The sequence below is a fragment of the Paraburkholderia tropica genome (assembly GCF_900109265.1).
In the GTDB taxonomy this organism is placed as follows: domain Bacteria; phylum Pseudomonadota; class Gammaproteobacteria; order Burkholderiales; family Burkholderiaceae; genus Paraburkholderia; species Paraburkholderia tropica.
In genome coordinates this window covers 115,343-159,692 of sequence record NZ_FNZM01000022.1, presented here as the reverse complement: position 1 = coordinate 159,692, position 44,350 = coordinate 115,343, and the positions used below count along the sequence as shown (strand labels likewise).

The window sequence follows — 44,350 nt, the reverse complement described above, 5'->3', positions numbered from 1 at the left end:
CCCGAACTCACCAGCGCAAAGATTATCGTGTCAGGCGGACGCGGTCTGGGCAGCGGCGAAAACTACACGAAGGTACTCGAACCGCTCGCCGACAAACTCAACGCGGCACTCGGCGCATCGCGCGCAGCCGTCGATGCGGGCTACGTGCCGAACGATTATCAGGTCGGTCAAACCGGCAAGATTGTCGCGCCGCAGCTTTACGTCGCCATCGGCATTTCAGGCGCGATTCAACATCTCGCGGGCATGAAAGATTCGAAGGTGATCGTCGCAATCAACAAGGACGAGGAAGCGCCGATTTTCACCGTAGCCGACTACGGTCTCGTCGGCGATCTGTTCACGGCCGTGCCGGAGCTTGCCGATGCACTTTGAGCCCAACACCGCGACGCCCGTCCGCGACGACGCCGCCAAAGCCGCGTTCTCGCCGCAATCGTTCCTGTTCGTGCCGGGCAGCCGCCCCGAGCGTTTCGAACGCGCGCTCGAGAGCGGCGCGGACGCGGTCATCATCGACCTCGAAGATGCAGTCGAGCCCGCCGCGAAGGACGCGGCGCGCGAGAACATCGCGAACTGGGTCTCGCGCCGCCATCCCGTGCTGGTGCGCATCAATGGCCGCGCCACGCCGTGGTTCGAGGCCGATGCGAAACTTGGCGCGCTCGACGGCGTCGCGGGCATCGTGCTGCCGAAAGCCGAACACGGCACCGACGTAAGCGCGACTGTCGCGCTCGCGCGTCGCCGCGTGCCGGTGTTTCCGCTGATCGAAAGCGCGCTCGGCATGTGGAACGCGATGGACGTCGCGCGCGCGCCGTTCGTGAAGCGGCTGATGTTCGGCACGCTCGACTTCATCGCCGAAATGGGCATGCCCGACGACGGCGAGCCGCTCAATCACTATCGCTCGCAACTGGCGCTGATCTCGCGCGTGGCGGGCATCGACGCGCCGGTCGATGGCGTGACGCCCGACATTCAGGATCTCGCGCGCATCGAAGCCGACGCGCTCAACGGCAAGCGGCTCGGCTTCGGCGCCAAGCTCTGCATTCATCCGAAGCAGATCGACGCCGTGCACCGCTGCTATCGCCCGAGCGAAGCGGAACTCGCGTGGGCCGCACGCGTGGCGCAAGCTGCGCGCGAGGCGCAGGCGGGCGCGATTACCGTCGACGGCAAGATGGTCGACCGCCCCGTGATCCTGCGCGCGCAGCAACTGCTCGCGCTGGCCGCGGCGGTGGCGCAGCAGGGCGCGTGAAATCAGCGCGCGCGGCGTCGGGCGTCGAGCCCGGCGCTTTCTGCCTGACGCTTTTATCCTGATGCAACCGCCGCGCCCCGCGCAGCTTCGCGACGAGTGGCGCGAACACTTCCATCAACTCGGTCGTGCCGGAGCGCCGCTCGGGCTGACCGAATTCCACGTCGATTTTCCCCGCGTTGTGCACGTCGTAGAGATCGGTGATCAGACGCGCGTGCGCGTCGCTGAGTCCGGCGAGCTTTAGCGCGGGCGTCCATGGCTCGCGCGGCAACTCGCGCGCGGCGATGTCGCGTACGCGCGTCTGCCGCATCTCGCCTGGGCGTTGATCGCGGAACTCGAAGCGCTGGCGGAACTCAGCACGCCGCATTTCAAGGCGCTGTTTCGTGCGACGGTCGGCTTGCCGGTGCATCACTACGTGGTGCGGCGGCGGGTGCGAACGCACGGCGTGCCGCGTGCAGCGTACTCACCCGCCCACGAGACCTTCGGCGACGAGCGCGGCGCGAACGTGCGGCCGGCTTGCGACGCGCTGCTGAAACGCCGTGAGCGCGGGCAGATGCGAAAGATCGACGCCGACGTGCGGCGCCCAGTTCGTCACCGTGAACAGATAGGCGTCGGCGGCCGAGAAGTGATTGCCGAGCAGCCAGGCCTGCGGCGTCAGGATCTCTTCGAGCCACGCATAATATTTGCCGAGCGCGGCTTGCCGTTCCGCGCGAACCTCGGCGGGCGTCGCCGGATTGAACAGCGGCGAATAACTCTTGTGCACATCGGAATTGATGAACGCGAGCCACTCCTGCAAGCGGTAGCGCGCCATCGATTCATGGGCCGGCGCGAGTTCGGCTTCGGGCGCACTGTCCGCGAGAAACTGGAGGATGGCGGGGCCTTCGGTCAGGATCGTCCCGTCGTCGAGTTCGAGTGTGGGCACGTTGCCCTTCGGATTGATGCTGAAGAAGTCGACGCCGCTTTGCGTGCGTTTCGTCGCCAGGTCGACTTTTTCGAGTGCGATGGGAATGCCGCATTCGCGCGCGACGATATGGGCGGCAAGCGAGCACGCACCCGGCGAGTAATAGAGCTTCATGTCGGTTCCTGACTGGAGTGAAAACGGTCGCGGGCCACACGGTCCGCGCTACGCATGGTAGCGGCACGGCGCGGCGATGTGGCAAGTGCGCCGATATAATCCGGTTACTCCGCAGTTACCGTTTGACGAGGACGATCGACGATGGGTTTGGCGGTCCGCAAGAACAGGGCACCCGCGCCGCCCGCGTGTCAGGTGACCGACGCGCTGGGTTTTTTGCGCGGCGCATGGGCATTGAACGTGATCTGGCAGTTGCGCGACCAGGCGCGCCGGTTCGGCGAATTGCGCCGCGATTTGCCGGGCATTTCGGCGCGCGTGCTCAGCGTGCGTCTGCGCGAACTGGAGACGCGCGGGCTCGTCGCGAAACACAAGCTCGACAGTTCGCCGCCGTCGGCCGAATACGTGCTGACCGATCTCGGGCGCGAATTGCTGCCGGCCATCGACATCTTCGCGGCCGTGGGGCAGAAGGTGCTGGCGGCGTGGCAAGCGTCGCCAGCGGCTATCGCGTAACCCAGGTAAGCCGCCCGGCTCATTCCTCACCGCCGAGCCGTCGCGCCAGCCCGCTCGTGCGCACGACCCACTTCTCCAGTTCCGCGCCGAGAAACACCACGAGCCCCGCGCCCAGCACCTTGAACCATTCCTGCGGGACGAGCGCCGCCGAGCCGAACAGATGCTGCATGAAGGGCGCGTACGTGAAGGCGATCTGCATCAGCGCGCACGCGCCAATCGCGAGCAGCGCGTAACGGTTGCCGGTGAGCCCCTGCCAGCTCAGCACGGAATGGAAGATCGAGCGGCTGTTGATGAGGTAGAGCATCTCGGACATCACCACCGCATTCACGGCGATCGTGCGTGCGCGCTCGATCCCGGTGCCCGCGCTCAACTCCCAGTAAAACAGGCCGAACGCGCCGATCATCATCAACACCGAGACCATCGCCACGCGCCACATAAAGAAGCCCGAGAGCAACGATTCGCCGGGCGCGCGCGGCTTGCGGCGCATGATACCCGGTTCGGCGCGCTCGAACGCGAGCGCGATGCCGAGCGTGCTCGCCGTCACCATGTTGACCCACAGCACCTGCGCGGGCGTGAGCGGAATGCCCAGACCCGTGAGCGCGCCCGCGAGCACGACGAGCGCTTCGCCGCCGTTGGTCGGCAGCGTGAACAGGATGAACTTCTTGAGGTTGTCGTAGACGGCGCGGCCTTCGCGCACGGCGCGCGCGATGGTGGCGAAGTTGTCGTCGGCGAGCACCATGTCGGCGGCTTCCTTGGCCGCTTCGGTGCCTTTCGCGCCCATCGCCACGCCCACGTCCGCGCGCTTGAGCGCGGGCGCGTCGTTCACGCCGTCGCCGGTCATCGCCACCACCTGGCCGTCCTGCTGCAAGGCTTCGACCAGACGCAGCTTGTGCTCGGGACTCGCGCGCGCGAACACGTCGATATCGAGCGCCACGCGGCGCAGTTCCGCATCGTCCATCAGCGCGACCTCCGCGCCCGTAACGGCCGGCTTGCCCACGCCGATCGCCAGTTGCGCGCCGATCGCGCGCGCGGTTTCCGCGTGATCGCCGGTGATCATCTTCACGCGGATGCCCGCGCGATGGCAGTCGGCCACGGCCTGGATCGCCTCGTCGCGCGGCGGGTCGATGATGCCCGCGAGCGCGAGCAGCGTGAAGCCCTGCGCGACAGCGTCGAAATCGAGCGTGTTGTGCGCGGGCGCGCCGCGCCGGTACGCGAGCGCGAGCACGCGCAAGCCCTGCGCGCCGAGGTCGGTCTGCATGCGCCGCCAGTAGTCGGGATCGATGCGCTCTTCGACGCCGTGCGTGAGTTGCGTCGCGCACATGTCGAAGAGGCGTTCGGGCGCGCCTTTCACGAAGATCCATGCGTGGCCTTCGGCGTCCGTGTTCCAGCTCGCCATGAAGCGATGCTGCGACTCGAACGGAATGCTGTCGCGGCGCGCCCACGGCGTGCCCGCGCGCGCCTGCGGTTCGTGCGCGATGCCCGCCTTCGCGCCGAGCACCAGCAGCGCGCCTTCGGTGGGATCGCCTTCGACGTGCCACAGGCCCGCTTCGTCGCGACGCATCTGCGCGTCGTTGCAGAGCACGCCCGCGCGCACCGCGAGCGCGAGTTCGGGGCAGCGCGCGGGCCATTGCGCGGCGTCGAACGCGTGTTGATCGATCGTGAAGGCGCCTTCGGGCGCGTAGCCCACGCCGCTCACGTCGATCACGTCGCGCGCGCACACTACGCGCTGCACGGTCATCTCGTTGCGCGTGAGCGTGCCGGTCTTGTCGGAGCAGACGACGTTGACTGCGCCGAGCGCTTCCACGGCGGGCAGGCGACGCACGATGGCGTGGTGCCGCGCCATGCGCTGCACGCCGAGCGCGAGGATGATCGTCATGATCGCGGGCAGGCCTTCCGGAATGCCGGAGGCGACCAGCGCGACGACGATCAGGAACATGTCGCTCGCGCTTTCGCCGCGCCACAGCGTGCCGAGCGCGAAGGTGAGCGCGCCCAGCGCGAGGATCACGACGGCGAGCACGCGGCCGAAGCGGTCGATCTGGCGCAGCAGCGGCGTGGCCATCGTATCGACATCGGCGAGCATGCGGTTGATGTGGCCGATCTCGGTGTCCGCGCCCGTGGCCACGACCACGCCGCGCGCCTGGCCGTACACCACCAGCGTACCCGAATATGCCATGCCCCAGCGGTCGCCGAGCGGCGCGGCGGCGTCGACGCTCGCGGTCTGTTTATCGACGGGCAGCGACTCGCCGGTGAGCGCCGCTTCGTCCACGCGCAGTTCGCGCACGGCGATCAGCCGCAGGTCGGCGGGCACGCGGTCGCCCGATGCGAGCACGACGATGTCGCCAGGCAAGAGCTGCGTGGCGTCGACGGTCACGCGCTCGCCGTGGCGAATCGCGGTGGCGTGCGGCGAGAGCATCGAGCGGATCGCTTCGAGCGCCGATTCGGCCTTGCCTTCCTGAATGAAACCGATGGCCACGTTGACGAGCACCGCCGCGAGCAGCACGCAGGTGTCGAGCCAATGCCGCAGCACGGCCGTGACGAGCGCGCCCGCGAGCATGACGTAGATCAGCACGTTGTGGAATTGCAGCGCGAGGCGCAGCAGCGGGCCGCGGCGTTTGGGCGGCAGCAGACGGTTCTCGCCGTAGCGCGCGCGGCGGCGCGCCACTTCGGCGTCGTCGAGACCTTCGGGCGTGGTGCCGAGATCGGCGAGCGCCTGATCGGCATCGACGTTGTGCCACGCGCGCGGCGCGGCGGCGGCAGGCGGCTGATCGGGCATCGTGCGGTCCTCCGTCGTGCGGGTTCGCACGATGGCGGTCGATTGCAGGGGCAACGAAGCGCACCGTCGAACGTCTGCGGAAAAAATCAGTACGACGGTACCGGAATTGGCGCGCGCGTGCGCCGGACGTGCGTGCGGCGATGCGGCGCGCGACATGGGTGGATCGCGCGCGCGGCGAACGTGGTGAACGTGGAAATGCACGCACGCAAACGCACGCACGCAAAAATACCGCGCCGCCGTCCGCAAGAAGCGGAACGGCGGCGCGGCTGATGATTGATTCGATATCCGAACGATTTAAAAACGATATCGCGTTCGGATCAATGCATCACTTCGCGACCGGCATCGTGAATTCCGCACCCTTTTCGGTGCTTTCCGGCCAGCGCTGCATGATCGACTTCTGCTTGGTGTAGAAGCGCACGCCTTCCTCGCCATACGCGTGCATGTCGCCGAACAGGCTGCGCTTCCAGCCGCCGAAACCGTGCCACGCCATCGGCACCGGAATCGGCACGTTGATGCCCACCATGCCCACTTCGATCTGGCGGCCGAATTCGCGCGCCACGTTGCCGTCGCGCGTGAAGCAGGCCACGCCGTTGCCGAACTCGTGGTCGTTGATCAGTTGCACGGCTTCGGAGAAGTCCTTCACGCGCACGCAGGCGAGCACCGGGCCGAAAATCTCTTCCTTGTAGATGCGCATGTCAGGCGTGACGTCGTCGAACAGCGTGCCGCCGGTGAAGAAGCCGTTTTCGTGACCCGGCACCGTGAGGCCGCGGCCGTCCACGACGAGCTTCGCGCCTTCCTCGATGCCCGTGGCGATATAGCCTTCGATGCGTTCCAGCGCCTGTTTCGTGACGATCGGGCCCATTTCGGCGTCGGCTTCCATGCCGTTCTTCACCTTGAGCGTGCGCGCGCGCTCGGCCAGACGCGGCACGATCTTGTCGGCGACATCGCCGACCAGCACCGCCACCGAGATCGCCATGCAGCGCTCGCCCGCCGAACCGTAGGCCGCGCCGATCAGCGCGTCGACGGCCTGGTCGAGATCGGCGTCGGGCATCACGACCATGTGGTTCTTCGCGCCGCCCAGCGCCTGCACGCGCTTGCCGTGCTTCGCGCCGGTTTCGTAGATGTAGTTCGCGATGGGCGTGCTGCCGACGAAGCTCACGGCCTTCACGTCGCGATGCGCGAGCAGTGCGTCGACCACGATCTTGTCGCCCTGCACGACGTTGAACACGCCATCGGGCAGGCCCGCTTCGGTCAGCAGACGCGCCATGAACAGCGCGGCCGACGGATCGCGTTCGCTCGGCTTGAGCACGAAGGTGCAGCCCGCCGCGAGCGCGACCGGGAACATCCAGCACGGCACCATGCACGGGAAATTGAACGGCGTGATGCCCGCGACCACGCCCAGTGGTTGGCGCACGGTCCAGTTGTCCATGCCCGTGGAAACCTGCTCGGTGTAGTCGCCCTTGAGCAGTTGCGGAATGCCGCAGGCGAATTCGATCACGTCGATGCCGCGGGCGACTTCGCCTTGCGCGTCGGCGAACACCTTGCCGTGCTCGGCGGTGATGATCGCCGCGAGTTCGTCCTTGTGGCGGTTCATCAGTTCGAGGAAGCGCAGCATGACGCGCGCGCGGCGGATCGGCGGCGTGTCGCGCCAGGCCGGGAACGCGGCTTTCGCGCTCGCCACGGCGGCGTCGACGTCGGCGACTTCGCCCAGCACCAGACGGCGCGCGGCGGCGCCGGTCGCTGGATTGAAGACGGATTGCGTGCGGTCGCCCGCGCCGCGCTCGCGCTTGCCGCCGATGTAGTTGACTACGTCTGCGGAATCGGTAAAGGGCTGCATGTCATCTCCTCGAAGTTGGGTATCGATTGAGTATCGATTGAGCATCGGTTGATCGTCACTATGACGGCCAGTGTACGGAGGCGGCAGGCGTCTGCACAGCCACGCAGGCTGAATTGATTGTTTTCCAGCGTGAACAATCGCCATGCGCAGCGCTGAAAGATGCGCGGGCGCGGTGCTATCATCGGCGCATCTTTGAGGATTCGGGGCGGGAGTCATTTCGTGGATACGCAGAACGTCGAAGCGCTCTGGACCCACTTGCACTGGCTGAACGTGCTGGCGGCGCAGGGCAGTTATACGGCGGCCGCCGCGCGGCTCGGCGTGAGCAAGGCCGCGATGAGCCAGCGGATCGCCGAACTGGAACGCGTGGCGGGCGTCGCGCTGGTGCAGCGCACCACGCGCAGCGTGCGCTTTACGGAAGCGGGGCGGCGGCTCGTGGAAGACACGCGCGCGCAGTTCGAACGCATCGCCACGAGTTTCGCGAGCGTACGCGAAATGGCCGACGTCGCGCGCGGCACGGTGCGCGTGACCGCGCCCGTGGCCTTCGCGCGTCAGCAACTGGTGCCGCGTCTCGCGCAGTTCGCGCGCGCGAATCCCGAGGTGCGCGTGCAGCTCGACCTGTCAGACCGGCTCACGTCGATCGCGAGCGAGGGTTTCGATCTCGCGATCCGCCACAGCGCGCAGGTGCCGGAAACGCATGTGGCGTTCAAGCTCTGCGACACGCGTTCGGTGATCGTCGCCACGCGCGCGTATCTGAAGCTGCGCGGCACGCCGCAAACGCCCGCCGATCTCGCGCAGCACGACTGTCTTTACTATCCGCGCACGCTCGGGTCGGGCGCGTGGTCGTTCGAAAAAGCCGGGCGGCGCGCCGAGCAGTCGCGCGTGAACGTGACCGTGAACGGGCCGGTGTCGGCCAATAACAGCGAGGCGCTGCGCGACGCCGCGCTCGAAAATCTGGGCATTGCGCTGCTGCCCGATTTCAGCGCGCAGGCCGCGTTGCAGGCGGGCAAGCTCGTCGTGCTGCTGCCGGCGTGGCGGCCGGTGGGGGCGTTCGCGTCGCAGTTGCACGTGGTGCGGCCCTATGGCGCGCATGTGCCGCGCGCGGTGACGCTGTTCGCCGATTTTCTGCGCCAGACCTTCAAGCAGGGCTTTCCGCTCGAATGAGCGACGCGGACGGCGAGTCGCATCTGACGTTTTTTCGCATCGCCCGGCGCGCCGGAGGTTGACGCGCGGAACGCACCGCCTTTACGCTCGCGCGCTGATGGTTCCCGGCGACGGGATCAAAAGGGAACGCAGTAACGGCGCGCGCGCCGGAAGTCTGCGGCTGTCCCCGCAACTGTGAGCGGCGAGTCCATGCCAGCGAGGGCCACTGGGAAACCGGGAAGGCCGGCATCGGGCGACGACCCGCGAGCCAGGAGACCTGCCATCGACCGAGGTCCAAGCAGCCGCAAAGGGCGGGGTGTCCCGATGCGCGCGCGCCGCCCGCGCGGCCGCCCGTTGCAAGGACAGTTCGACCTCTGGATCTGTCTGCTCATGAAGTATCGTCAATTCGCTTCCACCGTTCTCGCGTCCGCCGTCGCGGCCTGCGCCTGGCAGGGCGCTTATGCGCAAACGTCGCCGCAAAGTGCTGAAGAAAGCGCTGAACCAACCCAGGCCGACGCCACGTTGCCGAACATTCTCGTGGTTGGCGACACGCAGCGTCTGCCGCAATCGTTCGATCAGCGTTACGCCAGCACGCAGGTGCTCACGCGCGCCGATCTCGACCGGCTCGACCCGATCGACCCGAGCATCACGCAGGCGCTCGCCACGCTGCCGGGCGTCAGCGTTTCGCAGAGCGGCGGTCCCGGCGCGACGGCGTCGGTCAGCATTCGCGGCTCGGCGGCCAATCAGGTGGCCGTGTTCATCGACGGCATCCGCGTGGGCTCGGCGACCACGGGCACGGCCGCGTGGGCCGATCTGCCGACCTCGGCGTTCGATCGCGTGGAAGTGATTTCCGGCCCGGCGGCGGCGTCGTTCGGCGCGGATGCCGTGGGCGGCGTCGTGCAGCTCTTCACGCGCCACGCCTCGAATCAGCCGAACCAGACCACGGTGTCATTCGGCGGCGGCTCGAACAAGACCTTCGACACGCAGCTGCGCACCTCGGGCACCGTGCCGTCGAGCGGGCCGCTCGCGGCGCTCGGCGGACTCACGTATTCGCTCGGTCTGCACGACTACAACACCGCGGGCATCGACGCGACCAAACCGTGGGCCTACGGTCACGAGGACGGCCGCAATCCGTATCACGCGCAGGACGTGGACGCGCGTCTTGGCTACGCGCGCGAGAACTGGTCGATCTCGACCTTCGCGCTCTATCACCGCTCGGATCTCTCGTACGACAACGCGGGCTACGCGGATCGCCAGCGCGATCATCAGCTCACGACCGGCGTGGCGTTTCATCTCGACATCACGCCGACCACGCAGTTCGACCAGTCGTTCGGCTATGCGTACGACCGCCAGTTCCTCTACGCGAACGACCCCGGCATGCCGACCGACGAAATCGATTCGACGCGCCTGAGCACGTCGACGTCGATCACGCATCAGGAAACCGGTCACACGCTGTTCGGTCACGCGCTCTCGGGCGAGACCAAGCTCGCGTACGACTTCACGCGCGAGCAGGCGTATCTTCCCGTCGATGTGCCGGACGGCCTGCCCGCGCGCAACGATTCCGCCGTCTCGCTGCATCAGTCGGCGACGCTCGGCGACTGGACGCTGTTCCTCGCCGGGCGCCACGAGATCGTACAGGGGCAAAGCGTGAACACGGGCAACGCGGCGCTCGCGTGGGCGATCACGCCGGTCTATACCGCGCGCGTGTCGTACGGCAACGCGTTCCGTCTGCCGACCTTCAACGACCTCTACTATCCGGGCTACGCGAATCCGAATCTGCAACCCGAGCGCAGCGACACGGTGGAAGTGGCGCTCGACGCGGCGACGTCGATCGGCACCTTCACGGCGGCGCTCTACGACACGCGCGTGCACGACCTCATCACCTACGATTCGCAGACCTTCCTGCCCGTCAACGTGGGCCGAGCGCATATTCAGGGCATCGATCTCTCGTACAAGGGCACGCTTGGGGCGAACACGCTGGTCAGCGTCGCGGTGGGGCTGCTCAATCCGCAGGACGTGAGCGATCAGACCTGGTTGAACCGGCGTCCGCGTCAGACTGTGAATCTGAGCGTCGATCACACGTGGGACGCGTTTCATCTGCACGCGCTGAGCACGGGCATTTCGCTGCTCTACGGTGGCTCGACCTTCGACGACCAGTACAACACGACGTATCTGCCCTCGTACACGACGGTCAATCTGCGCGCCACGTACAAGATCAATGCGCATCTCGCGCTGTCGGCCACGCTCTCGAACCTGTTCAATCGCGACTACTCGACCGCATACGGCTACAACTCGCTGGGCCGCACGGCGTTCGGCAAGATCACGTACACGTTCTGAGCGCGTTCGAACGGCGATTCGTTAGCAATCGTTGAGCGGAGTTGAGCGGAAACGTCTCGCGGCGGCGCGCGGTTTTGTACCGCAATGTATCTGCGCCGCCGCGGGAAAAACTCGCTTGCAATAAAGGGGGACGACGGAAACAAGCCAGATACGTCCAGCGGTTCAAATATCTCCAACGCAAGGTTGAACACAGACAACAGTGCGCCGACCGACTCACTCACTCATCGACTGGAGATTGACCATGAACCTCGTTCGTACCCTCGTTGCTGCCGCCGTCGTCGCCGTTCCCGCGCTTTCGTTCGCCGCCCAGCCGGCCCAGCAAGGCCTCACCCGCGCCCAGGTGCGCGCGGAACTGGTCCAGCTTCAGCAAGCCGGCTATCGCCAGTCGAGCGACAACAACCAGTATCCGGTTCACCTCCAGGCCGCGCTGGCGCGCATCGCCGCGAGCCAGGACGTCGCGCACGTCAACGCGCCTTCGCATGACGCCGATGCCAACGCCGTGCAGACCTCGTTCGGCGGCGTGACGAGCGGCAGCTCGGCTTCGGGCTCGCACGTCAAGCCCGCGCATGCGACGCTGCACGACTTCTCCGGCGCGCAGGCGGATCAGGTCGGCCTCGAACCGATCTACGCCCACTCCTAATGCGCCGGCCGTCGCGAGGCGCGTGCTTGAAACAAGCCTGAATCACGCTTGAATCATGCTTGACTTACGCTTGAATCACGCGCGCCTTCGCCCGGCGTTCTGCCGACCATTCCTCTCATTTCCACACTCATTCCACGGAGTCAGACGATGCTTCGTCTTCTTCGCAAGTCCCTCGCGTTCGCCGGACTGTTGGGCGGACTCTTCGGCTTGCCCGCCGCGCATGCCGCACAACCGGCGGCTCAAGCCGCCGCATCCGCCGATCTGCAAGGCAAGAACGTCGTGCTCGTGCACGGCGCGTTCGCCGACGGTTCGAGTTGGGACAAGGTGATCCCGCTGCTCGAAGCGCGCGGGCTGCATGTGGTGGCCGTGCAGAATCCGCTCAGTTCCCTCGCCGACGACGCGGCCGCAACGAAGCGCGTGATCGATCAGCAGACGGGGCCGGTGGTGCTGGTTGGCCATTCGTGGGCGGGCGTGGTGATCAGCGAAGCCGGTAACGACGACAAGGTGAAGGCGCTCGTCTACGTGGCCGCGTTCGCGCCCGACGACGGCCAGTCGATCAGCGACATCACGAAGGGACTGCCGCCGCCCGTGTGGGCGAACGCGCTGCGCAAGGATTCGGCGGGCTATCTGACGCTCTCGACCGAAGCGGTGCTCGACGACTTCGCGCAGGACTTGCCGCTCGCGCAGCGCCGCCTGATTGCGGCCACGCAGGCGCCGTGGTTCTCGGGATGTATCGACCAGAAGGTGGATCAGGCCGCGTGGCGCGGCCGTCCGTCGTACTTCGTGATTCCCACGCACGACCGCATGATCGACCCGCAATTGCAGGCGAAGATGGCGGCGCATATCGGCGCGACGGTGACGCACGTGAACGCGAGCCACGTGGCGATGGCGGGTCAGCCGCAGCAAGTGGCCGACGTGATTATCGAGGCGGCGCGCAAGGCGCAGTGAGTGCCGCCTGAGGTTCATACGAGGTGGCACGATGCAGCACGGTGGATCCGGAAATCGAATCCATCGTGCGCGCTATCGTTGCCGCCTTACTCGGACGCTTCCAGCTTGTCGATTGCGATGCCGAGTTCGCCGGCCATGCGCTCGACGAGCTGTTGCAGACGCGCGACTTCATCGGCGAGACGCTGATGATCGGCGCGCAACGCCTCGAAATCCTCGGAGGAAACGCTGCCTTCCGCCACGCTGTCGCGCTCGCCCGCATAGGACGTGGGCACGCTCAGACTGACTTCGCCGCACAGCAGATGCATCCAGCGGCTCTCGCGCTCGCCGGGCGCGCGCGGCAGCTTGACGACGAGCGGCGGCTCGCGTTCGGCGAGTTCGCTGAGAAACGCTTCCACCGACGACACATCGGCGAAACCATGTAGACGCGCGGAGTTCAGCCGCAGTTCGGCGGCCGTCTGCGCGCCGCGCAGCAGCAGCACCGTGAGGAGCGCGCCGGCCTGCGTCGGCACGCCGAGCACGCGGTTCAGGTTGTGCTCGAAGCGCGGCACGCGGCTGCTGCTGCCTTCGAACACGAGGCTCAGGTGCTTGAGGTCTTCGATGGCGCTGAGCACCTCGGCTTCGCTCACGTTCATCACGGGCGCGCGCGCCGTCTTCTGGTTGCAGCCCGAGGTGAGCGAGTTCAGCGAGAGCGGATAGGTGTCGGGCACCGTATGCTGCTTCTCGACCAGCACGCCGACGATGCGCGCTTCGAGCGGCGTGAGCGCGCGCAACGTGCGCGGCGAGGAACCTTCGGCGGGAGAATTCATAGGCGGGTCAGGCAAGAGTTTTGCACGGGATTCGATCATACCCGCCCTGAGCCGCTTGCCGGAACCCTCGTGCGGCGTCCGCGCGTGCTAGCGCGCCGCCCGCGAGAGCGCGTGCTCCTCGAATCCGGCCAGCACGTTGACCACGTTCACGCCGATTTCTTCGACCGCATAGCCGCCTTCCATCACGAACAGCGTGGGCAGACCGAGCCCGGCGATACGCGCGCCGATACGCGAAAAGTCCGCCGATTTCAGCTTGAAACGCGAGATCGGATCGCCCTCGAAGGTGTCGACGCCCAGCGAGACGACGAGCGCGTCGGGGCCGAAGCCCGCGATGCGCGCGCCCGCGTGATCGAGCGCCTGCGCGTAGCGGCTCCAATCCGTCCCCCACGGCAGCGGATAGTTCAGATTGAAGCCCTCGCCCGCGCCGCGCCCGGTTTCATCCGCGTGACCGAGCAGATACGGATAGTCGAGCAGCGGGTCGGCATGCAGCGAGGCAAACAGCACGTCGTCGCGATCGTAGAAGATCGACTGCGTGCCGTTGCCGTGGTGATAGTCGATGTCGAGAATCGCCACGCGCCGCGCGCCTTGCGCGAGCCAGTGCGCGGCGGCGAGCGCCGCGTTGTTGAGGTAGCAGTAGCCGCCCATCACGTCGCGGCCCGCGTGATGGCCGGGCGGGCGGCACAGCGCGAACGCGGCCTGTGCGCCGTCGTGCACGCGCTGCGCGCCCGTGAGCGCGAGATTCGCCGACTCCTCGACCGCGTCCCAGGTGCCCGCCGTGATCGGCGCGCCCGCGTCCATCGCATAGAAGCCGAGCTTGCCGTCGATGCTGTGCGGAGCGCGGTCGCGGCGCAGACCGCGCGCGGGCCAGATGGTCGGCAGCGCGTCGTGCGTGCGGCCCAGCGCGGTCCATTCTCCCCACGCGCCGTGCAGGAAGTCGAGATACGCATCGCTGTGCACGCGGCGCAGCGCGTCGACGCCGAACGCATCGGGCGCGATCGTCTCGTCGAAACCGGCTTCGGTCAGCCGCGCGCGCACGATATCGACGCGCTTCGGCATTTCGAAACAGGGCTTGAGTTCGCCGTCGATCAGTTCGCTACGGCCGTGATGCAGGCGATGGCGCTCGCCGAGGATGGTCAGCATGCAGGTCTCCCGTCGTGAATGTGTCGCGAACGTGAGGCGCTCATGCTGCGCACACGTTCGGTGCATGCAGCGACTATGGCCGCACGCCGATTTTCTTTCCAAGAAGAAATATCCGATTCACAAGCAAGCCCGCGGCTATGCAGGCGTGAGAACTGCATAAGAAAAAGCTATTCACTAGCAAAGAATTTCGTTCTTTTCCGCGCAATATTGGCGGTCGAAAGTGCGTCATCACAACGCACTTTCGTGCGTCTACGTCACGCACTTTCCTTTCGCAGGAGCCGCCGATGAGCCAATCCGATACCGTCGCTCGCCTCGAGCAGAGCACGATCCAGCCCATACCCGACGCCGAGCGTCACGGCCGCGCGAGCGACCTGTTCACGATCTGGTTCGGCTCGAACATCATGTTGCTGACCATCGTCACGGGCGCGCTGGCCGTGACCGTGTTCAAGCAGCCGTTCTGGTGGGGCGTGCTCGGCATCGTGATCGGCACGCTGGTGGGCGCGGTGTTCATGGCGCTGCATTCGGCGCAAGGTCCGCAACTCGGCGTCCCGCAGATGGTGCAGACGCGCGGCCAGTTCGGCTCGCTCGGCTCGCTGCTGGTGGTCGGCCTCGTCGTGGTGATGTATCTGGGCTTCTTCGCGTCGAACCTCGTGCTGGGCGGTCAGGCGCTGCACAGCCTCACCACGCACGTGAGCGTGAACGACGGCGTGCTCGTGGTCGGCGCGCTCAGTCTCGTGGCGACCATCTTCGGCTACAACCTGATCCACGCCTACACGCGCCTGATGACGTGGTGCTCGGGCGCGGTGCTGCTGCTCGCGTTCATCTGGATCGTGGGCGTGCACGGCTTGCCCGCCGACTTCTTCGCACGCAACACCGCGAACGCCACGGGCTTTCTCGGCACGATTTCGATCGCGGCACTCTGGCAGATCGCGTACGCGCCGTATGTCTCCGACTACTCGCGCTACATGCCGCGCGCAACCGGCGCACGCGTGGCGTTCTGGTCGAGCTACTGGGGCTGCTCGCTCGGCTCGATCTTCCCGATGGTGCTGGGCGCGATGGTCGGCCTGATGGTCGCCGACGGCGACGTGGTCAACGGCCTCACCACGCTCACGCACGGCATCAGCGGTCTGGTGGTGATCGTGCTCTCGGTGGGCATTGCCGCGACCAACGCGATGAACCTGTACTGCGGCGCGCTCTCGTCGATGACGATCGTGCAGACGCTGTTTCCCTCGTGGTCGGGCCAGGCGCGCGCACGCGCCGTGACGGCGGTGATCCTGTTCGCGATCTCGCTGGCCATCGCACTGTTCGGCCAGAGCAACTTCCTCGCCGAATACACCAACTTCATTCTGCTGCTGCTCTACGTGCTGGTGCCCTGGACGGCGGTGAACCTGATCGATTACTACCTCGTCTGCCACGGCGACTATCACATCGACTCGTTCTTCCGCCAGGACGGCGGCATCTACGGACGCTTCAACGGCGTGGCGATCTTCGCCTACCTGTTCGGCATCGCCGTGCAACTGCCGTTCGTCGCGACCGATCTGTACACCGGCCCGATCGCCAAACGCCTCGGCGGCGCCGATATCTCGTGGATCGTCGGGCTGATTCTCACTTCGGTCGTGTACTACGCGGGTTGCAAACGCTTCTCGCGCGCGGGCGCCGCGCAAAATCAGACCGACGTTGCCGTGGGCATCTGACACGCACGATTAAAGCAAACGCATTCCGTACAGAGGAGACACCGCGCATGAACGCACCTGAATTCGCCCACGCCAGCACGTCGAGCGGCAAAGCACGCAGCACCGAAGACTGGCAACGCAGCGACGCCGCCCATCACCTGCACGCTTTCGTCGATCAAAAGGCGCTCAACGCCGAAGGTCCGCGCGTGATGGTGCGCGGCGAAGGCGTGTATCTGTGGGACAACGACGGCAAGCGCTATATCGACGGCATGTCGGGCCTCTGGTGCACCAACGTCGGTTATGGCCGCGCCGAACTCGTCGAGGCCGCCGCGCGCCAGATGAGCACGCTGTCTTACTACAACATGTTCTTTCACACCACGCATCCGGCCGTGATCGAATTGTCGGAGCGGCTGTTTGCGTTGCTGGGCGATCGCTTCAGTCACGTGGTGTATACAAATTCGGGATCCGAATCAAATGAAGTGCTGATTCGCACGGTGCGCCGCTTCTGGGACGTAATGGGCCAGCCGAACAAGAAGATCATGATCGGCCGCGTGAACGGCTATCACGGTTCGACGGTCGGCAGCGCGTCGCTCGGCGGCATGGCGTTCATGCACGAAATGGGCGATCTGCCGATTCCGAACATCACGCACGTGGACGAGCCGTACTGGTACGCGAACGGCGGCGACCTTACGCCCGAGGCGTTCGGCTTGCAGGCCGCGCAATCGCTCGAACGCAAGATTCTCGAACTGGGCGCGGAAAACGTGGCGGCGTTCGTCGCCGAGCCGTTCCAGGGCGCGGGCGGCATGATCTTCCCGCCCGAAGGCTACTGGCCGGAAATCGAGCGCATCTGCCGAAAATACGACGTGCTGCTTTGCGCGGACGAAGTGATCGGCGGATTCGGCCGCACGGGTGAATGGTTCGCGCATCGCCATTTCGGCTTCGAGCCGGATCTCGTGTCGATCGCCAAGGGACTGACGTCGGGTTATGTGCCGATGGGCGGTCTGGTCATGAGCCGCCGCATCGGCGAGGCGCTGGTGGAGCGCGGCGGCGTCTACGCGCATGGGCTCACGTATTCGGGCCATCCGGTGGCCGCGGCCGTGGCGCTCGCGAATCTCGACGTGCTCGAACGCGAGCAACTGGTCGCGCGCACGAAGGAAGACACCGGCCCGTATTTGCAGCGCGCGCTACGCGAGGCGTTCGCGGATCATCCGTTGATCGGCGAGATTCAAGGCGTGGGCGCGGTGGGGGCGATTCAGTTCGCGAAGGATAAGAGCACGCGTGAACGCTACGCCAACGAGGCCGATCTCACGTGGCACAGCCGCACCGAAGGATTCGAGCGCGGGGCGATCGTGCGTTCGACCAATGGCCGTTTGATCGTTGCGCCGCCGCTCGTGATCGACCATGCGCAGATCGACGCGTTGATCGGCACGATGCGCGATGCCGTGGAGGCGACGTGGCGGCATATTCAACGCGCTGGCTGAAGCGCGCGCTCTACGCTGCGCGCCGCGCGCCTATTCACGGCGCGCGGCGTGTCGACCCATTTACTTCGTCCACGCGCGCGAGACTTCGTCGTAGCAGAACGCGGTGAAGTCGCGAATCAGTTGCCGCGGATGCGAACGCGTCGAACGCGCGACGCCCAGCACCGTCGGCTTCACTTTCTCCTTGATGGCGCGCGCGACGAAGCGGCCGCCGTCCACCGTCTGCGAATTGCGCAGCGGAAAATTGTGAATGCTGTAGCCGAGTCCGTTGGCGACCATACCGCGCACGACTTCCGGCTGCGAAGAACTGAACGCCGCCACCGGACGATTGCCATAGCGATCGAACAGCGACGCGAAATATTCCTTGCTGTGCGCGAGATCGAGCATCACGTAAGGCTCATCGAGCAGGTCCTTGAGGCTCACCTGTTCGCTGGCGGCGAGGCGATGCTTCGCGGGCAGCAGCACATAAGGCGGAAATTCGACGATGGGCGTGAAGTCGATCGTGTCGTCGATATCGATATCGTAAGTGAGCGCCACGTCGAGCGTGCCGTCGCGCAGGCCCACGAACAGCGTTTCCTGATCGCCTTCGCGCGTCTGGAATTCCACACCCGTACGCGCATTCAGAAAGCGGCTCATGAGCCACGGCATCAGCGGCGGCGCGACCGACGTCAGGCAGCCGAGCGAGATTGTTCCTGCGATGCCGGTATCGGAATGGCGCGCGGCGATCTGCAATTCCTCCGCGCTTTTCAGCAGGTCGCGCGCGCGCCCGAGCAGATCGCGGCCCGCCTGTGTCAGCGAAAGTCCGTGTGCGTGATGGCGGATGAACAGCTGAAGCCCGAACGCGTTCTCCAGCTCCGACAAGGCCGACGAAATCGACGGCTGTGAAACGTGCAGACGCTTGGCCGCCGCCGTAAACGACAGCGCTTCCGCCGTGGCGACGAAGTATCTCAACTGGCGCAGCGAATAGTGAAGAGGCGTGTTTTCCATGGCCAACCGAAGGGTCAGAGGCAAGAGTCGAATGCGACCGGGCGGGGAGCGCAAGCGCCTGCGCGAGCAACGATGAACAGCGGCGAGGCGCGTCGCTTGCATAGTCTAAGCCTTTTCAATACATAGACAAACAATGTTTTTCGAATGAATTTTGGCTCGATAGATTTTAGGCTCGACGCGCTGGCGGCCCATTTTGGCGCGCCGCGCGAGCATGAAAGCATTGAATCTACAGGAGTCCGTTCATGACCTTTTCGATTGCAGGCCGTTGCGCGCGTACCGGTGCCGTAGGCGGCATCGTGACGAGTTCGAGCATCGCCGTGCCGAGCCGCTGCCTCTGGGCGAGCCGCGACGGCGTGGTGCTGAGCCAGAACGTGACCGATCCGCGCCTGGGCCAGATCGGTCTGGGCGAACTCGCGCAAGGCTATGGCGCGCAGGCGGTGCTCGAACGCATCGCGGGCGCGCGTCCGTATACGGAGTGGCGTCAGCTGGCGGTGCTCGACGCGGCGGGTTTCTCCGCGTGGCGCACGGGTGAGCGCGGGCTCGGGCTGCATGCGGGTGCGAGCGGCACCGATTGCGTGGCGGTCGGCAATCTGCTCGCAAACGACAGCGTGCCCGCCGCGATGATCGAAGCGTTCGCGGAGCACGCCGCGCGCGCGTTGCCGGACCGCCTGTTGCGCGCGCTCGAAGCGGGACTCGCGGCGGGCGGCGAAGCCGGGCCGGTGCATTCGGCGGGGCTGTGCGTGTTCGACGGCGCGAGCTGGCCCGTGGCCGACTTGCGGGTGGACTGGAGCGATCAGCCGATTGCCGATCTGCGCGCGCTGTGGGAGCGCTACGAACCGCAAATGAAGGACTACGTGCTGCGCGCGACCGATCCCACGCGCGCGCCGTCGTACGGCGTGCCCGGCGACGAATAAGGCGGCGCGCCGCCATCGAGGCAAGACGAATCGCATTCACCCGAATCGACGCGAATTTATCCGAAACCACGCGAACCCAGGAGCCCACCTTGAGTGCCACCGACGCGAACCACGCGCAGCAACCCGATTACTCGCAATGGCGCGATCTGGCCGCGCGCGTGACGCCGCGCGCCCAGGCGTTCATCGACGGCCGCTTCGTGCCCGCGCGCAGCGGCAAGACGTTCACGGCGACCAATCCGGCGACGGAAGCCGCGATCGCTGAGGTCGCCGCCTGCGATGCGCAAGACGTCGACCTCGCCGTGCGTGCCGCGCGCGCCGCCTTCGAAGCCGGGACGTGGTCGCGCTGCGCGCCCGGCGAGCGCAAGAAAGTGCTGCAGCGTCTCGGCGCACTGATCGCCGCGCATCGCGAGGAATTCGCGCTGCTCGATTCGCTGAACATGGGCAAGCGCGTCGCCGACGCGTGGCAGTTCGACGTGCCCGCATCGGCGGAATTGTTCGCGTGGTACGGCGAGGCGATCGACAAGCTCTACGGCGAAGTCGCGCCCACGGGACCGGGCAATCTCTCGTTCGTGACGCGCGAAGCGCTGGGCGTGGTGGGCGCGGTCGTGCCGTGGAATTTCCCGCTCGACATGGTCGCGTGGAAAGTCGCGCCTGCGCTCGCGGCGGGCAACAGCGTCGTGCTCAAACCGGCCGAGCAGTCGCCGCTTTCGGCGCTGCGTCTCGCGGAACTCGCGCGCGAAGCGGGCGTGCCCGACGGCGTGTTCAACGTGGTGCCGGGTTATGGCGAAACGGCGGGCGCGGCGCTCGGCCTGCACGCCGACGTGGACGTGCTCGCGTTCACCGGATCGACGGCGATCGGCAAGCGCTTCATGGAATACGCCGCGCGCTCGAACATGAAGCAGGTGTGGCTCGAATGCGGCGGCAAGAGTCCGAACCTCGTGTTCGACGATGCCGACGATCTCGATCTGGCCGCGCAAAAAGCCTGCTTCGGCATCTTCTTCAACCAGGGCGAAGTGTGCTCGGCGAACTCGCGTCTGCTCGTGCAGCGTTCGATTTACGACACCTTCGTCGAAAAGCTCGCCGAACACGCGCGCGGCTGGTATCCGGGCGATCCGCTCGATCCCGCGAGCGGCATGGGCGCGATGGTCGATGCCACGCAGCACGCGCGCGTGATGGCGTTTATCGAACGCAGCCGCCGCAGCGCGTCGCTCGTCAGCGGCGGTCAAGCGGCGCGCGTGAACGGCAAAGGCTGGTTCATCGAGCCGACGATTTTCGCGGGCGTGCGTCCCGATGCGGAACTCGCGCGCGACGAAGTATTCGGCCCCGTGCTGGCGGTGATGCCGTTCGACACCGAAGACGAAGCCGTTCGCATCGCCAACGATTCGATCTATGGACTCGCGGCTTCGGTCTGGAGCGGCAGCCTCAAGCGCGCGCATCGCGTGGCAGCGAATCTGCGTGCGGGCACGGTCTCGGTGAACACGGTGGACGCGCTGAGTATGCAGACGCCGTTCGGCGGCTTTCGCCAATCGGGCTTTGGCCGCGATCTGTCGCTGCACGCGCTCGACAAATTCACGGGTCTGAAAACGACCTGGATTCAATACTGAGCGCCTTGAATCAGCGTTCCACAGTGTGCTTCAGAAGCACGGGGATACGAATATGCCGACTGCAACACAAGTGCTCGATTTCGATTATGTGATTGTCGGGGCGGGTTCGGCGGGCTGTGTGATGGCGAACCGCCTGAGCGCGGATCCGGCTGTGCGCGTCTGTCTCGTCGAAGGCGGCGGCGATGATCGCTCGGCGCGCATTCAGGTGCCGGCCGGCACGATCACGCTCTACAAAAGCCCTAAATACAGCTACAACTTCGAGTCGGCGCCGCAGACGCGCCTGAACGGCCGGCGGCTGCATTGTCCGCGCGGCAAGATGCTGGGCGGCTCCAGTTCGATGAACAGCATGATCTATATTCGCGGCATGCCCGCGGATTACGATCGCTGGGCCGAACTGGGCTGCGAGGGCTGGTCGTACGCGGACGTGCTGCCGTTCTTCCGCCGCTCCGAGCGCAATCTGCTCGGTCACGACACGCGCGTGCACGGCGAATCGGGCGAGTTGTGCGTGGATCAGCCGCGCGACCCGAATCCGCTTTCGCATCGTTTCATCGACGCGGCGAAACGCATCGGTCTGCCGCACAACACCGACTTCAATAGCGGCGACGCCTTCGGCGCGGGCATTTACGACGTCACGCAGAAAGACGCGCATCGGCTTTCGAGTTATCGCGCATTCGTGCATCCGGTGTTGTCGCGGCCGAATCTCACCTTGTTTACGGACACGCGCGCACTGTCGCTCGATATCGCGGATCAAACGGCGCGCGGTGTGTTTGTCGAGCGCGAAGGTCAGGTCGTGCTGTTGCGCGCGCATCGCGAGGTGGTGCTCAGTGCGGGCGCGATCGGCTCGCCGCATCTGCTGATGGTGTCCGGTATCGGCGACGAAGCCCAATTGCGCGCGGCGGGGATCGCGCTGCGTCATCACTTGCCAGGCGTCGGGCGCAATTTGCAGGATCATCTGGACGGTCTCGTCACGGTCCGTTCTTCGAGCGCGCAAACGCTGGGCTTTTCGCTGCGTTCCTTGCCGAGCGTGCTCGGTGCACCCGGCGCGTACTGGCTGAAAAAGAAAGGCTGGCTGACGACGAACTACGTGGAAGCGGGCGGATTCGCGCGCACGCGTTACGCGGGCGACGGCGACCCCGACGTGCAGTTTCATTTCGTGCCCGGCTATCGCAGCCATCGCGGCCGTCTGTTCGAATTCGGTCACGGTTATGCGATTCACACCTGCGTGCTGCGGCCCAAAAGTATCGGCCGCATTCTGCTCACCGACGACGGCCAGCGCGCGCCGCTCATCGACTACAACTTCCTCGAACGCGAAGAAGATGCACGCGTGCTGATCGAAGGCATCAAGCTCGCGCGCGCGATTCTCGCCGGGCCGGAATTCGAAGCGATTCGCGGCAAGGAAATGCTGCCAGGCGCGCAGGTGCAATCGGACGACGCGCTGTTCGATTACGTGCGCGACTACGCGGCGACCGTGTTCCATCCGTCCGGCACCTGCAAGATGGGCGTGGACGACGCCAGCGTGGTGGACCCGCGTTTGCGCGTGCGCGGCCTACGCGGATTGCGCGTGGCCGACGCTTCGATCATGCCTTTGCTCGTAAGCGGAAACACCAACGCGCCCTCAATCATGATCGGCGAAAAAGCGGCGCAGATGATGCTCGAAGACGCCGCGCAAACGCATTCGAATCGCGCAACGAAGCACGAAACGAATCGCGCAACACTGGCAGCCTGAAAGCGTAGCGACGGCCGTGCTTCCTTGCCGCTCATTGCATAAGAAAAAGCTATGCAATGAATATGAAAACGATGTTTCGCAAATAATTCGAGCGAAGGTAAATTCGATTTCAGGCGATGCGCTAGCGCCTTTTCGCATCGATTTTCGCCGACCCCATTCAGTCATCACGCACACGCAAGCAGAGGCAACCATGAGCCACAAACGCATCCGCAAATTCAACACTCGCGAAACCTATCCCGAGCAGAAACTCGATAACGATCTGTGCCAGGCCGTGGTCGCCAACGACACGGTGTACGTGCGCGGCCAGATCGGTCAGGACCTCGACACGCGCGAATCGGTCGGTATCGGCGACGTGACGGCGCAGGCCGAAAAGGCGATGTCGAACATCGCGATGCTGCTGGAAGAATCGGGTAGCCGTCTTGAAGACATCTGCAAGATCACGATTTTCCTCGTGGACGTGCGCTATCGCGAAGCGGTCTATAACGTGGTCGGCAAATGGCTCAAGGGCGTGTTTCCGGTTTCGACGGGCCTCGTGGTGTCCGCGCTCGCGCGTCCCGAATGGCTGGTGGAAATCGACGTGATCGCCGTGATTCCGCGCGATCGCCAGCAATAAGACGGGGCATCTGCCTCAGCCACAAGCCGCCATGCGCGGCGCGCAACAACGCATGCGCCGCGCCGCTTCACAAGGAGACGCCATGTCCCACACACGACTCGATTCGACACTGTCGCTGCTGCAAACGCTGGTCGAATTCGACACGCGCAGCGCGCGCTCGAATCTGGAATTGATCACGTTCGTGCGCGAGTATCTCGCGGGCTTCGGCGTCGAGGCTTCGTTGAATTACAACGCGAGCGGCGACAAGGCGAATCTCTACGCGACGATTGGGCCGCGCGATCGTGCGGGACTGTGTCTGTCCGGTCACACGGACGTCGTGCCGGCAGACGGCCAACCGTGGACCGTGCCGCCGTTCGCGCTCACGCGCGAAAACGCTCGCGTGCTCGGCCGCGGCACCGCCGACATGAAGGGATTTCTCGCCTGTGTGCTCGCGAGCGTGCCGTACTTCGTCGAACATTGCCGCACGCTGCCGATCCATCTCGCGTTCAGCTACGACGAGGAAGTGGGGTGCCGAGGCGTGCGCGGCTTGCTCGACGAACTGGCGCGCGCGCCGTTCAAACCGCTCGCGTGCATCATCGGCGAGCCGACCAGTATGCAGGTGGCGATCGCGCATAAGGGCAAGCGCGCGTATCGCTGCTGTTTCAAGGGCCTCGCGGGCCATTCGGCGCTCACACATCTCGGCGTGAACGCGGTGGATTTCGCGGCGGAACTCGCGGTGCATCTGCGCCGCGCGAGCCGCGCGCTGCGCGAATCGGGCCAGCACGATGCGCGTTTCGAGCCGCCTTATACGACCGTGCACACGGGCAAACTCAATGGCGGCATTGCACTGAATGTGATTCCCGATCGCGCGGAACTCGAATTCGAAGTGCGCAATCTGCCGGGCGATTCGATCGATGCCATCGTGCAGGCGGCGCGCCGTTTCGCCGAAGACGAACTCGAAGGCGAGATGCAGGCAACGCACGCGGACACCGGCATCGAATGGCAGGAACTCGTCGATTACCCGGCGCTCGCTGCCGATCCCGACGCGAACTGGCTGCGCGAAATGGCCTGTGAACTCACGGGCGACGAAACGCTGCGCACGCTGTCGTTCGGCACCGAAGGCGGTCTGTTTCAGCGCATCGGCATTCCGACCGTGGTATGCGGGCCGGGTTCGATCGAGCAAGGTCACAAGGCCGATGAATACGTGGAAATCGCGCAGCTCGAACGCTGCCTCGGCTTCCTCGAAAGGCTAGCGATGAATTTGCCCACGCGCGTGCCCGGTTACGCGAACGCATAACGCGATAAACGCCGCACGCAAAACACACACGCTTTTTCACAACAGACGGACGCCGCGAATCGCGAGCGCCCACGCACGATACGCGCGCACGCGCGCGGGATGGGAGAGTTGTCATGTCAGCAGAGCGCGGGACCGTCCCGCTTATCGAAAAGCACACGATCGGCTATGTGCCGCCCGAGGACCGCCACGGCAAGGTGCGCGATCTGTTCACGCTGTGGTTCGGCGGCAATATCGCGCCGCTGCCCATCGTCACGGGCGCGTTGGGCGTGCAGATCTATCACCTCAATCTGTTCTGGGGCATCGTCGCCATCGTGATCGGCCAGGCGGTGGGCGGCGTGCTGATGGCGCTGCATTCCGCGCAAGGTCCGCAGATGGGCATTCCGCAAATGATTCAGAGCCGCGCCCAGTTCGGTTCGTGGGGCGCGTTGCTCGTGACCGTGATCGCGGGCGTCATGTACGTGGGCTTCTTCGCCTCGAACATCGTGCTCGCGGGCAAGTCGCTGCACGGTATCGCGCCGACCGTGCCGGTGCCGGTCGGCATCGTGATCGGCGCGGTGGGCTCGGGTTGTATCGGCATCATCGGATATCGCTTCATACACGTGCTCAATCGCATCGGCACGTGGGTGCTCGGCATCGGCATCGTGGTGGGTTTCTGGATGATCCTCTCGCACGTGCAGAGCGCAGACTTTCTCACGCGCGGCGGCTTCAATCTCGCGGGCTGGCTCGCGACGGTGTCGCTTTCGGCGTTGTGGCAAATCGCGTTCGCGCCGTACGTTTCCGACTATTCGCGCTATCTGCCCGAGGACGTGGGCGTGGCGTCGACCTTCTGGGCCACGTATCTGGGTTGCGCGCTCGGTTCGACGCTCGCATTCGTGTTCGGCGCGGTCGCGGCGCTCGCCGTGCCGCCGGGCGTGGACACGATGGACGCCGTGAAGCAGGCCACCGGCGTGCTCGGCCCCGTGATGCTCGTGCTGTTCCTGCTGAGCGTGATCAGTCACAACGCGCTCAATCTCTACGGCGCGGTGCTCTCGGTGATCACCTCGCTGCAAACCTTCGCGTATCGCTGGATTCCCACCTCGAAAGCGCGCGCCGTGCTCTCCGTCGTGATTCTCGTGGCGTGCTGCTTCGCGGCGATTGGCGCGTCGAGCGATTTCGTCGGTCACTTCGTCGACCTGGTGCTCGCGCTGCTCGTGGTGCTGGTGCCGTGGACGGCCATCAACCTGATCGACTTCTATGTGATTCACGCGGGCCGTTACGACATCGATTCGATCTTTCGCGTGGATGGCGGCATTTACGGCCGCTTCAATCCGCAGGCGCTGATTGCGTACGCGGTGGGCATTGCGGTGCAGATTCCGTTCATGAATACGCCGATGTACGCGGGCCCGGTGGCGGCGCATATCGACGGTGCGGATCTGTCCTGGCTCGTCGGCCTCGTGGTGACGTCGCCGCTCTATTACTGGCTGGCTTCGCGCGACAGCGCGTACCGGCGTCGCCAGCACGCAGGCGTGCCGGTGTGAATGCAAACTTTTCGCAGAAGGAAACCGCAATGACTCTCGAAACGACAACCATCGATACGCTCGTAGTAGGCGCGGGCCAGGCCGGCGTGGCCATGAGCGAACATCTCGGCAAGCTCGGCGTGCCGCATCTCGTGCTGGAGCGCGACCGCATTGCCGAACGCTGGCGCACAGGCCGCTGGGACTCGCTGGTCGCGAACGGTCCCGTCTGGCACGACCGTTTTCCGGGCATGGCCTTCGACGATCTCGATCCCGATGCCTTCGCTTCGAAAGAACGCGTCGCCGACTATTTCGTCGATTACGCGAAGCAGATTAACGCGCCCATTCGCACCGGCGTGGAAGTGAAGAGCGTCGAGCGCAAAAGCGGCGAGGCGGGTTTCGTCATCGAAACGAGCGAAGGCACGATCGAAGCGCGCCGCGTGGTGGTGGCGACGGGACCGTTTCAGCGTCCGGTGATTCCGCCGATCGCGCCGCAAACAGAAGGGCTCCATCAAATCCATTCCGCCGATTACAAGAACCCGCAGCAGCTTCCCGCAGGCGCGGTGCTGGTGGTGGGCGCGGGCTCGTCGGGCGTGCAGATTGCCGACGAACTACAGCGCTCGGGCCGCCAGGTGTATCTCTCGGTGGGCGCGCACGATCGTCCGCCGCGTGCGTACCGGAATCGCGATTTCTGCTGGTGGCTGGGCGTGCTGGGCGAGTGGGACGCGGAGGTCGCGCGCCCCGGCCGCGAACACGTGACGATCGCGGTGAGCGGCGCGCGCGGCGGCCAGACGGTGGACTTCCGTCTGCTCGCGCAACAGGGCGTGACGCTGGTCGGTCTGACGAAGGCCTTCGATAACGGCGTGGCGACGTTCCAGGCGGATCTCGTGGAAAACATCGCGCGCGGCGACGAAAACTATCTCTCGCTGCTCGATGCCGCCGATGCGTATATCGAACGCAACGGGCTCGATCTGCCGGAAGAGCCGGAAGCGCGCCGCGTGTATCCGGACCCGGTGTGCATGACGCAACCGATTCTCGAACTCGATCTTGCGCAGGCAGGCGTCACGTCGATTATCTGGGCAACGGGCTATGCGGTCGATTACAACTGGCTGCACGTGAATGCGTTCGACGAGAAAGGCAAGCCGAAGCATCAGCGCGGCGTGTCGAGCGAGCCGGGCATTTATTTCCTGGGTTTGCCGTGGCTGTCGCGACGTGGATCGAGTTTTATCTGGGGCGTGTGGCACGACGCGAAACACGTCGCGGATCACATCGTCACGCAGCGCAAGTATCTGGCGTATCAGGACGCCACGCAGCGTGAAGCGCAGGTTCTGCGCGATGAAGCGACGCAACGTGAAGCGACGCAACGCGAAGCGCGCGCGCTCAGCGGCGTGGGCGTGAATTGATGAAGTGATTTGTCAATGCGCCGGTGTTCGCACTCAATTGATAACGCGAACACCGGCGCGTTGTATCGCGCATTCAATGCCCGCGCTGTAATTGACCCCAGCTGACCAGAATCGCCTGAATGCTGCGCGCGTAGGCATCGCGTTCGTGCGGCGATTCCGAGTGATAGGCGCCAATCGCGCGCCACGTATTGCCGTACCGCACCATCTTCTGTTTGAGCAGCCACGCGGCCACGAAGATATTCACGCACGGATCGATGAGCGCGCGATGCGGAATGCCCTGACGCGCCAGTTCCGAAAAATGTATGGAATTGATCTGCAATTGGCCGACGTCGATCGAGCCATTGGTGTTGTGATTGATGGCGGCGGCGTCGCCTTTCGATTCGCGCCATGCAACGGCGCGCAGCACCAGCGGATTGACGCCTTGATAGGCGCCGGCCTTTTCGAAACATTCATCGGCGGTTTCGGCCGCGCGCGCGACGCCCGGATTGCCGAGCGCGGTGCACAGCGCGAATGCGCACGCCAGCACGCATCGCACGCGACTGGCCAATGAAGCGGGTGGCGTCTGCATTGTATGTTCTCCGCTGACGCGCTTAATGCGCAAGGGCGACATCGAGTTGCCGCTCGACATCCTTCAAATACGCGCGCGACGCATCCGAGACCACCAGACGCGGCGCGGGCATCGTGCAATGACAATCGCGCACGCGCGATGCTTTCTTCTTGCGCGCGCTGTGCGTCGGCGTAGGCGATTCGTCGTCGTCATTGCTCGAAGGCGGCAGCATCGCGAGTGACGGCAACGGCGGATAAACGGCGGACGGCGAGGCCGAAGGCGCAGCCGATGCGAGCACGGTGGCGCCAGCCGATTCGGCACACGCCTCGGAGGCGAAGTGCGCGCAGAGCGCGAGCATGGCCGCCGCGAAAATCGTCGTACGCATGCGTTCAGCTCCCCGTCTTCGGCGGCTCGATCGCCACGCTGTACGTCTGGTTCGCGCCCGCGGTGAGATTCTCCAGCAGCGGTTTTTGCGCCTGGCGTGCAGGCACGCCCTTCCAGATCGCCTCGTTGATATAGCGGAGATCCTGACCGAGCGCGGTCACGCGAATCACCGTGGGTTGCTTCTGCGCGGCGGCGAGTGCGCCCGCCTTTGCGAGCACGGCGCTCAATTGCGGATCGCGCGCGCCGAGTGCATCGGCGGGAATGTCGAAGCGCAGGACCGAAGCCGATGCCGGTGCGTTGCCGCTTTGAGCGGTATTGCCCTGGGGCAGTTGTGCGCAGCCAGTCACGGCAAGTACGGCGAGAAGGAAAGCGAAGCGCAACACGTCCAGCTCCAAAGTTTCGTGGCTATGTGCGCGTTGTCGGCCAATGGCGGATCGACTTGAGAGTCTGGCGGCAAACGTTTGCCAAAAAGAAAGAGTTTGCTCGCGAAAGGCGGCTTGCCGGAATGCGGCTGCGATGTCGCGCGCGTTCGCGCACGGAATTGCTTCGTCGATTTCGCGCGATTACATCTGAAGAATAAGGTAAATCGCGCGATTCGTATGATGGATGCGTTTAAATGAAAATGCCCGCGCGCCGTGTTCCGGCGCGCGGGCATTCGCGTCATGGCATCAGATTAATTCACATCATGCATAGTGAACGACGGTGCGGATCGACTTGCCTTCGTGCATCAGATCGAAAGCCTCGTTGATGCCCGCGAGATCCTTCGTATGCGTGACAAACGGCGCGAGCTGGATCTTGCCTGCCATCGCGTCCTGCACCATGCCAGGCAGTTCCGAGCGGCCCTTCACGCCGCCGAACGCGGTGCCGAGCCAGCGGCGGCCCGTGACGAGCTGGAACGGACGCGTGGAGATTTCCTGACCCGCGCCCGCCACGCCGATGACCACCGACTGACCCCAGCCGCGATGCGCGCATTCGAGCGCCGCGCGCATGACGTTGACGTTGCCGATGCACTCGAAGCTGTGGTCCACGCCCCAGCCCGTCATCTCGACGATCACTTGCTGGATGGGCTTTTCATGATCCTTGGGATTCACGCAGTCGGTCGCGCCGAACGCCTTCGCGAGCTCGAACTTGCCCGGATTCGTGTCGATGGCGATGATGCGGCCTGCCTTCGCGAGCTTCGCGCCTTGAATGACCGCGAGGCCGATGCCGCCGAGACCGAACACGGCGACCGTATCGCCTTCCTGCACCTTGGCCGTGTTCTTCACCGCGCCGAGGCCGGTGGTCACGCCGCAACCGAGCAGGCAGACCTGTTCCGGATTGGCTTGCGGATCGATCTTCGCGAGCGAGACTTCGGCCACGACCGTGTATTCGCTGAACGTCGAGCAGCCCATGTAGTGATAGACCGGCTGGCCGTTGTAGCTGAAGCGCGTGGTGCCGTCGGGCATCACGCCCTTGCCTTGGGTGGCGCGCACGGCCACGCACAGATTGGTCTTGCCGCTCTTGCAGAACAGACATTCGCCGCATTCGGCCGTGTAAAGCGGAATGACGTGATCGCCGGGCTTCACGCTCGTCACGCCTTCGCCCACTTCCACGACGATGCCCGCGCCTTCATGGCCCAGCACGGCGGGGAACAGGCCTTCCGGATCGTCGCCGGACAACGTGAAGGCGTCGGTGTGGCACACGCCCGTGTGGGTGATCTTCACCAGCACTTCGCCCTTGCGAGGCGGTTCGACGTCGATCTCGACGATTTCCAGGGGCTTGCCCGGGCCGAATGCAACAGCAGCGCGTGATTTCATAGCAATCTCGGTATCGGTTAGGAAAGGAGTCGATCAGTCGACCTTGGGGCCGCGCGGGCGGCCGGATGTTGAAACGGATTGAACGCGCGCTCATGCGCGTGTTTAGCGTACGGGTTTAGCGCGGTTGTTCAACGTAAATACGAACGCACGAGAGAAACCACCTCTTCGATGGGTTTGTCGGGCGTGCCGTTCGCTGCCGCGAGATGGGAAAACTCCTCGCGCAGATGACTCTCCAGTACCCCGGCCATCAGCCCGTTGATCGCGCCGCGCACCGCCGCGATCTGCTGCAGGACCGGACCGCAATCCGCGCCTTCCTCGAGGGCGCGCTCGAGCGCGTCGATCTGCCCGCGCACGCGGCGTACGCGGGCGAGAACGCGCTTCTTCTCTTCGGGGCTATGGGGCATAACGAGTCCAGGTGGGATACTGCACGGGAGTATCCTAGCATACTCGGTGGGAGTATGTTGGACAAACCCGTGCTTTAGCTGCCGACGCCTCGGCGCTAAGCCAAGCATAGTCAATGCGCATGGAGCGCGCTTATTCGACACGTCTGCTTACATTTAAAGCGCCGGACTGCGCGTCGATTATTCATACAAAGCGTGACCGGAAATCGACATAACAGTAAGATTACGCATTCAAGAAATAACGAATAACAGAGGCGAAGATGGGGGTGGGGAATATAAGCAGTCTGATAAGCGGGGCCGCATTGCTGCAGGACGGCCGCCTGCTCAAACTCGATACACCGCTCGGCGATAATGTATTGCTGCCGCAGCGTGCCATCGGCCATACCCGTATTGGCCGCGATTACGGCTTTACGATTGACGCCGTCGCTACGGACGAAAACGTCGATCTGAGCAAGCTGATCGCGCAGCCCGTCACGCTGTGGCTGCAGCAGGCCGACCAGACGTATCTGCCGTATCACGGCTACGTCCACACGGCCCGCCGGCTGGGCGCGGACGGCAGTTTGACGAGCTATCAGCTGGAATTCGCCTCGTGGCAGCACTTCCTCAAATTCCGCTCGGACGCCCGCATCTGGCAGGACAAAACCGCCGACGCCATTCTCACCGACGTCTTCAATGCGCATCCGCAAGCGCAGGGCGCATTCCGCTTTGTTATTCAAAATGCATTGCCTTCGCGCTCGTTTTGCGTGCAATACGAGAGTGACTGGAATTTCTGCCAGCGGATTATGGAATCCGAAGGCCTGTTCAGCTATTTCGAACAAGCCACTGATGGGAAATCGCACACGGTCGTAATTACCGACAATATCGGCGCATTGCCCGCTTTAAATCCGCAATCGGTTAATTTTTACCGATCGGGCGTGAATAGCGAAACCCATGCGCTGGTGCAATGGAGCGGTACGCGCACATTGCAAAGCGTGACGCTGGCTACGCGCACATTCGACTACAAGTCGCCTTCTACGTCGGTGAATCCCAAAGGCACGTCGGTGCCGACGCTGGCCACGCAGGGCAATCTGCCGCAGCAGGCCGAAGTCTACGAATACACGGGCGCGTACACCTACGGCGAGCAGTCGCGCGGCGACACGCTCAGCGAAATCCGCATGCAGGAGTGGGAGTCGCGCGCGAAACGCTTCGAAGGCGCGGGCGCCGTGCGCAATCTCGACGCCGGGCGCTGGTTCGAACTCGACGGCCATCCGGTGCACGATGCGGACAGCCAGCAGGATCGCCAGTTTGCGGTGATCGACGCGCGCTGGTTCATCGAAAACAATCTGCCTGCAACGACCACGCAGACGCAATCGTTTCCGCACAGTCTGCAAAGCGAACTGGCCGCGATCAAGAGCGCGAATCAGGGCGACAGCGACGCGCTGATGGTGAAAGCCTCGGACGGCAGTGAAGGTTTTCTTTTGGTGAAGATCGAGGCGCAGCGCAAGGCGGTGCCGTATCGCAGTCCGCTTGACCATCACAAGCCGGAAATGCGCATGCAGACGGCTATCGTGGTCGGGCCGTCGAACGAAGAGGCGTATACCGATTCGCTCAATCGCATCAAGGTGCATTTCCATTGGGACCGCCTCAATGCGGGCGATGAAAACGCGTCGTGCTGGATACGCGTGGCGATGTCCGATTCGGGCAGCAGTTATGGCGGCGTGCATGTGCCACGTGTGGGCGAGGAAGTGATCGTGAACTGGCTCGACGGCGATTGCGATCGACCGTTGGTGACGGCGCGCGTCTATAACGGCGCGACCACGCCAAACTGGCACTCGAACGGCATTCTCTCGGGCTACAAGTCGAAGGAATACGGTGGCAGCGGCTATAACCAGCTCGTGATGGATGACGCCACCGGCCAGAATCGCGCGCAACTGTACAGCACAAGCGCGAATTCGCAACTGCATCTGGGTTATCTGGTCGCGCAAAACGCGAATTCGCGCGGCGCGTATCTGGGCAGCGGCTTCGATCTGAAGTCGGATGCGTTCGGTGCGATCAACGCGGGCCAGGGCCTGTATGTGAGCACGTACGCGAAAAGCACGACGAGTCAGCAACTCGATGTTGCCGAAGCGCACTCGCAATTGACGAACGCGCAGGAGACGATCGACGCGCTTTCGCAGGCGAGCGAATCGCACCAGGCCGAGACCTTGCAGGACGGCACGAATGCGCTCAAGACCTTTGCGAGCGCCACGCAATCGACGAAACAAGGTGCGAGTGCGAGCGGCGGCAATACGGCTGGCGGCGGCACCGGTAGCGCGAACGCATTCACCGATCCGGTGATGCTGATGGCGAGCCCTTCGGGGATTGCGCTGTCTACGCAGCAGTCCGCGCATGTGACCGCCGCACAGCAAATATCGGTTATTAGCGGACAGAGCGTGCAAATCGCGAGCGGTAAATCGCTGATTGGCGGCGCGGTGGAAAAGATCAGTCTCTTCGCGCAGCGCTCCGGCATCAAACTGTTCGCGGGTAAAGGCAAAGTCGAAGTGCAGGCGCAATCAGATAACGTCGAACTCGTTTCGCAGAAAGCCACACGTCTGATTTCGGCGACTGAAAACGTCGAGATCGCGGCGAAGAAAGAAATCGTGTTGACGTCCGGCGGCGCGTATATCCGCATCAAGGACGGCAACATTGAAATTCACGCGCCCGGCACGATCGACGTAAAAGGCACGCAACATAGTTTCGCCGGCCCGGCGCAGCAGAATTATCCGCTGCCGGTATTCGCTCAGGCCGAAACGCAAGGACCGGTCGCCTTCAATATGGTGCTCGCGGATATGCCGGGACCGAACGGCCATCCGTACATCAATATGCCGTGGCGCATCGTCTCCGCGCGGAGCGCGAATGACGCGCATATGTCGTCCGATTTCATACTCAGCGGCAAGAGCGATTCGACGGGCAAAGTCGCGTTGTCCGCCGCCGATCAGAAGACGCTGCACGACGCCTGGAACGCCACGCCCGGACAGATCTGGCTCGCCTACGGTGGACAGGTGCATTCGCTCGCATTGAGCCGCCAGACCGCGGACTGGACGGAGAGCGACCGCTTCTACGAAGCACTCGACGCAATGGGCTATAGCCAGCGCATGTACGTCACGGAACAGGGCGATGTCGATCAGGGCTTTGCGAAACTCGCGCGCCAGGAATGGCAGACCGAAAGCGATGGCACGTTGTTGGACAAGTTGAAAGGAGAGGCTTGATGGAGGCCACATCGCTCGAGGGAAGCACGGGGTTGCTTTTCGACGCGTCGCCGATTAAAACGCTGCGCCAGATTATCGATGAAGCCGGGAACGCGTTGACGTCCAACGCAGCGGACAACCGTTGGGTGCTCTCCGATCAGTCGTTCTCCTGGCCGCGCGCGGGCAACACCGTCACACCGTTTACGACCGGCAAGAGCTATTTCAAGAAACTGGCGGAGGAGCTCGAAGGCGCGCAGAAGTCGATTTATATCGGCGGCTGGCAGGTGAACTGGGACGCGCAATTCGCTCCTGGCGGCCTGCGCCTTTTCGACGTGTTGCTGAAAGCCGCGCGCGCCAATGCCGGGCTGAAAATCTACGTGATGCCGTGGAAGCATTCGCCGCCGATCCAGACGTACGACAAGCAGACCGTGCCGGTGCTCGAGGCGATCAACGAACTGGTTGGGCGCAAATGCGTGACGGTCACGCTCGCTGCCTCGTTAGCCGATGAGGATCCGGGTTTCTTCAGCCATCACCAGAAGTTCGTGGTGATTGACGAGCACAAGGCGTTTATCGGCGGCATGGATGTGTGTTACGGCCGTTTCGATGACGAAACTTACGATCTGCACGCGGATGCGGAAGGACGCGAGGGCCTGAATCGCTACAACGGCTGCATACCGCATTTGGGACATGTGAAACCGGAGAAGCTTGTCGATCCGGATTTGCTCACCGGCGCCTATGACAATCACCCGACGTTTGGCGGACTCTGGGCGTCGAATCGCAGCGAGATTCTGAAGAAAATCGAAAATGGCGCGGTGCAGACGGACTATAGCGGCGAGACGCCCTACTGGTCGGCGATGTCGCGTCCCACCGGTCTTTCCCCCAGCGACGCCACGCTCGACGCCACGCGGCAGCCGCGCATGCCGTGGCAGGACGTGCACGTGCTCATTGAAGGACCGTCCGCTGCGGATATTGCGCGCAATTTCGTCTATCGCTGGAACAGCGAGGGCGGAGAAAAGACGCCGCTCGATTTGCCCGCGGAGCCTGAGTTCGTTTCGGGGGGCTGCACGGTGCAGGTCCTGCGCAGTGCGCCGTTCAAGATGCGCAAGGCTGAGTATGCGGCCTTGAAGGACGATGCGAAGAAAGACGTTACGCAGCCGACTGGAAAACAGTGCGAAATCGCGCTGGCGATGAAGAACCTCATCGAAGGTGCAACGTCGTTTATTTATATCGAGAATCAGTTTTTTGTTTCGGCGTTTGGGGTGGAGCATACCGACCCGAGCAAGACTGCGGCGGATTTGAAGTCGACGGATCCTTTGTCCGGTCCGGCCGCCAAGGTCAAAGCAAGTGGTTTCCAGGAATGGGCAACGCATCTTGTCTCGGACAAACCCAACGAAGCGCCGAAGAATTTCATCTGCGAGGCGCTGGGGGAGAGGATCGGCAAGGCGATCATGTCGGGCGCGAAGGAGAATTTCCACGTCATAATTACGCTGCCGGTTCACCCGGAAGGGAAACTGAGCGACGGCAATATCATGGCGCAGGTCCACTGGACCATGCAGACGCTGGTGTTCGGCCCGTTCAGCTTGCTGAATCGCGTGCGACGCTATATCAAAGCCAGGGAGTTGCGCGACAAGAAGGTCGCCGACTGGAAGAAGGTGACGACGGATGCGAACGATCGTCGGTACGAAGACGTGGATATGGAGCGCTGCAATGACTATGTCACGCTGCTCAATTTGCGCAATTGGGCAAAGTTGGGTGATCGCTATGTGACGGAGCAGATCTACATCCACACCAAGATGATGATCGTCGATGACCTGTTTGCGCTTCTGGGCAGCGCGAATATCAATGACCGCAGTATGCTGGGATCGCGCGATTCGGAAATCGCCGTGCTCATCTCGGATTCGGCGAAAGAAAAGCACGATATCAGTGGGAATGGGGACGTCCGGATCACCCGCAATTTCGCGCGCGAATTGCGCAAAGGCGTGTGGAGCAAGATATTCGGTCTCACGGGGAAAGTGAGGCCGGCTGAAGCGCTGAGGAGCGCGGTGGATCAGCCCGCGAATCCGGAGAACTGGAAGAAGATTCAGCAGGTGGCGGACGCGAACCGGCTGATTTACGAGGCGGCGTTTGATTTTATTCCGCGGAATACGGCGGCGGATGCAGTTGGTGGCGCCGAGCCTGTGTATGCCTCGATTTGGCCGACGTGGGAAGCGGGCAAAAAATCAACTGGCGGTAGAATGCCATTCGACGAAGAATTCTGGTCAAAACCGCAACATACTAATGCCGCGAGCCAGTTGACTGGAGTGCTGGGTTTCATGGTGGCATTGCCGATTTATTGGACCAGAAACGAAAACAATAACCTCGGTTATGCCATTTCTCTTGTGGCAGATAACAACGCGGTGCCCGTGAATCCGGTCGATTTTTCGTCGGATCGACATACGGAACTATCACAGGCCTCGCAGGCCACGGATCAGTCTGCTGGGGAGCAAGTTTAATGACGAAAGTAAGTCGAGGTAGGTTTGTCGCGTTGGCTATCGCAATAGCGTTGAACCCATCGCAGGCCTTTTCAGCTCCGCAACAAGAGTGTGTAGGTCGATACCGCTTGACGTTACCTGGCGAAGCTGACACCGCTCTAACAACGGCAAAGGCGTTTCGCGAACCGCAGGCTGCGAATATTCGATTCTCCGATGGGTTGGCGGCACCGTTATCCTCGTTTATCTACAACGGGACGTTCTATATCACGGATGCCATCACGCACGATGGCTATGAGGCGCTCGTCAATACGATGAAGAGTCGTGTCGCGGCGAGTCGGGACAGGCCGTTTCAGGATCAGCGGCTCTCGGTGTTGCCGGTGCAGGATACTGCGTCGTTTGCCTGGTCTGGACGTGGTGGTGCGGCTTTCTACGCCTTCAAGGACGGCAGAACCATCACGTTTCTCACAAAATCGGAGGACGTACAGCAGGCGAGTAACGACGCGCTCGAAGTTCTGGCTCATTTGGAACCACGTAGCGCAGGAGATGTTCCAGTTGAGCCGGGCGTTTGTCTTCCCAGTCTGTTCGTCCAAACGAGTCAGGCAGACAAGAGCCGCATAGTTGGCTCAACCTACCGGTTGAAAAGCCACCCGGATGTGCTGATTTTCTTCCGGGATTCCAAAGCGTTAAAGGACCAACCGAAGCTAACTTCGCGTCAGGAAAACGAATTCGTGTGGACCAGCGAGTTCGGCGTGGGCAAAGCCGTCAAACTGCACGGTGCGCGCCCGTGGCGCACAGTCAAGCTCGATGGCCGAGAAGGCGTGGGATCATTCGGTACAATCACGAGAAACGACGATTCGACCGATTACGGCTATCTCGTGACGGTGCAAGGCGATCCAGAGGCCTCAACCGACACACCCGACTTGCTCTTGTACGTCGAACGCAACGCCTCCGCATCCCAAGGAAAAACTCCCGTCACCGCCGACGAACTCGAAAAAATCGGCGAAGAAATTGCCGCTTCGATCAAGCGTCGTTAGCGCGATCTGCCTGCAATGCGGCCACGACACACGACTACCCGTCATTCGCCTGCACGTGATAAACCGCCCACGGCAGATCACAAACCGCTCCTTCAGTGGTTTGCTGGCCTGCTCGCGAACAAAGTCATCGAATGGCGCAATGCCATTCGATGACGAGTTTTGGTCTAAACCCCGTCAATGCGAAGACGCCGACAAACTCAAAAATCTGACTGGATTTACTGTGTCATCGCCAATCTATTCTGATGCAGACGACAAGTTCGCGAAGTGGGTCGATCGGGTGAAGAATATTATGGTGGAGAACTTCAGGATGATGTGTCGAAGTGCTGTTTTGCTTATGGTCGCCATGCAATTTTCGCAAGCGCAGGGCGCACAGCAGCAAGAATGTGTAGGGCGTTATAGTTTGACTTTGCCCTCAGAAACCGACGTTGCCATGACCACCAGGACAGCATTCATCGGCCAACAGATTTCGCCTATACGGTTCGGGGATGACAAGACTGCGCGATTGTCGTCCTTTATATACAACGGCACCTTTTCGATCAGTAGGAGCGTGTCTCGAAGCGAATTCGACCAATTTATCAAGGAGGCGAAAGCAAACGCGGCGGCAAGCGCCACCAAGCCTTACGCCAGTCAGAGGTTTAGTATCGTCGTTAGAAGCGACCCAAATAGTCTGGTGTGGAAGGGGCCAAAGACGTCTGGTTTCTATACGTATATTGACGGAACGGCAATCGAATTTGTAGGAATATCGTCTTCCGGGCAAAGCGCTGTCGAAACACTTGAGCACAGCAAGGCGCGCGGCGATGGCGAAGCGCCTCACGTTCCGGGAGTATGTTTGCCTGGTATATTTGTGATGAGCGATCAACCCGATTATGTGCGCGACGTTGGCGTGACATTTCGCCTGAAGTCGCATCCTGATGTGTTGATCTTCGTTCGAGACTCGAAAGCCTTCCCGAATCAACCTAGGCTCACATCGCGTCAACAGCGTGAGTTGCTTTGGACGGGCGGCTTGGGCGTTGGCAAAAAAGTGAAACTACATGGCGTATTGCCGTGGAGTGGCGTCAAGCTCGATGGACGAGAAGGCGTGGGCTCGTTTGGCACGATAACGAGAAGTGACGATTCGATGGACTACGGCTATCTCGTTGCTGTACAGGGCGATTCCGATGCAATTACCGACACCCCCGACCTGGTGCAGTACGTCGAGCGCAACCCCTCCGCATCTCAGGGAAAACCGCCTGTCAGCGCCGATGAGCTCGAAAAGATTGGCGAAGAAGTAGCCGCTTCGATCAGGCGTCGATGAGCATGCCGGCCCCATTCTCACTTGCGAGCGCGGCAAGCACCAAGACAGCAAAGTTCGGCGCGATGCGAGGATTATCAATCTTGCTTCTCTTCATGCTGAAGACAACGCACGCGCTAGCCGTGCCGCAAGAAGAATGCGTAGGCCGGTATCGTTTGGAGTTGCCTTCTGAGGCCGAGGCCGCGATGACCACGGAAAAAGCATTCATCAGCGGGCAGGACGTGCCGATTCGGTTCTCGGACAAATTGGTCGCACCACTGTCCTCGTTTGCGTATGACGGAGCGTTCAAGATCAGTAAAGACGTTTCGCAGAGTGATTTTGACGCGAAGCTAAAGCGCGCCAAAGAGAAGGTGTTGGCGAGTGAAAAGGATCCTGCTGCGGCTCAGCATTTCACCCTATTGCCCGTGAGTGATGAGCGAAGCGTCGCATGGAGTAGCGAAAAGGGCGCAGGTTTTTACACCTACAAGATTGGAACCGCAGTTTCATTCACGATCGATTCGATGTCGCCACAGCGAGCGCTCGATATTCTGGCAAATGTCAGCACGCGTAAAGATGGACAAATACCTGCTTCACCCGGTGTATGCATGCCGGGCTTATTTGTCGCTAGCAGTCAACCTGACGACGTGCGCAACATAGGCGTCACCTTCAGATTGAAGGCACATCCGGATGTGCTGATTTTCTTCCACGACTTGAAAGTGCTGAAAGATCAACCCAAGTTGACCTCACGCCAGAAGAACGAATTCGTCTGGACCAGCGAGTTCGGTGTGGGTAAGGCCGTCAAATTGCACGGCGTGTTCCCGTGGCGCACCGTCAAGCTCGATGGCCGCGAGGGTGTGGGGTCATTCGCCACGATCACACGCAATGACGATTCGACGGATTATGGCTATCTCGTGACAGTGCAGGGCGACTTTAACGCCTCAACCGACACACCCGACTTGCTCTTGTACGTCGAACGGAACGCATCCGCAGCGCAGGATAAAACGCCCGTCACCGCCGACGAGCTAGAGAAAATCGGCGAAGAGATAGCCGCCTCAATCAGACGCCGATGACCACGTTGAATGTCCTTTCCCCAGGCAGCGGTGCGAGATACGGGAAGACCGTTATGCCGCCAAAGATGCGTCGATCAGCAGCGTTGCTTCTCTTCATGCTGTGGGTAGCGCAAGCGCTGGCGGCACCACAGGAGGAATGCGTCGGCCGGTATCGGTTGACCTTGCCTTCCGAAGCCGAAGCCGCAATGACCACCGAAAAGGCCTTCACAGGTCGACAAAGCTCGCCGATTCGCTTTTCGGACGATGCGATTGCGCCACTTTCTTCGTTTTTATACAACGGCACGTTTTTAATCAGCAGAAACGTTTCTCAGGACGAGTTCGATGTCGTTGTCGCGCAAGCCAGAAGCAATTCTGCCGCGAGCGCCCAGAGCCCATACGCAGACCAGCGGTTTAGCGTTGTGAAGGTAAGCGGTAAACAGAGTTGGGTTTGGAAAGCGGCCACGACGTCTGGTTTCTTCACCTATATCGACGGAACGGCCATTTCGTTTTTGGCAAGATCTGGTGCGGAGCAGCGCGCCGTCGACGCACTCGATCATATCAAGGTGAGGGCTGACGGTGAGGTGCCTACGACGCCTGGAGTGTGTTTGCCTGGTGTGTTCATATCGAGCAGCCAGCCTGACTATTCACGTGAAGTTGGGGTGACATTTAGACTGAAAGAGCATCCAGACGTGTTGATCTACTTTCGTGACGCAATAGCTTTGACGGGGCAGCCGAATTTTACCTCACGCCAGAAGAACGAGTTTGTCTGGACCAGCGAGTTTGGCGTGGGCAAGGCGGTCAAACTACACGGCGCGTTTCCGTGGCGCACTGTCAAGCTCGATGGTCGCGAAGGCGTGGGCTCGTTCGCCACCATCACGCGTAGAGACGACTCGACAGACTACGGTTATCTCGTGACCGTGCAAGGCGATCCCGATGCTGCGACCGATACGCCCGACCTGCTGCTCTATGTCGAGCGTAACGACGCCGCCTCCCAAGGCAAAACCCCCGTCACCGCCGACGAGTTAGAGAAAATCGGTGAAGAAGTGGCGGCTTCGATAAGGCGTCGATGAGCGTGCCGAACCCTTTCTCGTCACTTGCGAGCGCGGCAAGCAAGACAACATCAAAGCCGGTGGTGCCGCTTCGATCAGTGTTGTTGTTGATCTTCATGCTGAAGACAATGCACGCGCTGGCTGCACCGCAAGAGGAGTGTGTAGGGCGATATCGTTTGACTTTGCCTTCGCGGGCCGAAGTCGCCATGACCACGGCGAAGGCGTTTACCGATGGTCAGGTGGCACCTATCAGATTCGCCGACGGAATGGGTGCACCTCTTTCTTCGTTCGCCTACGACGGCACATTTAAAATCACCACAGGCCTTCCACCGAGCGACTTTGACGCGCGAGTGAAACGGGCCAAAGATCAGGTCGCAGCGAGCGCAAAGGAGCCTTACGCAGATCAGCGGTTTGCCGCGCTTCCGGTAAATGACGCCAGGAGCTTTGCGTGGCGAAGCACAAAGGCGGTGGGTTTCTATACCTATAAGGATGGGACTGCAGTCTCATTTCTCACGAGGTCCGTCTCCGAACAACGCGCACTTGAAGTTTTAGCGCACGTCAACACGCGAGCCGAGGGCGAGGTGCCTGCGAAGCCCGGCGTCTGTTTGCCGGGACTCTTCATTTTCAGTGACCAACCTGACGATGTACGCAACATCGGCGTGACATTTCGGCTCAAGGAACATCCTGATGTGCTGATTTTCTTCCACGACTTGAAAGTGCTGAAAGATCAACCCACGCTGACCTCACGCCAGAAGAACGAGTTTGTCTGGACCAGCGAGTTCGGCGTGGGTAAGGCCGTCAAATTGCACGGCGTGTTCCCGTGGCAAACCGTCAAGCTCGACGGCCGCGAAGGGGTGGGATCATTTGGCACGATCACACGCAATGACGATTCGACGGATTACGGCTATCTCGTGACCGTGCAGGGCGACCTTAACGCCTCAACCGACACACCCGATTTGCTCTTGTATGTCGAACGCAACGCCGCCGCATCCCAAGGCAAAACCCCCGTCACCGCCGACGAACTCGAAAAAATTGGCGAAGAAGTCGCCGCATCGATCAAGCGTCGCTAACGCGATCCGCTAACAACTTAGCCGCCGCCGCGCCCGACTAACCCGCATTCACCTGCACGTGATAAACCGCCCATGGGCAGGTCACAAACCGCTCCTTCAGCGGCTTGCTGGCCTGCTCCGGAACGCGGTCGGCGTCGTACACGGCCCATAGCGGCCCCAGCCCACCCAGCGGCATGGGCTTGCCATCCAGATGCGTGGCGACGATATAACGCCACGCGCGCAGATTCTCCAGCGACACCATCACCGCATAACCATCGATCGCACGCAGCATGACCTGCGCCGTCCCCGCGCCGGTTACGCCCGCAACTTGCAGCACGTCGGCGAGCAGCGGACCGGAGAGGGTATGCGGCTGCTGATCGTATTCGAGCGTAGGGCGGATCGTGACTGCGGGCAAGCGCATCAGCGCGGGAAAGTCGAAAGCATAGGCTTTATCGAACTTCACGAGCTGTTTCTCGAACAAACGATCGAATACATCCACGCCACCGCGATTATGCCGACCGATATCGCCGGAGATCGTCAGCACGGCGGGTGAGGTCGCATGCGCGGCGCCACTCGTTTCGTGCTTTGCGGCGAAGGCCGCGGGTGCGACGCTGAACGCGGCTGCGCCGCTCAAGAATTGCCGCTTGTTCATTTCGGATGGTCCTTTCTTTGACGCTAGCTGGCCGGGGTTGAGAAACTGGGTGTCGGTATCGACATAAGGCGGTTGCAGTATATATCGGCAAGCCGCAGCGTCCGGACTGACTAAACGTCCACCGAGATCAAGCTATTATTTCGGATAGCGAACGAAATTTATGGATGATAACGCGTAGCCTATATACGTCGGTATAACTCTAATAAACCGATTGCCGTATCGTCTGCGCGAAGCGCCGATGCTAGGCTACGGAGCAATATAGGCCGCTCTTTCTGCGCGGCGCAACATCAAGCAATCGATTTATCGGAGCGTACCGAATGAAAATCCCTCGCATCAAGGCCTTGCTGAGTGGCGCGACGCTGGCGCTTGCCATATCGGGGAACCAGCCTGTCATGGCGGAGCAGACGTCGCCCGACGCATCGCCCATTTATGGCGTGACGATTCCGCCAGGCTATCGCGAGTGGCAGATGATCGCGCCCGCAGCCGAAGCCGCGCCGCTCGACGAATTGCGCGTCGTGCTCGGCAATCCCGCTGCGATCAAGGCGATCAAGAACGCCACGCTGCCGTTCCCGGACGGCGCGGTGCTCGTCAAGCTGGCCTACAAGAAAAAGCAATCCGATGATTTCGCGCCCGCCACGGTGCCGGGCCAACCCACCACGATGCAGGTCATGGTGAAGGATTCGAAGCGCTATGCGTCGACGGGCGGTTGGGGTTTCGGTCGCTTCATCGACGGCAAGCCGGCCGATCTGAAACAGCACCAAACCTGCTTCGCGTGTCACGCCGAACGCGTGAAAGACCGCGACTATGTCTTCACGCGTTTCGCGCCTTGAGAAAAAAATTCGCCGCTCAAAGCAAAGCGCGCCGCTGCAACGAGCGGCGCGCACCGAAGCAACAACCAATCAAATCCCCGTTCGCACGGGCAATGCCGTCACCCCGCGCAGATTATTGCGGTGCTGCCAGACCAGTGCATCGAGATTCTCGGCCTGCAGCGCGGGAAAGCGATCGAGTAAATGTCCGATCGCGACTTCCATTTCGAGCATGGCGAGCCGCGCGCCAAGACAATAATGAATGCCCGCGCCGAAGGACAGCGATTTAGCCGTATCGTCGCGCGCGAAGTCGAGTTGGTCGGGGTGCGTGAACGCCTGCGGGTCGCGATTTGCCGCGCCAATCAGCATGAAAACGACGGACCCGCGCGCGAGCTTCGAATCGCCCACGTCGATATCGTCGAATGCCGTGCGCACGACCATTTGCACGGCGCCGTCGTAACGCAGGCATTCCGCAATCGCGCGCGGCAACAGCGTGCGGTCGTCTTGTAGCGCCTGATACCGATCGCGATGCCGAAACAGCGCGAGCATCGTATTGCCGATCATATTCGACGTCGTTTCGTGTCCGGCGATGAATAGCAGGACCGCGTTCGACACCACTTCTTCGTCGGTGAGCTTCGCGCCATCCACCTCCACGTGCAGCAGCGCGCTGATCAGATCGTCGGCATGCTGTGAGCGCCGTTGCTCGATTACGTTCTGGAAATAGCGTTCGAGCGTGAGCGCCGCTTCGTCAGCGGCGCTCAGCGCTTGCGCGTCGAGCGGCGCAAGGTCGAACGCGGCGACTAGTCGACCGGCGGCGCCTGCGAGCGCGTGGGCGTCTTCGAGCGGCACATCGAGCAACTGGCAGATGATGCGAACCGGCAACGGCAGTGCGAAGTCGCTCATCAAATCGAAGCCGGCATTCGTGCCGATTGCATCGAGCAGCGCGCGCGTAGTGGCTTCGACCGTGTCACGCAGTTTCTCCATTTGCCGCGCGTTGAAGGTCTTCATCAGCAGCGCGCGCAATCGCGTGTGCGT

The 44,350-nt window shown here is 62.9% G+C and carries 37 protein-coding genes and 1 riboswitch (1 of these 38 only partly in view); of the genes, 24 read left to right on the top strand and 13 right to left on the bottom strand.

What is annotated here, in order from left to right; genetic code table 11:
* Together BMY06_RS31280 and BMY06_RS31275 are read left to right on the top strand one after the other, a co-directional pair.
* On the top strand, nucleotides 1–369 hold a 369-nt coding region (locus tag BMY06_RS31280; RefSeq protein ID WP_208608917.1), incomplete at its 5' end, for an electron transfer flavoprotein subunit alpha/FixB family protein.
* Complete coding sequence (locus BMY06_RS31275; RefSeq protein WP_080180888.1) at nucleotides 359–1,234, top strand: HpcH/HpaI aldolase/citrate lyase family protein; 876 nt, start codon at nucleotides 359–361, stop codon at nucleotides 1,232–1,234. The genes BMY06_RS31280 and BMY06_RS31275, both read left to right, overlap by 11 nt.
* A 460-nt stretch (nucleotides 1,235–1,694) precedes the next feature.
* Here BMY06_RS31275 and gstA read toward each other — a convergent pair whose 3' ends face one another.
* On the bottom strand, nucleotides 1,695–2,306 hold the full coding sequence (gstA, locus tag BMY06_RS31265) for a glutathione transferase GstA (RefSeq protein ID WP_065058620.1): 612 nt from the start codon (nucleotides 2,304–2,306) through the stop codon (nucleotides 1,695–1,697).
* Nucleotides 2,307–2,447: 141 nt separating this feature from the next.
* On the opposite strand from gstA, the gene BMY06_RS31260 reads away from it, so the two are divergent.
* Nucleotides 2,448–2,813: a winged helix-turn-helix transcriptional regulator gene (locus BMY06_RS31260; protein WP_065058621.1), complete on the top strand. Its 366-nt coding sequence runs from the start codon at nucleotides 2,448–2,450 to the stop codon at nucleotides 2,811–2,813.
* A 19-nt stretch (nucleotides 2,814–2,832) separates the two neighbouring features.
* Here BMY06_RS31260 and BMY06_RS31255 read toward each other — a convergent pair whose 3' ends face one another.
* Both BMY06_RS31255 and BMY06_RS31250 read right to left on the bottom strand, forming a co-directional pair.
* Entirely contained in the window at nucleotides 2,833–5,586 is a 2,754-nt protein-coding gene (locus tag BMY06_RS31255; RefSeq protein ID WP_074986978.1) for a cation-transporting P-type ATPase, read from the bottom strand.
* Between the two features lie 325 nt (nucleotides 5,587–5,911).
* Complete coding sequence (locus BMY06_RS31250) at nucleotides 5,912–7,423, bottom strand: CoA-acylating methylmalonate-semialdehyde dehydrogenase (RefSeq protein ID WP_065058623.1); 1,512 nt, start codon at nucleotides 7,421–7,423, stop codon at nucleotides 5,912–5,914.
* A gap of 219 nt (nucleotides 7,424–7,642) precedes the next feature.
* Between BMY06_RS31250 and BMY06_RS31245 the strand changes: the two genes are divergently transcribed.
* From BMY06_RS31245 to BMY06_RS31230, 4 genes are all read left to right on the top strand, one after another.
* Nucleotides 7,643–8,584: a LysR family transcriptional regulator gene (locus BMY06_RS31245; protein WP_074986963.1), complete on the top strand. Its 942-nt coding sequence runs from the start codon at nucleotides 7,643–7,645 to the stop codon at nucleotides 8,582–8,584.
* 80 nt (nucleotides 8,585–8,664) lie between these two features.
* A riboswitch (cobalamin riboswitch) is annotated at nucleotides 8,665–8,862 on the top strand.
* Nucleotides 8,863–8,953: 91 nt separating this feature from the next.
* Complete coding sequence (locus BMY06_RS31240; RefSeq protein ID WP_074986977.1) at nucleotides 8,954–10,900, top strand: TonB-dependent receptor domain-containing protein; 1,947 nt, start codon at nucleotides 8,954–8,956, stop codon at nucleotides 10,898–10,900.
* Between the two features lie 241 nt (nucleotides 10,901–11,141).
* Nucleotides 11,142–11,540: a DUF4148 domain-containing protein gene (locus tag BMY06_RS31235; protein ID WP_074986962.1), complete on the top strand. Its 399-nt coding sequence runs from the start codon at nucleotides 11,142–11,144 to the stop codon at nucleotides 11,538–11,540.
* Between the two features lie 147 nt (nucleotides 11,541–11,687).
* A complete protein-coding gene (locus BMY06_RS31230) occupies nucleotides 11,688–12,488 on the top strand; it encodes an alpha/beta fold hydrolase (protein ID WP_074986961.1) in 801 nt (266 codons plus the stop codon).
* An 86-nt stretch (nucleotides 12,489–12,574) separates the two neighbouring features.
* Here the strand turns inward: BMY06_RS31230 and BMY06_RS31225 are convergent, their stop codons facing one another.
* The gene (locus BMY06_RS31225; RefSeq protein ID WP_065058629.1) at nucleotides 12,575–13,294 is read right to left on the bottom strand and encodes a YceH family protein; all 720 of its coding nucleotides are present in this window, start codon (nucleotides 13,292–13,294) and stop codon (nucleotides 12,575–12,577) included.
* 87 nt (nucleotides 13,295–13,381) lie between these two features.
* Nucleotides 13,382–14,434 carry a histone deacetylase family protein gene (locus tag BMY06_RS31220; protein ID WP_074986960.1) on the bottom strand — a complete coding sequence of 351 codons (1,053 nt, stop codon included), beginning with the start codon at nucleotides 14,432–14,434 and terminating at the stop codon, nucleotides 13,382–13,384.
* Nucleotides 14,435–14,718: 284 nt separating this feature from the next.
* On the opposite strand from BMY06_RS31220, the gene BMY06_RS31215 reads away from it, so the two are divergent.
* Both BMY06_RS31215 and BMY06_RS31210 read left to right on the top strand, forming a co-directional pair.
* Nucleotides 14,719–16,128 carry a purine-cytosine permease family protein gene (locus tag BMY06_RS31215; RefSeq protein ID WP_065058632.1) on the top strand — a complete coding sequence of 470 codons (1,410 nt, stop codon included), beginning with the start codon at nucleotides 14,719–14,721 and terminating at the stop codon, nucleotides 16,126–16,128.
* A 47-nt stretch (nucleotides 16,129–16,175) separates the two neighbouring features.
* Nucleotides 16,176–17,588 (top strand): aspartate aminotransferase family protein, encoded by a 1,413-nt coding sequence (locus BMY06_RS31210; RefSeq protein WP_065058633.1) that lies wholly within the window; start codon nucleotides 16,176–16,178, stop codon nucleotides 17,586–17,588.
* Between the two features lie 60 nt (nucleotides 17,589–17,648).
* Here the strand turns inward: BMY06_RS31210 and BMY06_RS31205 are convergent, their stop codons facing one another.
* Complete coding sequence (locus tag BMY06_RS31205; RefSeq protein WP_074986959.1) at nucleotides 17,649–18,572, bottom strand: LysR family transcriptional regulator; 924 nt, start codon at nucleotides 18,570–18,572, stop codon at nucleotides 17,649–17,651.
* 242 nt (nucleotides 18,573–18,814) lie between these two features.
* Between BMY06_RS31205 and BMY06_RS31200 the strand changes: the two genes are divergently transcribed.
* The 7 genes from BMY06_RS31200 (at nucleotide 18,815) to BMY06_RS31170 (ending at nucleotide 27,601) form a co-directional block, all read left to right on the top strand.
* Nucleotides 18,815–19,486, top strand: a complete 672-nt coding sequence (locus BMY06_RS31200) for a DUF1028 domain-containing protein (RefSeq protein ID WP_065058636.1) — start codon at nucleotides 18,815–18,817, stop codon at nucleotides 19,484–19,486.
* An 89-nt stretch (nucleotides 19,487–19,575) separates the two neighbouring features.
* Nucleotides 19,576–21,090, top strand: a complete 1,515-nt coding sequence (locus tag BMY06_RS31195) for an aldehyde dehydrogenase (RefSeq protein ID WP_080180887.1) — start codon at nucleotides 19,576–19,578, stop codon at nucleotides 21,088–21,090.
* A gap of 52 nt (nucleotides 21,091–21,142) precedes the next feature.
* Nucleotides 21,143–22,816, top strand: coding sequence for a GMC family oxidoreductase (locus tag BMY06_RS31190; RefSeq protein ID WP_074986958.1), 1,674 nt, complete (start codon nucleotides 21,143–21,145; stop codon nucleotides 22,814–22,816).
* 190 nt (nucleotides 22,817–23,006) lie between these two features.
* Nucleotides 23,007–23,429, top strand: a complete 423-nt coding sequence (locus tag BMY06_RS31185) for a RidA family protein (RefSeq protein ID WP_065058639.1) — start codon at nucleotides 23,007–23,009, stop codon at nucleotides 23,427–23,429.
* An 82-nt stretch (nucleotides 23,430–23,511) separates the two neighbouring features.
* Nucleotides 23,512–24,705 (top strand): acetylornithine deacetylase, encoded by a 1,194-nt coding sequence (gene argE / locus BMY06_RS31180; protein ID WP_074986957.1) that lies wholly within the window; start codon nucleotides 23,512–23,514, stop codon nucleotides 24,703–24,705.
* Nucleotides 24,706–24,818: 113 nt separating this feature from the next.
* Entirely contained in the window at nucleotides 24,819–26,222 is a 1,404-nt protein-coding gene (locus tag BMY06_RS31175) for a purine-cytosine permease family protein (protein ID WP_074986956.1), read from the top strand.
* 29 nt (nucleotides 26,223–26,251) lie between these two features.
* The gene (locus BMY06_RS31170) at nucleotides 26,252–27,601 is read left to right on the top strand and encodes a flavin-containing monooxygenase (RefSeq protein ID WP_065058644.1); all 1,350 of its coding nucleotides are present in this window, start codon (nucleotides 26,252–26,254) and stop codon (nucleotides 27,599–27,601) included.
* 73 nt (nucleotides 27,602–27,674) lie between these two features.
* Here BMY06_RS31170 and BMY06_RS31165 read toward each other — a convergent pair whose 3' ends face one another.
* The 5 genes from BMY06_RS31165 to frmR all read right to left on the bottom strand — a co-directional run bounded on the left by BMY06_RS31165 (nucleotide 27,675) and on the right by frmR (nucleotide 30,732).
* Complete coding sequence (locus tag BMY06_RS31165) at nucleotides 27,675–28,169, bottom strand: lytic transglycosylase domain-containing protein (protein ID WP_080180886.1); 495 nt, start codon at nucleotides 28,167–28,169, stop codon at nucleotides 27,675–27,677.
* A gap of 22 nt (nucleotides 28,170–28,191) precedes the next feature.
* Nucleotides 28,192–28,533 carry a hypothetical protein gene (locus BMY06_RS31160; RefSeq protein WP_074986955.1) on the bottom strand — a complete coding sequence of 114 codons (342 nt, stop codon included), beginning with the start codon at nucleotides 28,531–28,533 and terminating at the stop codon, nucleotides 28,192–28,194.
* Nucleotides 28,534–28,537: 4 nt separating this feature from the next.
* On the bottom strand, nucleotides 28,538–28,915 hold the full coding sequence (locus BMY06_RS31155) for a hypothetical protein (RefSeq protein WP_074986974.1): 378 nt from the start codon (nucleotides 28,913–28,915) through the stop codon (nucleotides 28,538–28,540).
* Nucleotides 28,916–29,215: 300 nt separating this feature from the next.
* Entirely contained in the window at nucleotides 29,216–30,328 is a 1,113-nt protein-coding gene (locus BMY06_RS31150) for an S-(hydroxymethyl)glutathione dehydrogenase/class III alcohol dehydrogenase (RefSeq protein WP_074986954.1), read from the bottom strand.
* A gap of 128 nt (nucleotides 30,329–30,456) precedes the next feature.
* Nucleotides 30,457–30,732, bottom strand: a complete 276-nt coding sequence (frmR, locus tag BMY06_RS31145) for a formaldehyde-responsive transcriptional repressor FrmR (RefSeq protein ID WP_065058649.1) — start codon at nucleotides 30,730–30,732, stop codon at nucleotides 30,457–30,459.
* Nucleotides 30,733–30,989: 257 nt separating this feature from the next.
* On the opposite strand from frmR, the gene BMY06_RS31140 reads away from it, so the two are divergent.
* The 7 genes from BMY06_RS31140 to BMY06_RS39075 all read left to right on the top strand — a co-directional run bounded on the left by BMY06_RS31140 (nucleotide 30,990) and on the right by BMY06_RS39075 (nucleotide 41,878).
* Nucleotides 30,990–33,956: a type VI secretion system Vgr family protein gene (locus BMY06_RS31140; RefSeq protein ID WP_080180885.1), complete on the top strand. Its 2,967-nt coding sequence runs from the start codon at nucleotides 30,990–30,992 to the stop codon at nucleotides 33,954–33,956.
* Nucleotides 33,956–36,427, top strand: a complete 2,472-nt coding sequence (locus BMY06_RS38230) for a phospholipase D-like domain-containing protein (RefSeq protein WP_161495612.1) — start codon at nucleotides 33,956–33,958, stop codon at nucleotides 36,425–36,427. Before BMY06_RS31140 ends, BMY06_RS38230 begins: the two co-directional genes overlap by 1 nt.
* Nucleotides 36,427–37,440 (top strand): T6SS immunity protein Tli4 family protein, encoded by a 1,014-nt coding sequence (locus BMY06_RS31125; RefSeq protein WP_124263266.1) that lies wholly within the window; start codon nucleotides 36,427–36,429, stop codon nucleotides 37,438–37,440. The genes BMY06_RS38230 and BMY06_RS31125 overlap by 1 nt, the downstream gene beginning before the upstream one ends.
* Nucleotides 37,441–37,579: 139 nt before the next feature.
* Nucleotides 37,580–38,734, top strand: a complete 1,155-nt coding sequence (locus BMY06_RS31120) for a T6SS immunity protein Tli4 family protein (protein ID WP_074986951.1) — start codon at nucleotides 37,580–37,582, stop codon at nucleotides 38,732–38,734.
* A complete protein-coding gene (locus tag BMY06_RS31115; protein WP_161495611.1) occupies nucleotides 38,731–39,780 on the top strand; it encodes a T6SS immunity protein Tli4 family protein in 1,050 nt (349 codons plus the stop codon). The genes BMY06_RS31120 and BMY06_RS31115 overlap by 4 nt, the downstream gene beginning before the upstream one ends.
* On the top strand, nucleotides 39,777–40,829 hold the full coding sequence (locus BMY06_RS31110) for a T6SS immunity protein Tli4 family protein (protein ID WP_124263267.1): 1,053 nt from the start codon (nucleotides 39,777–39,779) through the stop codon (nucleotides 40,827–40,829). The genes BMY06_RS31115 and BMY06_RS31110 overlap by 4 nt, the downstream gene beginning before the upstream one ends.
* The gene (locus BMY06_RS39075; RefSeq protein WP_124263268.1) at nucleotides 40,826–41,878 is read left to right on the top strand and encodes a T6SS immunity protein Tli4 family protein; all 1,053 of its coding nucleotides are present in this window, start codon (nucleotides 40,826–40,828) and stop codon (nucleotides 41,876–41,878) included. The genes BMY06_RS31110 and BMY06_RS39075 overlap by 4 nt, the downstream gene beginning before the upstream one ends.
* A gap of 37 nt (nucleotides 41,879–41,915) precedes the next feature.
* On the opposite strand, the gene BMY06_RS31100 is transcribed toward BMY06_RS39075, so the two are convergent.
* Nucleotides 41,916–42,509, bottom strand: coding sequence for a putative pterin-binding protein (locus BMY06_RS31100; RefSeq protein ID WP_074986947.1), 594 nt, complete (start codon nucleotides 42,507–42,509; stop codon nucleotides 41,916–41,918).
* Nucleotides 42,510–42,826: 317 nt separating this feature from the next.
* On the opposite strand from BMY06_RS31100, the gene BMY06_RS31095 reads away from it, so the two are divergent.
* The gene (locus BMY06_RS31095; protein ID WP_074986946.1) at nucleotides 42,827–43,339 is read left to right on the top strand and encodes a cytochrome P460 family protein; all 513 of its coding nucleotides are present in this window, start codon (nucleotides 42,827–42,829) and stop codon (nucleotides 43,337–43,339) included.
* A gap of 69 nt (nucleotides 43,340–43,408) precedes the next feature.
* Here the strand turns inward: BMY06_RS31095 and BMY06_RS31090 are convergent, their stop codons facing one another.
* Nucleotides 43,409–44,350 carry the 3' portion of a cytochrome P450 gene (locus BMY06_RS31090; protein ID WP_065058658.1) on the bottom strand. It continues 264 nt past the right edge of the window, so 942 of the gene's 1,206 nt are visible here — the last part of the coding sequence; its start codon lies off the right edge, out of view; it ends in the stop codon at nucleotides 43,409–43,411.

What these genes read in the sequence shown, in the direction of transcription:
- BMY06_RS31275 (WP_080180888.1), top strand. Translation starts at nt 359, where the DNA reads ATGCACTTTGAGCCCAACACCGCGACGCCCGTCCGCGACGACGCCGCC.
- gstA (WP_065058620.1), bottom strand. Translation starts at nt 2,306, where the DNA reads ATGAAGCTCTATTACTCGCCGGGTGCGTGCTCGCTTGCCGCCCATATC.
- BMY06_RS31260 (WP_065058621.1), top strand. Translation starts at nt 2,448, where the DNA reads ATGGGTTTGGCGGTCCGCAAGAACAGGGCACCCGCGCCGCCCGCGTGT.
- BMY06_RS31255 (WP_074986978.1), bottom strand. Translation starts at nt 5,586, where the DNA reads ATGCCCGATCAGCCGCCTGCCGCCGCCGCGCCGCGCGCGTGGCACAAC.
- BMY06_RS31250 (WP_065058623.1), bottom strand. Translation starts at nt 7,423, where the DNA reads ATGCAGCCCTTTACCGATTCCGCAGACGTAGTCAACTACATCGGCGGC.
- BMY06_RS31240 (WP_074986977.1), top strand. Translation starts at nt 8,954, where the DNA reads ATGAAGTATCGTCAATTCGCTTCCACCGTTCTCGCGTCCGCCGTCGCG.
- BMY06_RS31235 (WP_074986962.1), top strand. Translation starts at nt 11,142, where the DNA reads ATGAACCTCGTTCGTACCCTCGTTGCTGCCGCCGTCGTCGCCGTTCCC.
- BMY06_RS31230 (WP_074986961.1), top strand. Translation starts at nt 11,688, where the DNA reads ATGCTTCGTCTTCTTCGCAAGTCCCTCGCGTTCGCCGGACTGTTGGGC.
- BMY06_RS31225 (WP_065058629.1), bottom strand. Translation starts at nt 13,294, where the DNA reads ATGAATTCTCCCGCCGAAGGTTCCTCGCCGCGCACGTTGCGCGCGCTC.
- BMY06_RS31220 (WP_074986960.1), bottom strand. Translation starts at nt 14,434, where the DNA reads ATGCTGACCATCCTCGGCGAGCGCCATCGCCTGCATCACGGCCGTAGC.
- BMY06_RS31215 (WP_065058632.1), top strand. Translation starts at nt 14,719, where the DNA reads ATGAGCCAATCCGATACCGTCGCTCGCCTCGAGCAGAGCACGATCCAG.
- BMY06_RS31210 (WP_065058633.1), top strand. Translation starts at nt 16,176, where the DNA reads ATGAACGCACCTGAATTCGCCCACGCCAGCACGTCGAGCGGCAAAGCA.
- BMY06_RS31205 (WP_074986959.1), bottom strand. Translation starts at nt 18,572, where the DNA reads ATGGAAAACACGCCTCTTCACTATTCGCTGCGCCAGTTGAGATACTTC.
- BMY06_RS31200 (WP_065058636.1), top strand. Translation starts at nt 18,815, where the DNA reads ATGACCTTTTCGATTGCAGGCCGTTGCGCGCGTACCGGTGCCGTAGGC.
- BMY06_RS31190 (WP_074986958.1), top strand. Translation starts at nt 21,143, where the DNA reads ATGCCGACTGCAACACAAGTGCTCGATTTCGATTATGTGATTGTCGGG.
- BMY06_RS31185 (WP_065058639.1), top strand. Translation starts at nt 23,007, where the DNA reads ATGAGCCACAAACGCATCCGCAAATTCAACACTCGCGAAACCTATCCC.
- argE (WP_074986957.1), top strand. Translation starts at nt 23,512, where the DNA reads ATGTCCCACACACGACTCGATTCGACACTGTCGCTGCTGCAAACGCTG.
- BMY06_RS31175 (WP_074986956.1), top strand. Translation starts at nt 24,819, where the DNA reads ATGTCAGCAGAGCGCGGGACCGTCCCGCTTATCGAAAAGCACACGATC.
- BMY06_RS31170 (WP_065058644.1), top strand. Translation starts at nt 26,252, where the DNA reads ATGACTCTCGAAACGACAACCATCGATACGCTCGTAGTAGGCGCGGGC.
- BMY06_RS31165 (WP_080180886.1), bottom strand. Translation starts at nt 28,169, where the DNA reads ATGCAGACGCCACCCGCTTCATTGGCCAGTCGCGTGCGATGCGTGCTG.
- BMY06_RS31160 (WP_074986955.1), bottom strand. Translation starts at nt 28,533, where the DNA reads ATGCGTACGACGATTTTCGCGGCGGCCATGCTCGCGCTCTGCGCGCAC.
- BMY06_RS31150 (WP_074986954.1), bottom strand. Translation starts at nt 30,328, where the DNA reads ATGAAATCACGCGCTGCTGTTGCATTCGGCCCGGGCAAGCCCCTGGAA.
- frmR (WP_065058649.1), bottom strand. Translation starts at nt 30,732, where the DNA reads ATGCCCCATAGCCCCGAAGAGAAGAAGCGCGTTCTCGCCCGCGTACGC.
- BMY06_RS31140 (WP_080180885.1), top strand. Translation starts at nt 30,990, where the DNA reads ATGGGGGTGGGGAATATAAGCAGTCTGATAAGCGGGGCCGCATTGCTG.
- BMY06_RS38230 (WP_161495612.1), top strand. Translation starts at nt 33,956, where the DNA reads ATGGAGGCCACATCGCTCGAGGGAAGCACGGGGTTGCTTTTCGACGCG.
- BMY06_RS31125 (WP_124263266.1), top strand. Translation starts at nt 36,427, where the DNA reads ATGACGAAAGTAAGTCGAGGTAGGTTTGTCGCGTTGGCTATCGCAATA.
- BMY06_RS31120 (WP_074986951.1), top strand. Translation starts at nt 37,580, where the DNA reads ATGCCATTCGATGACGAGTTTTGGTCTAAACCCCGTCAATGCGAAGAC.
- BMY06_RS31115 (WP_161495611.1), top strand. Translation starts at nt 38,731, where the DNA reads ATGAGCATGCCGGCCCCATTCTCACTTGCGAGCGCGGCAAGCACCAAG.
- BMY06_RS31110 (WP_124263267.1), top strand. Translation starts at nt 39,777, where the DNA reads ATGACCACGTTGAATGTCCTTTCCCCAGGCAGCGGTGCGAGATACGGG.
- BMY06_RS39075 (WP_124263268.1), top strand. Translation starts at nt 40,826, where the DNA reads ATGAGCGTGCCGAACCCTTTCTCGTCACTTGCGAGCGCGGCAAGCAAG.
- BMY06_RS31100 (WP_074986947.1), bottom strand. Translation starts at nt 42,509, where the DNA reads ATGAACAAGCGGCAATTCTTGAGCGGCGCAGCCGCGTTCAGCGTCGCA.
- BMY06_RS31095 (WP_074986946.1), top strand. Translation starts at nt 42,827, where the DNA reads ATGAAAATCCCTCGCATCAAGGCCTTGCTGAGTGGCGCGACGCTGGCG.